The following is a 48876-nucleotide window of genomic DNA, read 5'->3' as shown; positions in this document are numbered from 1 at the left end:
CCCTTGATGTCGGCGCCGCCGTCATCCTTGAGCCACATGTATGCGGGAATTGCCATTTACTACTCCTCTTTGGTACTGCCAAGCGATGCCCAGGAAGAATCCTGAGCGACAAGATCCCGGAGAGAGAACCCCGGGGATTCGATTCGCGATGTTACTTCGCGGTATTGGCTTCGTCCGGCACCAGCGTGATCTCGACGCGGCGATTCTTTGCGCGGCCTTCGGGCGTGTCATTGGCGACGATCGGGCGCGTGTCGCCGTAGCCCTGCACCGCGAACTGCGTCGCCGGAATGCCCGAGGCGTCGATCAGCCAGTCGCGCAATGCCGCCGCGCGCGCGTTCGATAGTCTCAGATTGCTGGCGGCATCGCCCGCGTTGTCAGTGTGCCCCGCGACGAGTATCCGCTTGCCGGGATGAGCCTTGATCATTTCGAGGGCCGCGACGAGCGCACGCGTCGAGCCGGGCTTCAACTGCGCCTTGCCGCTGTCGAAGAGCGACATGCTGTCGAGCGTCACCACGGCGGGCGGCGGAGGCGGCGGCTGATAGCTTGCGATTGCCGCATTCAAGGCCGGCAGCAGTTGCGCGCCGTGATACAGGCCGAACGATAAGTTGAGCGGCTCACCGGTGCGGGCGTTGCGATCCAGTTCGTCGCGATCGGCGGCGAGCGAGCGCAGCGCATCGCGCCGGGCGGCGTCGCGATCCGGCGTGATGGACGCGTAGCGATCCAGGTCCGCATGGACGCGATCGAGCAATTCCGTGTTGTGGCGACCCGCGCCGAGAAACGCGGCGCTGGCGGCGAGCGCGGCGATGCCGATCGCGTGCGCGAAGGCGGCGACGCGCGGCGACATGGCGGCGCGGCGCGGCATCGCTTCGAGCAGCGATTGCGGCAGCGGCCACGGCGCGGGCGTTGCATCGAGGTTCGCGGGCGCAATGCGCGTCTGCAATTGAACGTCTTGCTCCCACGGCCTGGACGCATCGCTCGCGGGTCCGCAATCGATCCAGCCCGCGCCGTGAAGCGCCCAGGGCGCGGCCGGCTGACGCGGATCGGTGAGCGTGCCGAAGACCACACGCTGCGTCCAGCCGACGATCGACGCCAGCGCGGCGGCATGGACGGCCGTGTAGCGATCTCCGGCGTGGCGCGAGGCCTCGCTTTCCGCATTCCGGATGACGGCTTCGAAGCGCCCCGCGTCGATGATCGGCGCGCCGGCCGACGCGCTGTGCCATTGGCGCGTGAGGTTCGCATCGCGTGGCGACAGGTTCGTCAGGCGCTGATAGACGGCGATGTAACCCGGCAGGCGCGTGCTGACGATGCGCGAGGCATCGGCGAGCGCCTGACGCGCCACGCGCAGGCGTTGTGAGAGCGCGTCCGCGTCGGCGTGGAGCGACGGCGCGATGCTCAGCACGACGCCGTCGGGCGGATGGCCGTCGCGCCATTGCCGCATCGCGAGCGCGACCTCGGGAAGATCCTGCGGACGATCCACGCGCAGCCAGATCGCGCCATCGCCGATGTACACCAGGCGCGGCTCACGCGCACCGTGATCGAAAAGCGGGGCGAGCGCATCGCCCGTGACGAGCACGAGCGGCATGCGGGCACGCAGATTCAACGGAATGTCGACGGTCGCGGCGCCCAGCGCGCGCAGGATAGGCGCGCTTCGCTTGCGCGCACGTGCGAGTTGCCGCGTGCGCCAGGCGATGAAGGCGGCCGCGGCGATCACGATGCCGGCCGCGCAAGGCCAGTTCCATTCCTTGCCGAACGGCTGCACGAACCAAAGCACGGCGAGCGCGAGAAGCGCTGCGAGCACGACGATCGTGCGCGCCGGATAACCCAACCTTGGCATGTTGCTCACGGCTTGACGGCGTGGGGAATCAACGCGGCGAGTTGCACATCGAGCGCGATGTGCCAGATCGTCCACGTCACGAGCGCGACGGCGCAGCCGAGTCCGGCGATAGCCCACGGCGAGACGCGCCGCAACCAGTCGCCGAAGCGCCGGCCCAGCTGATCGATGACGAGCGAGCGCTCGCCTTCGGGGCGAAGGCGCCCGATCAGCGTATTCAGCTCGGCGATGAGCGCCTGCCGCTCGTTTTCACCGTGAACCGCGTATCGGCCGAGAAATCCCAGGCCGAGAATGGCTGCATAGGATTCGAGCAGATCGACCTCGGGCGCACGCTCGCGCATGCGGAACTCGAGCCGCTCGAACACGCGCTCGCCGCCATCGTGCTGCTTGAATTTCTCGACCTGCAAAGGCTGTGCGGACCATAGCGGCTTGTCGTGGTCGGAGAGGTGCAGCAGAGCGGTTTCGTCGAGCAGCGCGCATTGCGCCTTCACGGCATCGTCGCACACGTCTTCCGGATAACCGCGGCGTTCGAGCGCAGCGCTCAGTTCCGCAACCATCGACGCGCAACGCGCGCGCAACGCAGTGAAATCCCCCGCCCTGCCGCCGGTGGACAGATTCGCGACGAAGAGCGCCGTGTCGCGGAGCAGATCGCGCATGCCGCTCACATGGGCCGGTGCGATACCCGGCGCCGGTTCGACGAGGCCGGGATGAGCGGGAGATGTGGACAGCATGTTCATGAGCGCAGCACCGCGTAGAGTTCGAGCGAGACGTCCGGCACCGAGGTCGGCAGATAAACCTGACATGCGCGCGCGGCCAGCATGCGCGCGTGCGCCGGACTCGCGGCATCGAGCGCGAAGTACTGGTTGTCGAGCCGCACGGGAATCGCCGCCGGCACGCGCTGAACGGCCTTCAGCGGGATGCCCGCGAGCGCGGAATTGACGATGTGATCGACCTCGTCGGGCGCGCCGATCTTGCACAGGCGCGGGATTCGCTCGATGAGTTCGAAGGCGGGCAGCGTCGAGTTGACCGACAGATACCAGTCGGCGGCGCCGTCGGCGATGCGCGTGTCGAGAATCTTGCCGCTCCACGTCGTCGCGTTGTCGTGCGCGAGATCGATCGGCACGACGCGCGACGGAATGATCGCGTCCAGCAGATTGCGGATCATCGATTCGAGCTCCGCGAACACTTCGTCCGCGCGCACGTGATCGTAGGCGGGGATATCCGTGAGCTGTGCGCTCGTGGAGAACGTCATCAACGCGCTGGCGAGCTCGGCCAGAACCGAATACAGCCGCTCGGGCGGCAGGTTCGGATTCGACGCGAGGAACCGCAGCTTCGGCCACGCCGCATGAATGCAGTGCAGGAGCCAGAACAGTTGCACGTCGGCCACGCCGTATTCGGCGACCTGTTCGATGCGTTCGCTGCGTCGTGCGCCGAGCGCAAGGCTCTTCGCCAGCAGGATGTCGGCTATCCGGCCGATGCGCTCGACATGCAGCGTATGCGCGCTCAACGACAGGCAAGGGGGCACGTAGCGCCGGTCGAGCTGGAACTGTCCGCTCGTCGAACGCGTCAGGCGCGCGATGGCGCAAACGGTGTCATCGGCATGTGGCTCGAAGTCGAGAAGCAGGCGCACGGCGTGCCGCTCCGCGGCGATCTCGGTTTCGTCCGTGCCGTTCAGGTCGACCACCTTGACGAATTCGCGATAGGCGCGGCGCGGCCGCGTGAGCGCCGTTTCGTCCATGCGGCAGTTATTGCCATTGGCGTCGGGCAAAGCGAGCGCGGCCAGCACGGTCACACTTTGCCGTTCGGCGCTCACGCCTTGCGTGAGATCGCGCGCGGGCGGCAGCGCCTGCGCGAGCGACGTGTCGATGGGCGTGCCGTCGGGAAAACGCAGCCTGAGCCGCGACAGCTTGAAGCGGCCGGCGGCGAGTGCGTCTTCGTCTACCTCGACGTCGAGCGTTCCCCAAGGTTGCGCGAGCGCGGCCGTCGTGAACTGGCGCAAGGCGAATTCCGTCCACCGCTCCTGCTGCTGAAAATGCTGCTGCGTGAGAATCAGGCCTTCGTGCCAGAGCGGTTTATCGATCCGCATATGTGTATTTGGGTGAGGCTATTCGTCTATATCGGGGAGGGGATTCTATATTCCACCATTTAATTCGTATACCTACTCGTTAAAAAACCTTGATTGCCGATCAGGGAATATGAAATCGCTTGATAACAACAACTTGCCACCTGTCATCCTGCATACGGCTTATTTTCAAGATGGGTTGCGGTCGAGTGTGAAATGTCAATTAGTGTCGGCACCGGAGGTACGCCGCGACTTGCGAATTCGAGGGAGCGCCAGAAGAAGCGCCTGGAAATCCTTTCTCGATCAACGTCATGAGCGGGTTCTGCGCATCTGCTTTGCAGAACATACAGTCAAGATGACGATACTTTTTTAATGATGTGAAACCTGTTCTAATAGGACCCTAATGACGTTCGAACAGTCAAATTCGTAGACTGGGTTTGCTTCGCTCGGTCGGGCAGCCCCAAAAACTGCGGTCCCGCTTTCTCTATATTGAGATGCATGTCATCTATTTGATAAGGATTATTGATGGATAGCTTTCAGAGGGAGATTCCCAAGAGCCGTGTTTCGATCACGCTGGATCTGCATACCGGCGGCGCTCAAAAAAAGGTCGAATTGCCGCTCAAGCTGCTCGTCGCGGGCGACTTCAGCGCGGGACGCGAGCAGGCGCCGCTTTCCGAGCGCAAGAAGGTCAATATCGACAAGAACAACTTCGACGCGGTTCTGGCGGACTACGCGCCGGACCTGAAATTCGCCACCGAAAACACGCTCGCGAACGACGGCTCCGACATGCCGGTGAACCTCTCCTTCCGCTCGATGAAGGACTTCGAGCCGGAGCAGGTGGCCCGGCAGATCCCGGAACTGCAGGCGCTGCTCGCCGTGCGTAATCTGCTGCGCGATCTGAAGTCGAATTTGCTGGACAACGGTACGTTCCGTCGCGAGTTCGAAAAGATCCTGAAGAACAAGGAACTCTCCGACAAGCTGCGCGGCGAGCTCTCGCAGATCGCGACGGCGGCGACGCAGCCCGAAGGCCACGCCTGAGCTCCTTCAGCCTTCAACCGACAAGCTTCCCAGACAGGACAATCGATGAGTAAGAAAGAAGTCCGCGCAAGCGCCGCAGGCGAATCCGTCGTGCTCGACGCTCCGCAAGAGTCGTATGGCGACAGCGTCTATGCATCGCTGTGCAACAAGATCAACCTGAGCCCGGTGCAACAGGCGCGTCCGCTCGAGGCATTTCGCGACAACGACATGCTTTCCGAAGCGTCGGCCGACGAGCGCCTCGCGCGCGGCATGGGCGCGTTCCTCGACCTCGTCGCGCAGACGAGCAAGCCCGTGGACCGTCTCGACAAGTCGCTGCTCGATTTCTTCATCGGGCAGTTGGACCGCCAGATCAGCAAACAGCTCGATTCGGTGATGCACAACCCTGAGTTTCAGGCGCTGGAAGGCCGCTGGCGTGGCCTGAAGATGCTCGTCTCGCGCACGGATTTCCGCAAGAACGCGCGCATCGAAGTGCTGGACGTGTCGAAGGACGCGCTGATCCGCGACTTCGACGACGCGCCGGAACTGATTCAGAGCGGCCTGTATCGCCTGACCTACATCGAGGAATACGATACGCCGGGCGGCCAGCCGATCAGCGCGCTCGTCAGCGACTTCGAATTCGCCAACTCGCCGCAGGACGTGGCCTTGCTGCGCAATATCTCGAAGGTGGCGGCGGCGGCGCACATGCCGTTCATCGGTGCGGTGGGTGCGGCCTTCTTCGGCAAGAAATCGATGGAAGAAGTCGCGGCGATTCAGGACATCGGCAACTACTTCGACCGTGCCGAGTACATCAAGTGGAAGAGCTTCCGCGACACGGACGACGCACGCTACGTCGGCCTCGTGATGCCGCGCGTGCTCGGCCGCCTGCCGTACGGCAAGGACACCACGCCTGTGCGCGCCTTCAACTACGAAGAGCAGGTGAAGGGTCCGGACCACGATCGTTATCTGTGGGTGAACGCGTCTTTCGCGTTCGCGGCGAACATGACGCGCAGCTTCGTGAACAACGGCTGGTGCGTGCAGATTCGCGGTCCGCAGGCAGGCGGCAAGGTCGAGGATCTGCCGGTGCACCTGTACGATCTCGGCACCGGCGTGCAGCCGAAGATCCCGACCGAAGTGCTGATTCCCGAAACGCGTGAATTCGAATTTGCGAATCTCGGCTTCATTCCGCTCTCGTTCTACAAGAACCACGATTTCGCGTGCTTCTTCTCGGCCAACTCGACGCAAAAGCCCGCGCTGTATGAGACCAAGGAAGCGACCGCGAACAGCCGGATCAATGCGCGCCTGCCGTACATTTTCCTGCTCTCGCGCATCGCGCATTATCTGAAGCTGATTCAGCGCGAGAACATCGGTACGACGAAGGACCGGCGTCTGCTCGAACTCGAACTGAACAACTGGATCAAGAGCCTCGTCACCGAGATGAAGGATCCGGGCGACGAGTTGCAGGCGTCGCATCCGCTGCGTGAGGCGAAGGTGATGGTCGAGGACATCGAGGACAACCCCGGCTTCTTCCGCATCAAGCTCTTCATCGTGCCGCACTTCCAGGTGGAAGGCATGGACATCGGCTTGTCGCTGGTTTCGCAGATGCCCAAGGCGAAGAGCTGATTCTCGCGATAGCGCATCGTGTGAAACGCCGGGACGGCTCACGGGCCGTCCCGGCGTCGTCGTTTCAGGGCCGTCCGACGCGCGCTTCCGATCGATCGTAGAATGACTTGCGCCATGCAACGGCGCACCGACTACACAATTCGATTCGGGAGACGACATCATGCGACGTTGCAGCGCGGCATTCCTGATCTTTCCTGTTGTCATCACCTCCATGCTCGCCAGTTGCGGCGGCTCCGACGACGACAATCAACCCGCCTTTTCCAGCGCGCCGAAGATCATCATCGATTCGGACTTCAATACGATGGGCGACGACGGCCAGCTCTTCGCCATGTCGACGCAACTGATGGGCGAGGGCAAGGTCAATCTGCTCGGCCTGTGCGTCGTGACCGGCAACGACTGGCTGCTGCAGGAAGAAGCCGACGCACTGAAGGCGGTCGAGCGCATGGGCGTGCAGGACAAGGTCGGCGTCTATGCCGGCGCGAATTATCCGCTGCAATACGATGTCGCGAGCATTCGCGCGCAGCAGGCCGCGAATCCGAACGGCTACTTCGGCGCATGGATGCGTCCCGAGCCGACCAGCCAGTCGCAACTGACCGCGCCGCCGGACGGCTTCGCAACATCGGCCAAGCTGCAAAGCCAGAGCGCCGCCGACTTCATCGTCGATACGGTCAAGCGCTATCCGAACCAGGTGACGATCATCGAAGTCGGGCCGCCGACCAATCTCGCGACCGCCGTGCGCAAAGCACCGGAGATCGTTCCGCTCATCAAGGGAATCGTCTACATGGGCGGCGCGATGAACGTGCCGGGCAACGCGAACGCGGTGGGCGAACTGAACTGGTGGTTCGATCCCGTCGCGGTACGAACGCTTTTGCAGACGACGATCCCGCAGAGAGTGATTCCTCTCGACGTGACCAACACCGTGCCGCTCACCGAATCGGTCTACAACCAGATCGTCAATCCGCCGACGGGACAGACAGCGGTGACGAAGGTCTACGCGATCGCGAACGCGGGCGCATTCTCGACGAACACCGATATCTACGACACGCTGACGATCGGTTATTTCCTCGATCCGACTTACGCGACGCAGACGCAGAGCGCGTATCTCGACATCGACACGACGCCCGGCGAGGATCAGGGACATGTGAAGGTGTATCCGGACGCGCCGCAGGCCGGTGCGTCGCCGCAGAAGATCACCTACGTGACGCGCTACGACAACGATCGATTCTTCAAGTTCTATGTCGATCTGCTGACGCGGCCCGTCCCCGTCAAATTCCAGTAGCGCCAGGAGTTCAGGACCGGCGATACAAAGCGCCGGCCCTGAACAGCAAAGCATCACACTTCAAGCTGCTCCAGCACCTTGCCCTTCGTTTCGATGCCCATGTAATGCACCGCGACCGCCGCGACGAGCGGCACGACAGCGAGCGCATAGAACGCGACATTCATGTTCCCGCCCATCAGCGTCTTGCCGACGAGCGCCGGCGCGAAGATCGCCGCGATCTTGAGCCATGCACCGCCGAGGCCGCATCCGAACGCGCGGATGCTCGTCGGATAAAGCTCGGGCGTATACACATAAGCGGTGATGAAGCCGCATGCCATGAAGCCGAGCGCGAGGGCGCAGAAGGTTGCGACCACATACACCGACTGCGTGACGAACACGCCCGCGAACACGAGCGACACCGCGCACAACACGAATGACCAGTTGATGACCGGCTTGCGCCCGACCTTGTCTACGATCAGCGCGCACGTCAGCGAGCCGATCACGCCGAGCACGGAAGCCGCCACCGCCAGATTCAGCGCGAGTTGCAACGGCGCGTGATAGACGGTCTTGTAGATCGTCGGCAGCCACGTCGAGAGGCCGTACTGGAGCACGCCGCACGTCATCCACAAGAGCGCGACCGCGATCGTGCGCTTGAGATACGCCGGTCCGATCAGATCCAGGCGGCGGCGCTTCGGATGACGGTTCGCCATCGCTTCGAAATCGGCGAGATTGCCGAGCGGCGGCAGCGGCTGCTTCACGGTGGCTTCGAATGCGCAGAGCGCGTCGCCGGCTTCGCTCATGCGGCCGCGTTCGCCGAGCCAGCGCGGCGATTCCGGCACCAGCGCGCGCAGCAGGAAGAAGAGCACGAGCGGCCCGCCTCCGATGAAGTACATCGCTTCCCAGCCGAAGCGCGGCACGACCCATGCGCCGAGCGCGTTCGATGCGAGCAGGCCGATCGGGAACACGATCTCGTAGAGCAGCACGAAACGGCCGCGCCCATGGGCACGCGTGATCTCGTTGATGTAAGTCGCCGCGACGGGCAATTCGCCGCCAAGCCCGAGTCCCTGCACGATCCGTAACGCGACGAATACCGCGAACGAAGGCGCGAAGCCGCACGCGATGCTCGTCAGGCCGATGATGCCCGAGCTCCACGCGATGGAACGCACGCGTCCATAACGTTCCGCGAGCGACGGGAAGAGGAACGCGCCGATCAGTTGCCCGATCGATCCCGACGCGATCAGAAAGCCGACCTGCCCCGGCGTCAGCCCCCACTTCTGGATGAGCAGCGGCAGCGTCGCCGCGATGACGATGACATCGAAGCCATCGAAGAAAGTTGCCGCGCCGATCAGAATACGTGCGCGCACCTGCATCGCGTTGGCGGGCAGCCGCTCGATGCGCGCGATGATCGATCCCTTCGTGACCGCGTGAGCGGCAGTGGCCGCGTCGGCGACTGTCGTGGCGGTGCCGCCGTGTTGAACCGCCGTATTGCCCATGCTCCTCATGCCTGCTCCCGTCCGTGTGTTATGCGAGTGCCTTCGCCGTGTCCGCGAGCGCCGCGATATCGACCGCGCGCCCCTGGCTCATCCATTTCTTCGCGACCTTCAGATCGCGCGTCGCGTTGATCGCGATCACGCCGCGCAATGCATCGCCATCCAAGAAGAACAGCGATGCGCGACGCGCGTCCAGATCGCCGCGCACGATGGGCACGGCGCCCGGCGGAACGTCGCCGAGAATCTGCAGGTTCACGTCGTACTGATCCGACCAGAACCACGGAATCTCGGCATACGGCGTGCGCACGCCGAGCACCGCGCGCGCCGTCGCGATTGCCTGGTTCTGCGCGTTCGCCCATGATTCGAGGCGCACGCGGCGCTTGAGCCACGCGTTCGGATGATTGGCGACATCGCCGCACGCGAACACGTGCGCATCGTTCGTCGCACCGAATTCATCGACGACGATGCCGTCGTTCACGTCGATGCCCGCGCGCTCCGCGATTCCCGTATGCGGCGTCAGTCCGATGCCCGCGACCGCGAAATCGGCCTCTACGGTCGTGCCGTCGGCGAGTTGCGCGCGCACGCCGTCGCCATAGTCGTCGAGCGACACGAGCGATGCATTCAGCCGCACATCGACGCCGTTATCGCGATGCAGCTTCAACAGGAAATCAGACACGCTTTCAGGCACGGAACGTCCGCACAGACGCGGCGCGCCTTCGACGACCGTGACATCGACGCCGAGCTTCTTCGCAGTCGCCGCGACTTCCAGGCCGATCCATCCGCCGCCGATCACGAGCAAGCGCTTGCTATGGCTTTCGCGCAGGCGCTTGCCGATGAGCATTGCATCGTCGAGCGTGCGCAGATAGGCGAGATGCGAGGTCTGCACGAGCGAGGCCGGCAGCCGCCGCGCCGCCCCGCCGGTCGCGATGACGAGGCGGTCGTAGTGCACTTCGCGTCCGCTCGCGGTGCGCACGATGCGCGCGTCGCGATCGATCGATTCCGCGCATTCCGGCTGCCACGCTTCGACGTTCAGTGCGGCGAACGCGTCGTGATCGACGAGCCGCACGGTGTCGATATCGGCATCGCCTGCGAGCACGGCCTTCGACAGCGGCGGCCGCTCATAGGGAAGATGAATCTCGTCGGCGACCATCACGAGGCGGCCATCGAAGCCTTCCTTGCGCAGCGTCTTCACAATCCATCCCGCCGCCTGGCCGCCGCCGATCACCACGACCGTTTGGAGATCAGCCATTTTTGCGCTCCGTCATGAACTTGCCTTCCGGCGCCTTCGCGTCTTTCTGGCGGCGCGTGTTGCCGTCGAGACCGCCATCGACGGCCCACTCCGCGAACACGGTCGGGCCAGGCTCGAAATCGCGCGGTTGCCATTCGGGCGTGAGTACGTCTTCATCGGCGTAATACTCGATGAGACCGCCCGCCGGATTCTTGAAGTACCAGAAATACGCCGACGAAACCGGATGACGTCCCGGCCCGAGCTGCGTCGTCCAGCCGCAGCGGCTGATGTGCAGGCCGCCGCCGAAGACCTCGTGGATATCGCGCACGGTGAACGCGACGTGATTCAGGCCGCGCTTGCCATCGGGCAATTGCAGAAGAAACAGATCGTGATGACCGCCGTGCGGCGCGCAGCGCATGAACGCGCCGCGGCCCGGATAACGATCCGAGGTCTCGAAGCCGAGCAGTTCGTGATAGAACTTCTCCTGCTCCGCGACGCAGTTCGTGAAGAACACGACATGCCCCACTTCCACCGGCTCCGCGCGCTCGTAGACAGGACTCGGCGTATCGACGCGCAAGGTTTGTCCCCACACGTTCGAGGGCGAGCCCTTCACGTCGATGTCGCGTTTCTTCGTGACTTCGACGCGTATCGCCATGCCGTTCGGGTCGATGCAGCCAATTGCGTCATCCGCTTCGAAGTGGCCGGGCTGGCCCGCGAAGCGTTGGCGCAGTGCGTCGAGTTCTTCGCGCGTCGCGACGGCCCACGTGACTTCGCGCAGCGTCGGACCCGCTTCGAAGGCGGGCGCAAGCGCGGGGTCATCGGCAAGGGCGAGCAGCACTTCGCAGCCGTTCAGGGTTTCGAAACGCGCGCGGGTTTCATCATGCGCGACTTCCTTCAGGCCCCAGTCGGCGAAGAAGCGCCGGCAGGTGTCGAGGTCCGTCACGCCGTAAGTGATGCGTTCAATGCCAAGAATCGTCATGGCAACTCCTTCAGTTCGCCCACGGCAGCGGGGCGTCGTTCAAGCCCCAGTAGAGACTCTTCTGCTGCATGTATTCGCGCAGGCCCAGGCGGCCTTTCTCGCGTCCCATGCCGCTGTCTTTCCAGCCGCCGAAGGGCGTCGAAATGGAAAACTGCTTGTAGGTGTTGATCCAGACCGTGCCGGCGTTCAATGCACGCGCCATGTTCCATGCACGCTTGTAGTCGCGCGTCCAGATGCCTGCCGCGAGGCCGAACACGCTGTCGTTCGCCTGTTCGAGAAGCGCGGCTTCGTCGTCGAAGGGCAGGGCGGCGAGCACTGGTCCGAAGATCTCCTCCTGACACATGCGCGCGTCGTTCGTGAGACCTTCGATGATCGTCGGCAGGTAGAAGAAGCCTTTTTCGCGGCCATCGCCCGTCGGGCGTTCGCCGCCGCACAGGAGCGTGCCGCCTTCTTCGAGACCGAGCGCGACGAAGCGCTCGATGCTGTCGCGATGCTGCCCCGTGATGAGCGGGCCCATCTGCGTGTTCTCGCGCGCCGGGTCGCCGACGCGCAGCTTGCGCGCGCCATCGACGAGCCGCGCCATGAATTCGCCATACACCTTGCGTTCGACGAAAAGCCGCGAACCCGCGATGCACGATTCACCCGACGAACTGAAGATGCCGTACAGCACGCCATTGACCGCGTGATCGAGATCGGCATCGGCGCAGACGATGGTCGGCGACTTGCCGCCGAGTTCGAGCGATACGGGCATCAGCTTTTCCGCGGCGAGCCGCGCGATGCCGCGACCGACTTCCGTGCCGCCCGTGAACGCGACTTTCTTCACGAGCGGATGGCGCACGAGTGCATCGCCGATCACGGAGCCCTTGCCCGGCAACACACTGACGACGCCCTTGGGCACCCCCGCTTCCTCGCAGATGCGCGCAAGCGCCAGCGACGCGAGCGGCGTCACTTCGGCGGGCTTCAGCACGACGGCGTTGCCGGCGGCGAGCGCGGGCGCGAGCTTCTGCGCGTCGGAAGCGATCGGCGAATTCCACGGCGTGATCGCCGCGACGACGCCGAGCGGCTCGTGCACGCTCATCGTCAGATAGTCGCCGCGCGAGGGCGTGAGTTCTTCTTCGAGCGTTTCGAGGCACGACGCGAAGTAGCGGAACGTGTTCGCCGCGCTCGTGACGAGGGCGCGCGTTTCGCTGACCGGCTTGCCGTTGTCGCGCCGCTGCAAGTGCGCGAGCGCTTCGTGACGCGCTTCGATCAGGCCGGCGATGCGATGCAGAACGGCCGCCCGCTGATGCGGCTTCAGGCCGGCCCAGTCCGCCTTCCTCCAGGCGCGATCCGCGATCTCGACGGCTTCGCGCGCATCGTCGGCATTCGCCGTGCTGATTTCCGTGTTGACGGTCTGATCGGCGGGATAGATGCTCGCGTACGGATTGCCGCGTCCTTTGCGCCATTCGCCGCCGAGAAAGATATCGCCGGAGCTCACGAGCGAAGTGTCGGGATGATTCATCGTTCAAAACTCCTTCAGATGACGCAGCGCGCGGCGCGATTGCGCAACGCACGGATCGCGCTGAACGCGGTGAGCGCGGATGTCTTGGGATTCGACGGCAGCGGCTTGCCGCACATTTCGAGCGACATCTCGCCGAACGCGCCGCGCGCGACGATGCGATGCACGTTGCGCTCGACAGCCGGATCGGCGATCAGTCTCACGCGCGTGCCGTCGAGGCCGAGGCCGGCTAGCGCGATGGTCGCCGCGACGTTCGCATTCTTCGGATAGAGCCGTGCGGCGTCGCGCGCGGTCCCTTCGAAAATGACCTGTTCCGCGGTCAGCGACTTCAGATCGCACACGCTTTCGGCGGGCGTGCCGAGCCAGCCGAGCGGCGGTTTGCGGCCGGTGTACTGCACGTCGTCGAGGCCGCCTTCCTTCGCCGCGGCGAGCGCATCGACGCCGCCGATCGCGCCCGACAACAGCGTGATCGTGGCCGCGCCTTCATCGGCGGCGCGGGAGAGCGCATCGAGCAGGCCGGCTTCGGACAGCGCGCCGATCGACGCGACCGCGCAATCCGTGCCCGACTTCAAAAGCGGCACGACGTGATCGACGAGCGCCGCGTGTCCCGCGCATTCGAGCGCGAACTCGGGATGGCTCGCGAGCGACTCGACGTGCGAGACGACATCGACCCGGTCGCCGAGCACCGAGCGCACGTGCGCGCGATCGCGCTGCGGCACGATCACATGCGAGATGCGCACGAGCGGATCGTTTTCGAGCGCCTGAAACACCGCCGAGCCGATCGCGCCGAAGCCGATCATCGCGATATCGAGCGCATGCGGCGCGTTACGTGGATCACGCATATTCCGGCTCCTTCGGTTCTTCCCTCTTCACCGGCGGGCCGGCGAACGCGGTCGCGAACGAGCCGACCGACAGCATGTCCACTTCGATGAGCACCGGACCGTCGATGGCGAGCCCTTCGCGCACGATGTCATCGGCCTGATTGAGCGACGTGATGCGGCGATGCGTGAGTCCGAGGCTCGCGCAGAACTGCGCGAAATCCGGCTGATGCAGATCGACGAACATGCGGCGTCCGCCGTACTGCGCGTCCTGAATGTTGCGGATGACGCCATAGCATTGATCGTTCATCAGCACGATCATCACGTTGGCTTTTTCCTGCACGGCCGTGGCGAGTTCGCCGACATTGACCATGAGTCCGCCATCGCCGACGAGCGCGACGGTCTTTTTCGCCGCGCCCGAAAGCGCCGCGCCGATCGCCATCTGCATGCCCTGGCCGATGCCGCCGCCGAGCGCATGCACGCCCGCGCGCGGATTGAAGATCTTGAGCAGGCGATTGCCCCACGTGCTGTTCGAGATCGTGACGTCGCGCACCCAGTTGTAATCGCGGCCGACCGCGCGTTGCAGGGAATCGACGAGGCGCTTGTACGGTCCCAGCCCCTTCGATACTTCCGCGACCGCCGTTTCGCGCGCGGCGGCGAGATCGCCCGCGAACGCCGGATCGACACGGATGCGGCCTTCGAGCAGCGTCGCGAGTTCGTCCAGCACGCGCGATGCATCGCCATGCACGAACAGTTCGTTGCGATAGCCGCGGCTGTCGGCGAGCGCATCGGCGTCGATGCGATAGAGCGGTTGCGGCAGCGCGAGCTTGTACTTCAGCGTTTCGTTGCCCCGCAGACGGGAGCCGACGACGACGAGCGCATCGCACGTCTTGTAGAACGCTTCGACCGACGGATGCACGTTGAACGCGCCGAGCGTCGCCGGATGATCTTCGGGCAGCACGCCGCGCCCCTGCACGCTCGTCACCACGCCGAAGCCGAGCTTGACCAGCCGCTCGACCGCGCTGCGCGCATGACGCGTGCCGCCGCCGAGCCACAGCAGCGGGCGCCTGGCGTTCGTCAACGCATCGGCGAGCTGCTTCACGCGCAGGCTGTCGTGCGTGAGCGTGCCGACGTGCGGCGCGGCCAGATCGGCGGGCCATTCGATTGCGGCGGCCTGGATGTCGATCGGAATCTCGACGCTCACCGGACCGGCCGGCGCAGTCAGCGCGACGCGCACGGCTTCGCGGATCGTCGGCAGTGCGGTTTCGACCGTGCGCACGCGGAACGCGGCCTTCGAGATGGATTGCAGCATCGTCAGTTGATCGGGCGCTTCGTGGATATACGCGAGATCCCGATCGAGATATTCGGTTTCGATCTGCCCCGTGATGTGCAGCAGCGCCGTGCCCGCGGTCAGGGCTTCGACCATTGCGCCGGCCGCGTTGCCGGCGGCGGTGCCCGTCGACGTGAATGCGACGCCCAGTTCGCCCGAGACACGCGCGAGGCCGTCGGCCATGTTCAACGCGCCCGCTTCGCCGCGTGCGCCCACATAGCGGATATTGCCGCGGCGGCCGATCGCATCGAGAATCGGCATGTTGTGAATCGAGATCACGCCGAACGCCGTGCGCACGCCGCATTGTTCGAGAAACGCGGCGATCAGTTCGCCGACCGTGGTTTTTTCAGACATGACGAGCAAAGCCTCCGGAAACATCGATATGGCTGCCGGTCGTGTAGGACGACAGCGTTGTTGCGAGATAGAAGAGCGCCTGAGCCGCTTCTTCGGGCAGGCCGAAGCGGCCGAGCGGAATGTTTTTCTTGCGCGCGAGCTCGCCGGTCCATTCCTGCCAGCTCTGGCGCGGGTCTTGTGCTTGCTGGAGATAATCCTGGTAACGCCGCTTCCACTGCCCCGATTCGACGATGCCGATCAGAATCGAATTCACGCGGATGCGTTGCGGCGCGAGTTCCGTCGCGAGCGATTTCACGAGGCTCAGCACGCCTGCGCGCGCCGACGAGGTCGCGACCATGTGCGGTTCCGGCTGCAACGCGAGCAGCGAATTCACGCAGACGATCGCGGGCGCGGGCGCGTCTTCGAGCATCGGCAGAAAGGCGCGCGTCGGGCGGATGATGCTGAAGTACTTCAGCTCCAGTTCGTCGCGCCAGGCGTCGTCGGCCGTATCGGCGAAGGTGGACACGCGGCCTTGTCCCGCGTTGTTCACGAGCATGTCGACGCGGCCGAAACGCGCCTCGATGCGTGAGGCGAAGGCGTTCACGTGGTTCTCATCGAGCACATTGCAACGTGCAGCGAGCAATTGCGCTTGCGGGAATTCTGTCGCGAGCGCGGCTTGCGCGGCTTCGAGGCGTTCGGCGTCGCGTCCGCAAATGGCGACCGATGCGCCCGCCTGCAAAAACAGGCGCGCCGTCGCGAAGCCGATGCCCGACGAACCGCCGGTGACAACGGCGACCTGCCCTGAAAGATCGATCTGAATCATTGCAACCCCAGAGACTTCATGTATCGGCTCGATGCACTTGCGCGCGCGGCCGGGCGATAGTTGAGACGCAGCGAGAGCGCATCGGCGGCCTCGCGTACCTTGTCGATGAGGCCGCTTTCGAGCAATGCGGCATCGATTTCCGGACGCGGGATCGTCGTCGTGATGACGGCGACGATGCGTCCCGTGTCGTTGCGAACCGGCGCGGTGACGACCGAAATGCCGCGCTCGAACGACGATTGGCTCGTCGCGTAGCCGCGTTCGGCGTCTTCCTTCACGCGCTCGAACAGTTCTTCCACGGTTTCGGGCGTCGACTTCGTGAAGCGCTCGAGATGCTGTTCGGGATACAGCGCGCGCAATTCATCGAGCGACAGATCGCCCATCAGAACGTGACCGTGCGTCGTCGCATGCGCCGGCAGGCGCGTGCCGACGTTCACCTTCACCGAACTGAAGATCGGCGCGTGACTCTGCGCCTTGGCGACGAAGACGACATCGCGGCCATCGCGAATCAGGATGTGACTCGTGAGACCGGTCGCATCGCGCAGCGCCTCGATGATCGGCAGGCCGAGATCGGTCAGTTCGAGCGAGCTCAGGTATTCGAAGCCGAGGCGCAATACGGCCACGCCCAGGCGGTAGTTGCGGTCCTTGTCCGCGCGCTCCAGAAAGCCGAGCGATTCGAGCGTCTGAAGCAGCCGGAACACCGTCGTGCGCGGAATGCCGAGGCGCCGCGACAGTTCCGGCGCGCCGAGCACGGGCTCGCGCGGCGAGAACTCGGTGAGGATCTTCAGTCCGCGTTCGAGCCCCGGCACGATGTAAGTCGGTTCGCCTTTATCGGCTTCTTCCGTGGCAATGGATGTCATTGCGGTACTCCGTCTTTCATGTGACATTCGATGCCCTGGCAAAACGAGTCGATCAGCGCGGTATGGACGGCGGGAGATTCGACATAACCCGCGTGGCCGGCACGCGGAATGACCTGCAGGCCGACGTGCGCGGCCTGCGCGATCGGCGCGCACGCAGCGGGCGGCGTGATCGCGTCGTCCGCGCCCACCGCCACCGCGATGCGTCCATGAAAGCGCGCGATATCCGCTGCGAGGTCCGCGTTCGCGAGCAGATGCGTCGCTTGCGCGTAGCCTTCGGGGACGATGCGCGCCATGTTCCAGCGGACCCATTCGCGCGCGGTGTCATCGGCATATTGCGAAACCATGTTCGCGCTGCGCTCGCGTGCGAGTCCTTGCGCGCCGAGTTCGTCGAGCATCTTCAATCGTGCATCGCGCTTCGATTCACGCACTTGCTTCGAGGCCGCGCCGTAACCTGCAGCGGGCGAAATCAGCAGCAAGCCCGCCACACGCTCCGGCGCATGTGCAGCGAACGAACCCGCGATGATCGCGCCGAGCGAATGGCCGACGAGCACGCAGCGATTCACGCCGAGCGCATCGAGCCACGCGGACAACGCGTGCGCATAATCGGCCGCAACCGGCGATTCATTCGCGACGCGAGTGGACACGCCATAACCCGGCGCATCCCACGCGAGCACGCGACGCGTCGCGCCGAGCGCGTCGAGTTGCCGAACCCACGACGCCGCACCGGAGCCGATCCCGTGCAGCAGCACGACGGGCAGGGTGCGCAGATGCGACGCACCTGCCTCGCGATAACCCGTGATGCCCTGAGCGGTATCGATGTGCATGTCCGGAAAGCGCGCGAGCGTCTCGATGTTCATCGCAGTCTCAGCGCTTCAGCTTGGCCAAGGGCGAATCGGGCGGATACGTCGGCGTGATGGGCTTCGACGCGCCGAGCATCACGCACATCAGCGCGTCTTCGTCGCCGATGTTGATTTCCGTGCGATACACGCCAGGCGGCACGGAGATGAGATCGCGCTCGCCGAGCACGGCTTCCCACGTCTGTCCGTCCTTCTCGCAGATCACCTTCATCTTTCCGCGCAGCACGAAGAAAATCTCTTCGACGTCGATATGAATATGGCTCGGCCCGATGTTGCCGGCGGGAATGACCATCGTCGAAAACGTGAAGCTGCCTGCGGGGACGGTGTTCATGTCCTTCGCGACGCCCGTGCCGCCCGTGCCCACATAGCGCATCTGCGCGCGGCGATACTTCGGGTCGTAATCGGCCTGGAACTTGAGCGCGTCCCAGTCGTAGCGGCGCGTCTCGAGCCGCGCGACGCGCGAGTTCATCCATTGCTCGAAGCTCGCGTCGGCGGGCTGATCCCACGATTTACGTTCGATGTCGGCATCTGCCATTGCTTTCTCCAGGTTCTGTATAGAGCGAATCAATTCATCACGAAGCCGCCGTTGACCGGCAGCAACTGGCCCGTCACGAAGCGCGCCGCATCCGAGAGCAGGAACAGCACGGGGCCGTTCACGTCGTCGGACGTTTGCGCGCGCGTCAGTGCGCGGCCTTTGAGGTAGTACTCGTGGCGCTCGGCGGGCACGTAGGCGGTGGCTTCCACTTCGGTGAGGCCGGGCGCGATCGCGTTGACGGTCACGTTGCTCGTGCCGAACTCGCGGGCGAGCGAACGCGTCATCGCGATCACGGCGCCCTTGCTCGCGACGTAGGCGAGCAGCTTCGGCGCGCCCCACAACGCCGTATCCGATGCGATGTTCACGATCGCGCCGCGCCCCGATGCCTTCAGATGCGGCAGGCACGCGACGCTCATGAGCCACGACCCGCGCACGTTGACGTTCATCACGGCGTCCCACGTTTGCGGCGTGAGTTCATCGGCGGACTTGCCGCCCGAATTCGTGATCGCGGCGTTGTTGATGAGGCCGTCGAGGCCGCCCAGCGCTTTCACGCTTGCATCGACGAATGCGGAGATGCTCTGCGGCTCATTCAGATCGAGCGGGAAGAAGTGCGCTTCGGGCAGTTCACGCGCGAGCGCCTCGCCTTCCGCATGCAGCACATCCCCGAATGCGACGTGCGCGCCGCGCTCAACGAGCGCCCGGACGAACGCCGCGCCGAGTCCGCGAGCGCCGCCTGTGACCAGCACGCGGCGGCCGTCGAGCGCATCACGCATGAACGTGCTCCGTGTTCTTCGCAAGCGCGTCGAGGGCGGCGAGATGCTGCTGCGCACGTTGCTTCAGCATGCGGCGCACACGCGTCATGCCGACATCGTGCTGATAGAGGAACTCGTGATCGCGCGCGTTCGGCGCGAGGCTTTCGAGCACGTAGCGGTCTTGTTCCAGCACGGCCCAGTGCAGGCCTTCGAGACGATTGCGATACAGGAAACGCCACGCATCGCGTTGCCATCCCGAGACCTTGCGCGTGCGCCAGAAATAGACCTGGCAGTTGTCTTCATCGACGGGCGTGGCGAAGCCGATGATCCCGAAGTTGCCGCCCGGACCGAACTTCTTCTTGTACGGAATCGCGAGGCGCATCCACAGGCAGCCGGTTTCGCCCAGTTCGACCCAGTCGAAGTTCACGTCGCGCTGATTCACCTTCTCGAACATGAGGCCGGTTTCGGTCTTGCGCACGCGCATGTCGGCCTGCTTGTCGCCTTCGGCCATCGAGTGCGATGTCGCGTGCAGATAAGCGCCGTGCATCGGGTCCATCACGTTGTCGATCGCGTACTGGTAATTGCACTTCCAGTGGGACATGCAAAGGAAGCTCGCGTATTCATCGCCGACGAGTTCTTCGGGAAGCACGAGCGGCGCGGGTTCCTTGTTGGCGTCGTCGCCGAACCAGAGGAAGATCGCGCCCGCGCGTTCTTCGACCGGATACGACTTCACGCACTTCTGGCCTTCGAGCGGGCATGCCGACACGGCGGGCACTTTCTGCACGGTGCCGCTGCCATCGACTTCGATGCCGTGATACCAGCACGCGACGCTGCCGCCGAGATTCCAGCCGAGCGACAGGCGCGCGCCGCGATGCGGGCAGCGGTCTTCGAGCGCGTGCACTTTGCCTTCGTTGTCGCGCCAGAGGACGATCTGATCGCCGAGGCGCGTCAGGCCGATGGGCGCGTTCGCCACTTGCCAGCCAGGCGCGACGGGATACCAGTAATTGCGCAAGCCGCGATCGAGATAAGCCTGAACGGGATCGACGGCGACGGTTGTCTGCTGAGAGGACGTCATGGAAATGCTCCTTCTTTAATCGGCGAGCGTGCGCAGCTCGGTGGCGAGGCGCTCGGCGGTCCACGTCGTGCCTTCCGGCGTGCGAAAGCCGTCCTTGTTCAAGCCCGCGACCACTTGCTCCAGTTCCAGCGCGCCCGCTTCGAAGACGCGTTCGAGCGCGTCGCCGAAGTCGTTTTCGTATTGCGTCGGCTCGGCCTTGCGCGTTTGCCAGATGAAGTTCTCGGTCTGACCCGGCTTCTCGATCACGCCCTTGCCGGCGACGTTGTTCGGCTGCGGCGCGAGCCACGGCTTGAGATGCGGGTTGAAGTTCACGACTTTTTCCATGTCACGCCACCTTGATCTGGATTTCCTCGCCGGCGAGGCGCACCGAATACGTCTTCAGGTCGCGGCCGCCGGGCTCTTTCAGGCATTTGCCCGTGGGGATGTGAAACACCGCTTCGTGCAGCGGACATTCGACGGTGTCGCCATCGACGAAACCCTGCGTCAGCAGCGCGTATGCGTGCGGGCAGACGTTCTCGAGCGCATACAGCTCGTCGCCCACTTTGTAGATACCGATCTCCGCGCCGTCGTCGAGCTTGAATTCGATCGGTGCGTCTTCCGACAGATCGCCGGCATGCCCGGCGCAGCGCCATTGTTCAGACATCTTTCACCCTTCCTCTGGTTCGTCTGTGTTCCACTAAAGGAACAGCAGTTCGTGTATGGGCATTATAGGAGTGGTCTGAGCCCGGGAAAATAAAAAAGTGGATATCTAGGTGAAAACACTAGATTGCTGGTCGTTCAGGCGTTCGTCTCACGTCTGATCTGACGTATAAACGTCCGTTCGACATTGATTCGTAAGCTCTTTTTGCTACGAACGAGACGCATCCGACGTGCCTTAAGGGTCTACCCGAGGTCGTCTGAAAATTTATTGTTTTGGCGCTGCAAATCTCACTATACTTTCCATAGGCAGTACGTTGATCCATATATGGAACATAACGGGCGATCAACAAGACGCCTCCCGGACGGTGCGAAGCAGGGCCATCGGGAACCGGGATAAAGCGCAGTAACGGCGACAAGCCGCAACGGGACAGCGGGCACAGCCCGCCCTTGAACCACACGGTTAGGAGAGCGAAGGGTGAAGCACATCATTGCAGCGGGGCTCATCGGAGCCGGGGTTGCGACCGGGGCGGCCGCGCAGAGCACGGTCACGCTTTACGGCAGCCTCGATGCCGGCATCGCATATATCAACAATGTCGGCGGCCATCCGAAATGGATGGAGGAGCAGGGCAACATGCAGCCAGACCGCTGGGGCTTTCGTATCGTCGAAGATCTGGGTGGTGGCCTGAAGACGGTGGCGCAGCTGGAGAACGGCTTCTATACCAACAGCGGCAATTTCGCGAAGGCCGGCACGCTATGGAATCGTCAGGCGTATCTCGGGCTGGATCAGGAGAACGTCGGCACGCTGACGCTCGGTCATCAGACGCCGTTCAGCTTCGACATGCTCGGGCCGCTCTCCACCGCGTATCTCGCGGCGAGCTGGTATGCGTTCCATCCGGGCAACATCGACCAGCTCGCGGACACCGGCGTCGTGCCCTACGACAACTCGGTGAAATTCCGCTCGGCGAATTTCTACGGCTTTTCCGCCGGCGCAATGATGGGCCTCGGCAACACGACGAACTTCTCGACGGGCCGCAACTACGGCTTCGGCATCACGTATGCGAACGGTCCGTTCAAGGCGGCGGCCACGTATTCGAACGAGCACAATCGCACGCCGGCAATCGCGACGACCGGTCTTACGACTTTCCAGGGCCAGCCCGCCGCGACATACATGGCGGACAAGCAGGAAGTGATGGGCGCGGGCGCGTCGTATGAGATCGGCAAGTTCGTGGTGCACGGTCTTTATACGCGCGTGAAGTTGCAATCGAACGGTCAGTCGGACACGTTCCAGTCATACGATGCGGGGCTGACTTTCAAGCCGGTCGCGTGGAACTGGATTGCCGGCGGCGCGGCCACGACGACCTTCGCGGGTGGCCGCTGGACGCAGTTTGAAATCGGCGATATCTACATGTTGTCGAAATCGACGCAACTCTATGTGAACGCGCTGTACGAGCACGCGACCGGCGGTGCGAAGGCCGCGTTCTTCACGGCGGGCGTGTCGAGCACGGCGAATCAGGTCATCGTGCTAGCGGGTATTCATCACTCGTTCTGACAGCACTTTTTTCGTGGAATCAGCGTTGCCCTGGGGAGGGCGGCGCTAATCGCTAATAAACCGAAAAGAAACCGGGATCCGGCAAGAAAAAGCCAAATTCAAGCAAGCGCAGCGGTGGGATCATCCGGCGCCGGTCGATAGTTGAGCCGCGTGGAAAGCTCCATCGCAGCAGCGCAGATCATTTCGACGAGTCGCGACTTCTCATCCTCCGCACCGATGTCCGAGCGCGGCACGGTCGCGGTCACGGCCGCGACGATCGCGCCGGAATGATCGCGCACGGGTGCGGTGACGACCGATATCCCGCGCTCGAACGATGCCTCGCTCAATCCATAGCCGAGCGCCGCGCACTCCTGCACGCGTTCGAAAAGTTCGTCGACGGTCGCGGGCGTGCGCTCCGTGTACTTTTCCAGTTGCGCTTCGGGATAGAGCGCCTTTAGGGCGGCGAGCGAAAGATCGCCCATCAGCACATGTCCATGCACGGTCGCATGAGCGGGCAGCCGCGTGCCGACATGCACCTTCACCGAGCTGAACAGCGGCTCATGACTTTGCGCTTTCGCGACGAACACGACATCGCGCTGATCGCGGATCAGGAGATGCGTCGATAGACCGGTGGCATCGCGCAAACGCTCCAGAATCGGCGTGCCCAGATCGGTCAGTTCGAGCGAGTTCACGTATTCGAAACCAAGCCGCAGCACGGCGACGCCCAGCCGGAAGTTGCGGTCGCCGTTCACTCGTTCGAGAAAGCCGAGCGCTTCGAGCGTTTGCAGCAAACGGAACGTGGTCGTGCGCGGAATGCCTATGCGTCGCGACAACTCGGGCGCTCCCAGCACCGGCTCACGCGCGGAGAACTCGGCAAGGATCCGCAAGCCGCGTTCGAGGCCCGGCACGAGATAGCTGGAGCCGCCGCCGGGCGACGTGTCATCTTCCGTGGTATCAGGGGTCTCCGCCTGGATGTCTTCCTGTTTGCTTCGTCGGGCCATGTTCGGCTGTCGTTTTTGTCGTGCGATGGGCGAATCATAGCGCGAGACGATCGGCCTTCATCCGTCCGCTGCTTTCTCTACTTGTTATGACATGTTATATTGATGACGTGCGATACTTCACCGAGGCCGATTCGATGAGCTTCGAAGCAACCCTCTGGCTCTTCTGCGCGGGCATGGGTGCGAGCGCGGCGGGCGGCATGCTTGGCATGGCGAGCGGGCTGTTCATCGTGCCCATCCTCACGATGTTCTTTCATATCGACATGCATGCGGCCATCGGCACGAGCATCGTGTCCGTGATCGCATGTTCGTGCGGCGGCGCTGCGGCCTTCCTGCGCGCCGGCCTGACCAACGTGCGGCTCGCCCTCGTGCTCGAAACCGGCACGACGCTCGGCGCGCTGACGGGCGTGCTGCTCGCGGGCATCGTCCCTGTGGCCGCGCTGAACTTTCTTTTCGCGGGCGTGCTGGTCGTATCGGCGTGGCAGATGTTCAGTCGCCGCGAAGAGCACGCCGACATGTCGAGGCCGATTCCATCGCGAGGACTCGCCGCCGCGCTCGATCTTCACTCGAGCTATCCGGACGGCACGCTGCGTCGGGATGTCGCTTATGAAGTGCGGCGCGTGCCCGCCGGCCTCACGCTGATGTACGCGGCCGGCGTCGTTTCCGCGCTGCTCGGCATCGGCAGCGGCATCCTCAAGATTCCGGCGATGGACAACGCATTGCGCCTGCCGATCAAGGTATCGACCGCGACGTCGAACTTCATGATCGGTGTGACCGCAGCCGCGAGCGCCAGCGCCTATTTTCTGCGCGGCGAGATCGTGAGCGCCATCGCGGGGCCGGTTGCGCTCGGCTCGGTGGTCGGTGCAATCGCGGGCGCGCGCGTGCTGATGAAAGTCCGCAGCGAACGCCTGCGTCTGCTGTTTCTGTCGATGCTGCTGCTCGTCGCGTGCCAGATGTTCCTGCAAGGATTCGGCATCGATCTTCTGGAGCGTGCGGGTCGATGAAAGACTTCACGCCCGCTTCGATGGATCGGGTGCTCGCGCGCTTTTTTCAGTGCGGCACATGGGCCGCGTGCGTCTTGACCGGCGCGGGATTGGTCATCGGCACCAAGGCGCTGACGGCGGGCGTCGCGCTGTTCATTCTGCTGCCGGTGCTGCGCGTCGTCGTGATGCTCGCCGTGTTCGCGCGGCAACGAAACTATGTCTACGTGACGATCGCGGCGACGGTGCTCGCCGTCATCGCGGCGGGCTGCGCGATCGGCCTGCGCCTGGGGCCGCTTGGCGGCTGACGCGCGTGCCACAGCCAAGCGCTTAACGGTTATTCTCCCTGACGACAGCCGACAAAAGATACGTTGCGCGCATTGGCATTCGCCGGTTTCCTCAGGAGAAATCGCACCATGTTCGATAAGACCGATGTGCTGATTGCCGGCGCGGGCCCCGTCGGCTTGATGCTCGCCGCCGAACTGCGCCGCGATGGCGTGAAGGCGCGTGTGATCGACGCGCATGACGAGCGCGTCTTCTTCGTCAAGGCGCTCGGCGTGACGGCGCGCACGCTGGAGATTTTCGAGGATCTGGGTATCGCGCGCGACGCGATCGATGCGGGTGTGTGGATCACGGGTGCTGATACGTTTCAGGACGGCGCGCTCGCGTTCAGCGCGGAGGTGCTGCGCGCCGGACTGCCGTATGGCGCGCTGTCGCTCGCACAGTTCGAGACCGAGCGCATTCTGGAAGCGGCGCTTGCGCGCAATGGCGGGCACGTCGAATACGGCGCGACGCTCGTCGATTTCACCGAATCCGGCGACGTGATCGACGCGCGCATACAGGACGCATGCGGCGAGAGCCGTACCGTTCGATGCCGCTGGCTCGTCGGTTGCGACGGCGCGCGCAGCACGGTGCGCCGGCAGTTGAACGTCGCCTATGAAGGCGATCAGTATCCGCAGACCTTCATGCTCGCCGATGTCGATGTCGACTGGGATTTGCCGCGCGGCCGCATGTACCGCTTCAACGTGTCGGGCGAGGGCGGCGCGGCGGCGACCACGCTCGCCGCGCTGCCGGTGCGCGGCTCCGCGCGCCGCTATCGCCTCTCGATGGTTCTGCTCCCCGACGATGCCGCCCGGCACGGCCTGAATTCCACGCCCGATTTCAACGAGATCGAACGCATCATGCTGCCGATCCTGCCGAAGGGCACGCGGCTTTCGTCGATGCGCTGGTCGTCGGTGTATCGCGTGAGTCATCGGATCGCGCAGCACTATGCGCGCGGGCGGGTGTTTCTTGCCGGCGATGCCGCGCATATCCATCCGCCCGTCGGCGGGCAGGGCATGAACACCGGCTTGCAGGACGCGCACAATCTCGCATGGAAGCTCACGCTGGCGGCGCGCGGCGTCGCGCATGAAGCGCTGCTCGACAGCTACGAAGCGGAGCGGCGGCCGGTCGGGCTCGATGTCGTCGAATCGACGAGCCGCGCGTTGAACACGGTCCTCGCGCACGGCGAAATCAAGCCCGCGATGCGCGAGACGCAACTGCTCGTGGGTTATCGCGGCAGCAGTCCGATCGTCATGGATGAATGTCCCGACATGGACGCGGCATTGCCCGCGCCCGGCGATCGCGCGCCGCAGGCCGGCGGTCTCGTGGAGGCGTTCATCGGACATGCGCAGCGCTTGCACGATCATCTCGGGCGCGGACGTCACACGCTCATCGGCTATTTGGACGACGATGCCGATGCAGCCCGCATCGCCGCGTTCGATGCGGCCGTCGATGCGTGGCGCGCAGCGCTCGGCCCGGCGGCGAGCGCGGTGTCGATCGTGTCGCCGAAGGTGGCGAACGCGGCGTCGTTCGAGCCTGCGCGGGAAGACTATCGAACGCTGAGCGATAACGCAGGCGAGTTCGCCGATGCATTCGGTGCGAAGCACGGCATGGTGTGGGCCGTGAGGCCGGATGGGCATATCGGCTTTCGAAGCGCGCGATGCGCACCGGATGCGCTGATCGCATGGCTCGATCGCGTGCTGGGCCGCGGCGTCACGCCTTAGCGCTGCACGACGATCACATGCGCCTGAATCTTTCCAGCGACGGGACCCGATCCGAAGCGCGCCGCGATGGCTTCGGCACATGCCGATGTCGCCTCTTCCAGACTCGCGCCGGTGCGCGCTTCGATCTCGTTGCGCAAGGGCGTGCCCTGGCAATAAGCGATGGCGACCACGTCCGCCGATGATGCGCGGCTGCGTTGCGTGATCGTATCGAAGCGCGGCTTCGCATCGAACCCCGCGGCTGCGAGGTCGTGCGAAATCGCGTCCCGATCGAAATAGCCGTGTGGCGTGCGCTTCATGAAAAGCGGCGGATCGGCGGGAAAGAGGCGGCCTAGCGCGGCGGTAATCGTGTCGGCAAACTCGTTCTCTTCGATGCGGTCCCACACGTTGAAGAGAAGTGCGCCGCCGGGCCGCAGCACACGATGTGCCTGCGCGAACGCGGCCGTCTTGTCGGGAAAGAACATTGCGCCGAACTGGCAGACGACGATATCGAAGCTCGCATCGTCGAAAGGCAATTGCAACGCATTGGCCTGCTGCCACGTCACCGTTCTGCCGATATGCGTCATCGCGGCGCGATCGAGCATTGCCTGATTCAGATCGGTCGCGACGATATCGACATGCGCGGGCAGCGCGTGCGCCAGCGCGCGCGTGACCGCGCCGGTGCCTGCGGCCGTTTCCAGTACGCGCGATGGTTCGAGCGCCGCGGCGCGGCGCGCGATATCGCCTGCGCAGGGCGCAAAGAGCATCGGCACGAGATAGCGATCGTAAAGCTCGGGAATATGGCCGGCGAAATGCGTGTCGTGTCGTGACGTGTTCATGACTATGACGCGCCCATGTTCGATTATTCGCATGAGCCCGCAAGTCTTTTCACTCTACGCTGCTTTATCGTGTTCGAAGAGATGTCTACATTGAGAGCTGTCACGGCGGTTTTGCCACCGGCACAACCAGCCACTCCGGGCATTAAATAATCTTTTCAAGGAATTCGATCATGAGCAAACTCGCAGGCAAGGTGGCGGTCGTCACGGGCGCGTCCAAAGGTATCGGTGCGGCGATTGCAAAGGCGCTCGCGGCGGAAGGCGCATCGGTCGTCGTCAACTATGCGAGCAGCAAGGCGGGCGCGGATGCGGTCGTCGCGGACATTACTGCATCGAACGGAAAGGCGATCGCCGTCGGCGGCGATGTGTCGAAGGCGGCCGATGCGCAGGGCATCGTGAATGCAGCGATCGAAACCTATGGACGCCTCGATATCCTCGTGAACAACTCGGGCGTCTACGAGTTCGCAGCGCTCGAAGAGATCACCGAAGAGCACTTCCATAAGCAGTTCAATATCAACGTTCTCGGCACGCTTCTGACGACCCAGGCCGCAGCGAAGCATCTCGGCGAAGGCTCGAGCATCATCAACGTCAGTTCGGTCGTGACCCGCATCACGCCGCCGACGAGCGCGGTGTACAGCGGCACGAAAGGCGCCGTCGATGCGATCACCGGCGTCCTCGCGCGCGAACTCGGCGCGAGAAAGATCCGTGTGAACTCGATCAATCCGGGCGTCGTGGTGACCGAAGGCACGCATAGCGCGGGCATCATCGGCTCCGATTTGGATGCGGCAGCGCTCGCGCAAACGCCGCTCGGACGCCTCGGCCAGCCGGACGACATCGCATCGATCGCGGTATTCCTCGCATCCGACGATGCGCGCTGGATGACCGGCGAAAGCCTTATCGCGAGCGGCGGCATGCGTTGAGGCAGATCGTGACGCGTTGAGGTTCATGCAGGACGGTGCCTTGCAGATGTATTTCGGCTTCGCTCAAGTGTATCGACGGGCGCCTTGAAATTTGTATCTGGCGACCCGGCGTATCGCACGAGAAGATGCATCGATCTCTTCAGCCGGAGCCGTCCGATGCCTCACACGCCGCAACTGCTCGCATTCGCTCTCGTCGCGCTCGGGATGGCGCTCACGCCAGGGCCGAACATGGTCTATCTGATCTCCCGCTCGATCTGCCAGGGTCGCACGGCGGGGCTGATCTCGCTCGGCGGCGTGGCGCTCGGTTTCGTGTTCTACATGCTGTGCGCGGCGTTCGGCATCACCGCACTTCTGATCGCGATCCCGTTCGCCTATGACGCGCTGCGCTTCGGCGGCGCGCTCTATCTGCTGTATCTCGCGTGGCAAGCGGTCAAGCCGGGCGGGCGCTCGCCGTTTCAGGTGCGCGATTTGCCTGTCGATAGCCCGCGCAAGCTCTTCACGATGGGCTTCGTCACGAACCTGCTGAATCCGAAGATCGCCGTGCTTTATCTGTCGCTGCTGCCGCAGTTCATCGACCCCGCGCACGGCGGCGTGCTCGGCCAGTCGCTCGCGCTCGGCGTCGTGCAGATCATGCTGAGCATCACGGTGAATTCGATCGTCGCGATGACCGCCGGATCGATCGCGGTCTTTCTGGCGCGCAGGCCCGCATGGCTTCTGATTCAGCGCTGGCTGATGGGCACGGTGCTCGCCGGTCTCGCGGTGCGGATGGCGACGGAAGCGCGGCGGTGAGCGGTTCATCGGCGCGACGCACGGGAACTCAGCGTAGAGTCGTGAGCGGGCGCAAGCTCGGGCAATAGGCCGCAACCCTGGCGCAATGTCTTCCGACCTCATGTATTCGTTTTCAAAAACGGCACGCCCTCCTTTTTTCTGGTTTTCCCCAATCGTCGGCTCATTGCGCGAATGGAAAATCTGACATGCAGCCCTGCGGCAGCGAATGCTGCCGAAAAGGGCGAAGAAAGCTATCAGATGAGAGAGAGGGTGCCATGCTTCAACCTACGGTCACCTATCGCGGCTTCGTCATTACGCCGATGGCCGCGTTCGACGGTGGTCTCTACGCGGCGATGACGATCGTCTGCGATGGCGACGGCATTCAGCGTGCGAGCGGCGTGCTCGGACATTTTGCTTCTGCCGACGACGCTCGCGCGTACGCGCTGAATGCCGGAAAGGACGACATCGACCGACGCCTGTTTCAAGCGTCGGCGGCCGCCTGAACATCCGCCAATTAGATAATCGGCTTGCCACCTGTCACGGCGATGGTCGCGCCCGACGTATAGCTCGCCTCGTCCGATGCGAGCATCACATAGGCGGCGGCGAGTTCCGCAGGCTGGCCGGGGCGCTTCATCGGCGTCTGGTTCCCGAAGTTCTCGACGCTCGACGGCGGCATCGTCGATGGAATGAGCGGCGTCCAGATCGGCCCCGGCGCGACGCAGTTCGCGCGTATGCCGCGCTCCGCCAGAAGCTGCGCGAGCCCGCCCGTGAAGTTCTGAATCGCGCCCTTGGTGCTTGCATACGCGATCAGGCCGGGATTCGGCGCGTCGGCATTGACGGAAGTCGTATTGATGATCGCGCTGCCGGGCTTCATGTGCGCGAGCGCCGCCTTCGTGATGCGGAACATCGCGCCGATGTTGGTCGAATAGGTCTTGTCCCATTCGTCGTCGCTGATGTCCTCGAGCTTGTCGTAAGTCGCCTGATAGGCGGCGTTGTTCACGAGCACGTCGATGCGCCCGAACGTCTGCGCGGTATTCTCGACGATCTGCCTGCAATGCGCGCGGTCGGTGATGTCGCCGGGCAGCAGTAGCGCGCGCCGTCCCGCCTGCTCGACCCAGCGCGCGGTTTCCTTTGCGTCGTCATGCTCGTCGAGATAGGCGATGGCGACATCCGCGCCTTCGCGCGCATAGGCGATCGCGACCGCGCGGCCGATGCCGCTGTCCGCGCCTGTAATGAGCGCGATCTTGTCTTTGAGCTTGCCGCTGCCCTTATATGTCGATTCGCCGTGATCGGGCTGCGGGTTCATCGGCGCGGTGAGGCCGGGACGCCTGTCCTGTTGCTGCGACGGCATCGGCGCGCGGGGATAGTCGGGTTGAGCAGTATCGGTCATGGTGTTCTCCTTGTTAGGCCGCGGCCTTGAGGGCGACCTTGGTCCAGCCTTCCTTGCGTTCGTCGAAGTTCTTGTAGCCTTCGGGCGCCTGCGCAAGCGACAGTTCGTGCGAGATGATCTGCGAAGGTTTCGCCTTGCCGGCGGCGATCAGGTCGCGCAGTTTGCGGTTGTAGGCCTCCACGTTCGCCTGACCCTTCGCCATGTGCTGGCCCTTCATCCAGAAGGTGCCGAAATCGAAAGCGCATGCATCTCCGGGAAGGATTGGACTGAACTCGATCAAATGCGGCGCGTCTTATGCGCCATGTCACGCGGCTCAAGCAATCCGCGAGCCTAACGATCGCCTTACTTCGAGCCTTTCCATTTTCATCAGTCGAATAGGGGAAGACGGAACGGCGCTTGAATATGCCGGCCCTGTCGATACGATGTGCTAGCGTGTTCGTGACATGCATGCCGATTGCATGCTCACGTCGTCGACGAAACTCCGATCATCCTTCGCGCTCACGTTCAAGCAGCGCGAGGATCTCTTGTGGCATCCGGTGAGCGCCATGCCGGGCCATCGCGTTGTTTGCGCATCGGCCAACGGGGTGCTCCCTTATCTCTTGTATCGAAGCGAAGCCGCGTTCGTGATTATTCGAACGCGGCTTGCACCTGTTCGCGATGCGCGCGACGTGGGTGTTTCAGAGCCGGCAATGAACCGGGCGCTCGATATCTTTTCCAAAATTCCGAGGCTGCCATGACAGGAAACTTTTCCACGCTCTCCATTGCGCGCATCTTCAGATCGCACCGATCCGCTTCTCCAGGACGACTTTCAATGTTGCTGAGTTTCGCAGTCGTCTTCACGCTGGCGGCATGCGGGGGCGGCGGCGGCGATAGCGGCGGCAGCGCGGCCACGGCGGGCGGATCGCAGGCGGGCGTTTCAGGCGCATCGAGTCCTTCGACTGCCTCGGAGAGCGGCGCAAGCAGCACCGCGCTGCCTGCAATCGCGCCTTCGGGCAGAGTGTTTTATGGCATGAACGGTCATGTCAATTTAGCCGGTCCGTACACGAAGTCCACGCCCGAGCAGCAGCTCGCGCAACTCAAGGATCTCAATGTCACGTTGTATCGCAACGACGTGTCCAATGTGGAAGGCGCGCAAAAACTTTCGAGCATCGCCCAGATGATGGCGAAGTCCGGCGTGACGGTTTATCCGGTGATCTTGCAGCAGCTCAATTTTCCCGACGAGAATGCGGCTTATCAGGCGAGCTACACGCTCGCTCAGCAGATCGTCAATGTGCAGCACTACGCCTATTACGAAGTCACCAACGAACTCGCGCCGACGTGTCTCGTCGGCTGGGTCGACGGCGCCACGAGCACCGACTACAAGAACGACTGCTTTCAGATCGCGCGCGGTGTCATACGCGGCTTGATCGCGGGCATCAAGTCGGTCGATCCTGTTGGCAAGATCATCATCGGGGGCAATACGTGGATGCATCCGGGCCTGGACGTGATGCTCGCGAACGGCACGCAGCCAGATGGCACGAGCGGGCATCCGGTCGTCACGTGGGACATCACCGCGTGGCACTGGTATTCGGAGCAGGGCGATATAACCCACGCGTGCGGAACGCTGTGCTACAACGTGATCGGGACGCTGCAATCGTTCGGCAAGCCGATCTGGATCAATGAAGTGGGCATGCGGCCCGACTTCCCCGGCACGCCCGATCAGGCGGGGACATTCATGGCGAACAGCATGATGGGCGCGCTGCTCGCCATTGCGCCGCAATACAACATTCAGTCGCTTCAGGTTTATGAACTTTACGACGATCCGCCTACAGGACAAGGACCGTACGGCATCATGCTGAACGACGGCGTGACGAAAAAACCCACTTATGCGGCAGTGAAAAACTTCATCGCGACGAATCCGCGATAACGCTATTCGTCGATAAGATAGGAGAGGCCCGCAGCCGCATCGCTGCGGGCCATGCCGTTTGCGTGTTACTTGTCCTTGTGACCCGGCAGAACCGCGCCGAGCACCTGCTTCGCCGTATCGACGATCACGTGACTCTGGCTCGGATCGCCCTTCATGAGCGTGGTCGCGAAAGCCTTCGCCTGCTGCAACGTGATATGCGGCGGCAACGGCGGCACGTTCGGATCGGCCTTGACCTCGATCACGACAGGACGATCCGCTGCCAGCGCTTCGTCCCATACGGCGGCCATGCGCTCGGCATCGTCGACATAAAAGCCCTTCAGGCCGATCATTTCCGCGAACTTGTGATAAGGCACCGACGGAATGCTCTGCGACGCCTCGAACTTCGGATCGCCTTCCATCACGCGCTGCTCCCACGTCACCTGATTCAGGTCCTCGTTATTGAGGACCATGCAGATCCAGCGCGGGTTCGCCCACTGCTTCCAGTATTTCGCGACCGTAATGAGTTCGGCCATGTTGCTCATCTGCATCGCGCCATCGCCCACTAGTGCAATTACGGGCCGCTCGGGATATGCAAACTTCGCTGCGATCGCGTAGGGCACGGCTGCGCCCATCGAAGCAAGGCCGCCCGAAAGCGAGCACATCATGCCGCGCTTCACCTTCAGATCGCGCGCATACCAGTTCGCGACCGAGCCCGAATCGCTCGTGACGATCGCGTTCGCAGGCACGCGCGGCGACAACTCCCATACGGTGCGCTGGGGATTCACGCCGCCTTTCGCGGGTGCTATGGCGCGTTTCTCGAGCGTTTTCCACCAGTCTTTAATCCAGCCTTCGATATCCTTGCGCCAGGCGAGGTCCGTTTTTTCTTGCAGCAAGGGCAAGAGCGCGCGCAAGGTCTCGGCGCTGTCGCCAACGAGATTCACTTCCATCGGATAGCGGATGGAAAGCATGTCCGCCTTGATGTCGATCTGCACGCCGCGCGCGGCGCCTTCCTTTGGCAGGAATTCGGCGTAGGGAAAGCCCGAGCCGATCATGAGCAGCGTGTCGCATCCGGTCATCATCTTGTAGCTCGGCTCGGTGCCGAGCAGGCCAATCGAGCCCGTGACGAAGGGCAGATCGTCGGGCAATGCGGCTTTGCCGAGCAACGCCTTGGCGACGCCCGCGCCGAGCTTCTCCGCGATGGCGATGACTTCGTCGGTCGCCTGCAATGCGCCCGCGCCGACCAGAATCGCGACCTTCTTGCCCGCGTTGAGAACGTCGGCGGCGCGTTGCAGATCGTCGCTGTAAGGCACGACCTTCGGCGCGCTATAGCCGACGCCCGAATGCAGCGTGCCGTGCTTGCGGCCCGGCGACTCGTATTCGAGGTCCTGCAAATCGTTGGGCAAAATGAGCGCCGTCACCTTGCGCTCCGATATCGCGATACGCACCGCGCGATCGACGAGGTGGCGAATCTGCGACGGCACGCTCGCCTGCTGCACGAAGGCGCCTGCCACGTCCTTGAACAGGGCGGAGAGATCGACTTCCTGCTGATAGTGGCCGCCCAGCGCCGCGCGCGCTTGCTGGCCCGCGATCGCGAGGACTGGCATGTGGTCGAGGCGCGCATCGTAGAGACCCGTGACGAGATGCGATGCGCCCGGCCCGGATGTCGCGATACACACGCCTAACTCGCCGGTGAACTTTGCGTGCGCGCAGGCCATGAAGGCCGCCATTTCTTCGTGCCGTGCCTGAATGAACTCGATTTTGCCGTTCGCGCGATTGAGTGCGCCGAATACACCATTGATGCCGTCGCCGGGATAGCCGTAAATGCGGCGCACGCCCCAGGCATGCAGGCGGTCGACCAGGAAATCGCCCACGGTCGTAGACATGATGAACGTCTCCGATTAGCAGAATCGAAAGGAGTGAACGCGTTTGCGTCACTTGCCACGCAATGCGGCGTCATACGCGTGCGGTTGCGCGCAAGGCGCATGCCGCGCAATTGGTCAGGTGTAGGCTCGACGCTTGCTACGGCATCGATGAATGTAGTGGATACGACGCTCGGCAGGTACGTGTAAAGAGCAATTGGCGGTGCGCATGTTTTGGCATATAAATGAGATACCTTTCACTCGACTCGGGAGTAAAGATGCTGATCCGCTGTGTGGCATGCAACAAGCTCATTTACTCCGACGATGCTCTCGAAGACGACAGGTGCCCCGCATGCGGCTCCTCGAACACCGAGCATATCGCGATGGGCTTCATTTTCGATCAGGCGGTCACGGCGCCGGACAGGCCGGAGAGGCCGAATGAGCAGCGCGACGCGACTGATACTATTCGCGGCAAGGCTTGATTGCCGGATTCTCAACCGTGACGCAGTCCTTGGACGTGCGCTTCGATTGCATGTCGTTGAACGCAAATTGCCCGCCTGAACAGGCGGGCAATTTGCGTTTCATGCCTCGGAAAACGAGGGTTTGAGCGCGCAGCTTATTGCGACATCACGATCTGCGCGATGACGCCCGACGCAACCGCGACCAGCAAATAATCCGCACCGACGCCGACCCATTGATAGCCGCGCGGAGGCTGGCGCAGGCCGTGGCCGTGCCAGTCGTCTACGACATACTGGTGATTGCGGTAATCCGACGAGAGGCGCTCGCCCTTGCGCCACTCCGAATGGCGCGGCTCGTTGTTCGCATGCTCGGGCGCACGCGGGGCGTCGTGCTCGTATCCATTGCGGCCGTTCATGTCGGGGCCGTGGCCGGGCGCGCCCGGGCCAACGGGACCGCGATTCATTTCGTGATGGCCGTCCGGGCCGCCCGGCGCGGGCTGCGCGAATACCGCACCCGTCGTCAGTCCGATGGTCGCGCAAAGCAGCGCGGCGACGATTCGATTCTTCTTCATGTTTTTCCTCTTGAAGGTTGCGAAGGGACGTTTCTCGATGCCCGGACTGTACGCAACGAAGTGGAAAAATGACGTGAGCATGTGTAAGCAACGCTTACCGTCAATTACGCGCGACTGTAAATCGGATCGCGAATGTTATTGAAAGGAAGCGCGCGATAGCCTTCGAATCTCTTGAGCGGAATGCCGATTGCCGCCGGCTCCACGGATGCCAGCGCGCAATACTATGGACCTCGAAGTGAGAATGTCGTCGAAAGCGGCGTTCAGGTCGTACTGTGACGCATGAGCGTCATTGCATGAGCGTCATTGCGCGTCGTCGCCGGCCGGCAGCATGTCGGCCTTCGCATTTGCGTGATTTTTGGCCGCTTCCATCGCCGCATCGGGACTCTCCAGCGGACGATCGCGCATTTCCGTGTAGCCGTCTGCATCGATGGTATAGGACCAGGTGAACTGCCCAGTCGGATCGTGGTCGATGGTGATCTCGACGCGATGCCCGTTGCGAACGTAAGTCTCGGTAGACATGATGTGACCTCTCGTTGAGTAACCGGCGTTCAGGACATCCCCGCGCCGCGCGCACGCTTGAGTGCGAGGATTGCGGCCGCGGGCACGTGCACCGTGCCGAAGCCGAGCGCGAACACGAGCCATGACGGCATCGGCAACTCAAGCGTGTAAGCACCCATCGCGCCAAACGCAAGCGACACCACGATCAGCACGAGATGCGCCGTACGGCGCTTCGCCTGAGCGCGTGTGAAGCTTGGAATCTCATAGTGCGTGTAGCAGACGATCACGCCCATCAGCGCTGCCATTACGACGGCTTGCCATGGAATCACGGCTTGTGGGAGTCGGGCGGGACCGGGTTCTTCTCCTGCGTCGACGGCAACTCGTTTTCCGATGCTTCATGCGTGCGCTTTTCGCGTTCGTCGAGTTGACGCTGCTTCGTATCTTGCGAGGACGTCGGCGGCGAATCGTCGCGGCCTACGGGTTCGTCCATGTCGTCGGCGGTGGCGTGCGGCACAGGCTTGCCTGGCTCCATGATGGCCTCCGAGATTGAGATGGCGCGCGATGCGCGCCCTCACTTCGTTTAGCAAAGGCCGGACCCGCCCGCATGACGCGCGCGTTTTCGCAATGCATCATGCGCGATAGATCATTCGAGCCCTTCGTGCTCGAACGCGAGCTTCACGGCCGGGCGCTCGCGCATGCGCTTGTAGAACGCCTGGAGTTCGGGAGGCAGTTCCACGCTCATCTTCTGCGCCCACGTAAGCATCGTGAAAAGATAGGCATCTGCGACGCTCACCTTGTCGCCGAAGAGATACTCGCCACGCATCGTCTTCGCGACGAGGGCGAAGCGTTGCGCGATTTTCTCGCGTGCGGCAGTGGCTTCCGCATCGGACGACGGCCGGAACACGCGGGCGAATTGCTTGTGGATCTCCGTCGAAATGAACGCGAGCGTTTCCACGAGGCGCAGTGCGCCGTCGTCGCCGGAAGGCGCGAGCGATGGGGCTTCCTGCGCGATCCACCATAGAATCGCGACGTTCTCGGTGAGTCGCTTGCCGTCGTCGAACTCGACAACGGGCACGTAACCCTTCGGATTGATTTCGGCGAACGGCGTGCCGTCCTCGGTGACCTTCGCCTTGAGGTCGACCTTCACGCGGTCGAAATTCAGGCCTGCTTCATGCATCGCAATGTGATCGGCGAGACTACATGCGCCGGGTGCGTAATACAGTTTCATATGTGCGTCTCCTTGCTGTGATGGCGATGCGGAAACGTTATCCGGCGAGCAAGGCTTATGCCGCAAGCGCCGCGCGGCACTAAAGTTTGCTGAGCGCGTGCCGTTGATTCGACAGTGCCGTGTTCGCAGCGGTCGAAGGCGAAAGCTATGATTCGGCCGTTTTGTCGCGATGCGCGGTCTGCCGTCCATGACGCCCGATGTCCCGGCCAATCGCACGTGGCGGGCTATTCCATGTTCCACACACCTGATACAGAAACACTGCGCCTTTGCAGCGTGCTTGCGAGCACGGCGTTCGGACTTGTCTTCGCGCTGGTGCGCTTCGGCCGCAAAGTCGAACCGCAGTTCGTGCACTGGTCGGCGAGCTCGTTCCTCTACGCGGCCGTGCTGACCGGTTTCGAGCCCGCCCGCGGCAATGCGGCTGTGATCGGCCTGCTGCTGGGCGCACTCGCGGCGACCAACATGCTGATCATTTCAGGCTTGCGCGCTTTCGACGGCAAGCCGCCGTTTCGCGCGTGGATGCTCGCACCGATCCTCGGCTGCTTCGCGGCGCATGTCCTGCCGGGATGGATCGGCGGTCATGGTCCGGCAGCGTCGATGCTGACGCATGCGGCCGACACGATCAGCGTCGCGATTTCGGCGGCGACTACCGGCCTCATCCTCTGGTCGAGCGGGCGGCGCGAGGAGAGCCGCGCGCGCCGCATTGCCGGTCTCGCGATGCTTGGCTACCTGCCAGGTTATGCAGTGACGCTCGCCGCTTATGCGTGGTCGGGACCGGGCATCAATTACCTCGCGCTGATTCCGATGCTCTCGGACCAGTTGCTCCTCGGCGTGCTCAATCTCGGCCTGCTGGCGATTCCCGCCGAACGCGCGCAGCAACGCCTGCGCGACGCCGCGTTGCGCGATCCGCTGACGGGCGTCTGGAACCGCGCCGGATTCGATGCCCACGCGAAGCGCCTTGCCGCGCCCGGTGCGACGGTGCTCGCCATCGACCTCGATCATTTCAAGCAGATCAACGACCGGCATGGTCACCTTGCGGGCGACAACGTGCTGATCGAACTGGCACGGCTGGCGGGCGCGGAAGTCGCGTCGCTGGGCGGCGAGTTCGGGCGGCTCGGCGGCGACGAGTTCGTCGCGATCGTGCCGGCATCGCGCGCATCGGGTGCGCAGGCCTGCGCGAACCAGATCCACGCTGCGTGTCGCAAATACACCGAAGGCATGCCGGAATGGACGACGAGCATCGGCGTATCGCAGATCGGTGCGAACGATGCGGGCTTTCAGGAAGCGCTGCAACGCGCGGACGTCGCGCTGTATCGTGCGAAACTCGCGGGCCGCAATACGCTGACGGTGTGAAGCAGGCTCATGCCGTCTCGCGCTGCGGCAAGGCTTTCAAGCGACGGACGGACACGCGCGCTTTTCAAGGTAGAGTCATCGGTGTCGATATAACCCGGAGGCTCCGATGAACGGCAAACGCATCGCGGCGCTGTTGATGCTGCTGCTGACGTGGACCGTCTGCGTAAAAGCGCAGGAGCAGCCGCTTTCCGATGAGCAAATGCTCGGCGTCATTTTCGTCGCGAATCAGGCGGAGATCGCTGCGGCCAGTCTGGCCTTGCGCAGGACGCGTTCCAATAGCCTGCAGGTCTTCGCGAAGCGGATCGTGTCCGAGCATGCGCAGGTCAATCAGGAGATCGCCACGCTGATGCAACGATACGGCACGCAGCCGCAACGCAGCGCGACGAGCGACGCTTTGACGAAGCAAAGCATCGACGACATCGCGGATCTCGACCAGACGAGCACTTACGATTTCGATGAAGCGTATCTCGATCGCGAAGTGGCGTTTCTGCAAAAGCTCGTCAATACCGTAGATGGCTATATCCGCATGGCGCGCAGCGCGGAGGTGCGCACGCTCCTGATCCGCTCGCGTCCGTCGTTCATCTTTCATCTCGATCAGGCTCAACGGTTGCAGATTACGATCGGCAGTCCGGGCCTCATACGCTGACGGCGCTACCTTGGAATGATCGGCGCCGAGATAGAACCATAACTTGAACGCAGAATCACGGAGACACGCATGAATCCATCGGAACGAATCGACGCGCTGATTGCCGGCATCACCGACTGGCGCGGCGAGACATTCGCCAATGTGCGCAAGATCATTCTCGCGGTGGATGGCGGGATCGTCGAGGAGTGGAAGTACATGGGCAGCCCGGTGTGGTATCGCGACGGCATGATCGCGGTGGCTAACGCACATAAAGGCAAAGTGAAGCTCACGTTCGCCAACGGCGCGAGCCTTCCCGATCCCGACAAGCTCTTCAACGCGGGTCTCGAAGGCAATGCGCGGCGTGCGATCGATTTCTTCGAGGGCGACAAGATCAACGCGCGTGCGTTGAAAAATCTCGTGCGCGCGGCGATCGAATTCAATCAATCGAAATCGACGAAGAAAGCCGCGGGCTAAGCCACGCGCGTCCACGCGCCGATGAAAGCCGGCGGCTGCATGACGCCATCGAGCGCGACGATTTCATCGCGCAGACGCGCGGCCAGCGTGTCGATACCGACCGCATCCGCGCTTGCAATGCCGAAGCGCTCGGCAAGCGGCAACAGCGTGCGCATAACCTCGGCCAGATACTCATACGCGAACGAGTCGGGACCGCCTTCGACGCGCGCCGAAAGCAGCATCTGCGGCCCGGGGAGGCCGGCGCGACGAAACGTCGAATAGAGCTTCGATCCCATGTCGGTCTCGACGCCCGCCCGTCGAAACGTCTCCACGATCCAGTGCAAGCCTTGCGCGCATAGCGGCGATTCGGGCATCGAGCGCGCGGTGCTCATGTCCATCTCGTGGAAGACGAAGAGCGTGCCCGCGCCTGCACGCTCGGCGAGGCGGCGCAAGGTCGCGGCGGGATCGGGCAGATGCAGCAGGATGAGACGGCCGACGATGGCGTCGACGGGCTCCGCAAGATCGAAATCCGCCACGCTCGCGACGTCGAAGCGCACGTTATCGAGGTCCGCGTGCCGCGCCCGTTCGCGCGCTTTTCCGATCACGCCGGGCGCCTGATCGATGCCGAGCACCGACCCGTTCGGCCCCACGAGCGATGCCGCCAGAAACGAGACATCGCCCGCGCCGCAGCCCAGGTCGAGCACGCGCATGCCGGACGCGAGGCCCGCGCGGCGCAGGACATCTTCAGTCAGATCGGCGACGAAACGCGCCTGATTTTCGAGGCGCTGCACTTCCGGATCCGAATGGCCGAGCACGTAGGTGCCGGCGCAAGAGAGGGAAAGGTTCATGGGCGTGACCTCGCATGTGCGTGATCGCGGCAACGGCCGCGCATTCATGGTAGCGGCTGTGCGCTGAAAGCCACTCGCACCCCAAAAATTTCAGAATACGTTCCGCCGATCGCGTTGTCTCCCGACAAAAACGCTCGAATGAGTTCTTTACAAATACAAAACGTTCGGTGACAATGCGGCCGCAAATAATAACGATTCGCATTCACACACGCAACGGTATCGACGAAAAATGAGCATGAAATCTGGTAAGACGAGCCCGGTCGCGATGCGGCCCCTGAAAGTGGCGGCGCTGCTGCTGTTCGCGGCGGCGCCGCTCGCCTATGCACAGTCGACGGAGCCGGCTTCGTCCGCGCCTGAAGAAAGCACGCTGCCGGCGGTAAAGGTCACCGCGCAAACAGTCGACCAGCCGTATGGTCCGACGAAAGGCTATGTCGCGAAGGAGTCGGCGGCGATGAAGGGCACGCCGTCTCTGCTCGAAACGCCGCAGTCCGTCTCCGTCGTCACGCGCGAGCAGATGGATCAGCAGAACGCGCAGACGCTCAACGCGGCCGTGCGCTATGTCTCGGGCGTAACGCCTGAAACGCGCGGCGGCATCGCGACGCGCTATGACATGCTGAAGGTGCGCGGCTTCGATGCGGACAAGTACTGGAACGGCCTCAAGCTGCTCGATAACGCGTGGTACGCGGTGCCGCAGATCGACCCGTACATGATGGAACGCATCGAAGTGCTCAAGGGTCCCGTGTCCGTGCTCTACGGCCAGGCGGCGGCGGGCGGCCTGCTCGATCAGGAAAGCAAGATGCCGACGGTCGTGCCGCTGCACGAAGTGGGCATCGAATTCGGCAACTACGCGCACAAGCAGGCCAAGTTCGATTTCTCCGGCCCGATCGCGGGCGATGACCGCTATCTGTATCGCATCACCGGCATCGCGCGCTCGGAAGACGGGCAGGTGCAGTCGACCTACAACAAGCGCATCGCGATTGCGCCGTCGTTCACATGGCGCCCGGACAACAAGACTTCGCTCACGCTGTACGGTCTGTACCAGCATGATCCGCGCAGCACGTCGTACGGCAGCGTGCCGCCGCAAGGCACGGTCCTCTACAACCCGAACGGCAAGCTGCCGAGCGACTTCTACGACGGCGATCACAATTTCGAGAGCTTCAATCGCGTGGAAGAAGCGATCGGCTACAGGTTCGACCGCAAGCTCAACAACGCGTGGACGTTCCGTTCGAACGGCCGCTTGCTGCATCTCGCGCAGGACTACAAGAGCGTCTATGCGAGCATGCTCGAAGACGACCTGCGCACGCTCGATCGCGGCACGGCGGCTTCGAAGGACAACCTGAATACGGTCTCGCTCGACAATCAGCTCGAAGGCAATTTCTCGACCGGTCAGATCGATCATACGGTGCTGTTCGGATTCGACTATCAGCACTACGCGAGCAACTTCGACGCGGGCTTCGGCACGGCACCGACGCTCGACATGTTCGCCCCGAACTACAACCAGGCGATCACGCCGCCTGACCGCTATCACCAGGTGCTGAGCGGCACGCAGTATGGCGTTTATGCGCAGGATCAGGCGCGCTGGGGCAACGTGATCCTCACGCTCGGCGGACGCGAGGACTGGGCCAGCAGCGATTCGAACAACACGACTTACGGCATCGTGTCGCATCAGTTCGATCGCGCGTTCACGTTCCGCGGCGGTCTGACGTACGTGTTCGACAGCGGGATCGCGCCGTACTTCAGCTATACCGAATCGTTCACGCCGCAAGCGGGCGTGGACATCAGCGGCAATCAGTTTTCGCCCGAGCGCGGGCGTCAATACGAGCTCGGCGTGAAGTTCCAGCCGAAGGGCTATAACGCGTTCTTTTCGGCTGCGCTGTTCGATCTGACGCGCAAGAACCTGTTGACCGTCAACGCGGACAACCCGGCCTTCCAGTCGGCGGTCGGTGAGGCGAGATCGCTCGGCGTCGAACTCGAAGCGAAGGCGAGCCTCACTGATTCATTGAACGTCACCGCGAGCTACACATATCTCAACACGAAGTACACGAAGGACAACAGCGGACTCGAAGGGAAGTTCCTTCCTGCTATTCCGCAGAATCAGGCCTCTTTGTGGGGCTATTACACGATCAATCGCGGACCGCTCGCCGGTCTCTCGATGGGCGCGGGCGGACGCTATACCGGCACGACGTACAGCAGCGACAACAGCTTCAAGGTGTCGAGCTTCTTCCTCGTCGATGCCACGCTGCGCTACGACCTCGGACGCGCCGCATCGCAGTTGAAGGGTGCGGAGCTTTACGTGAACGCGCAGAACCTCTTCAACAAGGAATATGTCGCATCGTGCTACTACGGCAGCTGGTGCGCGTTCGGCTACGGGCGTCAGGTGTTCGCCGGCATGAACTATCACTGGTAAGCACGCTTCACCGCACCGCGCCTTCCGGAGGGCGCGCTGCATCGAATTGTCGTTAAGCGCCGCCCTGGCGCTTATCGCGAACGAAGCTATCCGTATCGGGATTTCTTCGTTCGCGTGCGATTAAGCGGCGAGTACATTGATCGCTCGCCGCTCTTCCACGATATCCCGCATGACGACATTTTCATTGCAGCGTCTCTTCGCCGTGTTCGCGTCGATGGCAATGCTCGCCTTGCCGATTCATCGCGCGCACGCCGAAGGGAACGTGAAGATCGTCGATCAATATGGCATCGGCTCGTTGCTGCTGAAAGTAGCGAAGGATCAGAAGCTCATCGAGAAAGCAGGCGCGCGCGCGGGACTCGCTATCGACGTGCAATGGAGCACGCTCTCGGGCGGCGCGGCCGTGAACGAGGCGTTGCTGTCGGGCGCGGCGGATATTGCGACCATCGGCATCGGGCCTTTGATGACGATCTGGGACCGCACGCGCGGGCGGCAGGACTTTCGCGCCATGGCTGCGCAAAGCGCGGTGCCGGTATATCTCGTGACGAACGATCCGCGCATTCGCAGCATTCGGGATATCGGCGAGAAGGATCGCATCGCGGTGGTGTCCGCCGCCGTGTCGCAGCAGGGGCGGCTTCTTCAGATGGCATCGGCCAAGGCTTTCGGCGATGCCGACTATGCGCGTCTGGATCGCTTCGAGGTCAACATGCCGCACGCCGATGCGACGACCGCAATGTTATCGGGCAACTCGGTCGTCAATCTGCATTTCTCCAATGCGCCGTATCAATATCAGGAGCTCGAAGATCCGAAGATTCACAAGGTGACGAGTTCCACCGACATTCTCGGCGGTCCTTCTACGGGCAGTGTCGTCGTCACCTCCGGCGCGTGGCGCAAGGACAATCCGAAGACGTATGCGGCCGTGCGCGCGGCGCTCGACGATGCGGCGAAACTCGTCGACAGGGACAAGGCGCAGGCGGCGGCCATTTACATTCGTCAGGACGGGTCGAAGCTATCGCCCGCGTTCGTCGAAGGCATTTTGAGCGACAAGGAAGCGAGCTTCGCCACGACACCGCAAAACACGCTGCAACTGGGCGCGTTCCTGCACAAGGTCGGCGTGATTCGTCATGAGCCGAAGTCGTGGCGCGATTACTTTTTCGCCGACGATGCGAACGCGCAAGGCAGTTGAGTGCCTCGTCAATGAATCCCACGTACAAAGGAATTCGAAATGAATGCCGCTGCCATCGAGAAAGAAGCAGAATTGACCGTCAGTCCGCTCTCGGCGCACATCGGCGCGGAGATCGGCGGCGTCGATCTCACGCGTCCGCTGTCTTCCGCACAGGTCGATGGAATCCGCGCCGCGCTGCTCAAATGGCGCGTGATTTTCTTTCGCGAGCAATTCTTGAGTCATGAGCAGCACATCGCATTCTCGGCGCAGTTTGGCGAGCTTACGGTAGGGCATCCGGTGTTCGGGCATGTCGATGGACACCCCGAGATCTATTCGATCTCGAAGTTCCGCAAGGCGACGCGCTTCGAAGGGCCTTCGCTCTTGCGCCCTTGGACCGGCTGGCACACCGATGTCACGGCCGCGGTGAATCCGCCGTTTGCATCGATTCTGCGTGGCGTGACGATTCCGCCCTATGGCGGCGACACGCAATGGACCAATCTCGTGATCGCATATGAGAAGCTCTCGGCGCCGCTGCGTACTTTCGTCGATGGCTTGCGCGGCGTGCATCGCTTTGCGCCGCCGCAAGGCGCGAGCGGCACCGATGCTTTCACGAAGGCCGTGACGGACCACACGCTCGTGAGCGAGCATCCGCTCGTGCGCGTGCATCCGGAGACCGGCGAGCGCGCGCTGTATGTGAGCCCGGGCTTTCTCAAGCACATCGCGGGACTGGCGCCGCGTGAAAGCCAGGTGTTGCTCGAATTGCTCTGGGAGCATGTGACGCGGCCGGAATTCACGGTGCGCTTCAAGTGGGAGCCGGGCAGCATCGCGTTCTGGGACAACCGCACGACCGCGCATCTCGCGCCCACGGATATCTTCGATCTCGACTTCGATCGCCAGTTGTATCGCACGACGCTCGTCGGCGATGTGCCGGTCGGGCCCGACGGGCAGAGGTCGGTGGCGATCGAAGGCTCGCCGGTGGGGGCGGCGGCTGCGGTGACGTTGAATTGAATGTAAAGCAGTCGAAACGCGCTCTCCCGGCCGTTCCATTGCTACGACCGCCACATCCCGAACCATTCGCCGCCGGTCGTCATGGAGCAGACCTGCCAGGTGGTTGCTGCCATGGTCCGTCAGTTTGCCGAAGCTGACAAGCGAGGCGAGCAGGGCTTCGCAGTCGTCCGGTCCTCGTGTTCTCTGAGACGCTCTGCAACAGAAGAATGAGATAAGCACGACGCAACGTCGCAACTAACTGTCCTATCGGCGCGATCCGTTTCCCGGCTTCGCCATCGGCCATCAAGAGGAAGGTGGGTCCCCGAACCGTATAATCGCTGCCTCAAAAGATTGCGTGCCCGCGCCGGCACGTCCGCCAGCTTCGAACATCGCTGGTTTATCAACATTCCGAACCCCTGTTTGAAGCAGGTCGAAGCACGAAAGGAACGCCTCGCGTGGAAAGTCTCTTCCAATCCGTGAATGCATTGTTTGCCTTCATTGCACCCGTGTCGGATTTCTTGTGGGATTTCCCCACCAATTTCAAGGCATATTCGCGAATTCCCGTGCTCGGGCAGTTCTCGTTCGCGATTCTTTTGCTCGTCGGCGTGGGCATCCATTTCACGATCCGCACGCGCTTCATCCAGACGATGAACGTCGGCAAGATCGTGCGCATCATGTTGCGCAGACAGTCGTCGAAGACCGGCGTCAGTGCGCTTGCGTCGTTCATGCTCGGACTCGCGATGCGCGCGGGGCCGGGCAATATCGTCGGCATCACGGGTGCGATTTCGGTCGGCGGGCCGGGTGCATTGTTCTGGATGTGGGTGGCCGCATTCTTCGGCATGGCTACTGCATTCATGGAATCGACGCTCGCGCAGCTTTTCAAGGAGAAGAAGCACGATGAGTTCGTCGGCGGCCTGCCGTTCTATGGGCGGCGCATTCTCGGCGACAGGCGCATCGTCGGCACGTTTCTTTCGCTCGTATTCATCGTCTATGCGCTTTTCAACGTGCCGCCGCAAACGTTCAACGTGTTCACTGCGATCGGCACCATCGCCGATACTGTCACCGGTACGCATCTCGCACGTCAGTCGACGGTGTATTACGTCATCGCGGTCGTGCTGATCGCTGCGTGCTCGTTCATCATCATGGGCGGCATTCGCCGCGTGACCGCCTATACCGATCTCCTCGTCCCGATCAAGGCGACGCTGTTCTGCCTGATGTCGTTCGTCATCATCCTGATCAATCTGCCGCTGATTCCGTACTTCTTTCACGAGGTGTTCGTCGGCGCATTCGCACCGCATGCGCTCTTCGGCGGAGCGATCGGCACCGCGCTCGCGCAGGGCGTCAAGCGCGGGTTGATGTCGAACGAAGCGGGCCAGGGCACCATCACGATGGCCGCCGCGATCGCCGACAACGATCACCCCTGTGAACAGGGCTTCGTGCAGAGTCTCGGCGTGTTCTTCGACACGATGGTCATCTGCACGATGACGGGGTTCATCGTGGTGATGGCGCACGTCTGGACCGGCACCGTCGATGGGCAAGCGTGGGAATCGGTGAGGGCATCGAAGATCACGGTCTATCTCGCATCGGTCGAAACGCTCGTGCCGGTTTCCGTCGCTCACGTCGTCAAGATCGTGATGTGCGTGTGTTACGGGCTTTTCGCGTTTACGACGTTGCTCGGCATGATCTCGTTCGCGGAGATATCGGCGAACTTCATCTCGCGTAGTCGCGGCTTCATCACTGGTATCCGCGTCGTGGGCTCGCTCGTGTTCGTGCCGTTCGGTGCGCTCACAGTGCTTGCCGGCCTCGAGTTGCCGAACCTCTGGGCGCTGTCCGATCTGATGAACATCGTGATGGTGCTGCTCAATGTGCCGATTTTGCTGATCGGGCAACGCCTCGTATATAAGGCGCTTGCGAACTATCGGTCGACGCGCGGCGGGGCGTTTGTTTCCGAGGATATCGGCGTGCGGACGGAGTATTGGACGGCGCGGCGCGATGTCGTGAAGCAAAAGGAAGGCGTTCGAGAGCGTGTCGAAGTTTAAGAGCCGAAAAACTCCACCGCCCCCGTGCTCAAGTTATACATCGCCCCGGCAATCTTGATTCCATGCTGGCTTTCCATCTCGCTGAGCACGGCGCTATCGCGGCGAATCTGTGCAATGGTCAGTTCGACATTCTTGCGCGCCACTTTATCGACGAACGCGTAGTTGGTCGCCGTGCGCTCGCCGTCGTACTGCGTTGCATCGACAGCGGGCTTGATGCGCGCAAGCAGACCCGTGAGATGGCCCAGCTCGGCATTGGCGATCGCGCCTTTGATCGCCCCGCACGACGTGTGCCCCATGACGAGCACTACTTTCGCGCCCATCAGCTTGCACGCGAACTCCATGCTGCCGAGGATATCGTCGTTTTCGATATTGCCGGCGATGCGGCAATTGAAGATATCCCCGATGCCCAGGTCCATGATGACTTCCGCGGGCGCGCGCGAGTCGATGCAACTGAGCAGCACGGCCGCGGGATACTGTCCTTTCGCGCTGGCCTTTTGCTCGCGCAGATAATTCCGGTCCTTGCGCTCGCCTCTCCGAAACCGCTCGTTGCCTTGCTTCATCAATGCGATGATCTGCTCGGGCGTCATGCTGTCGCGCTGCGCGTGCGTCAATGCATCGGCGTGAGCCGAGGTCATGAGAAGCGACGGGCCGGCAAGCCCGGCGATAGTTGCGGATGCAACTGATCTGAGGAAACCCCGGCGGCACGCGGGCGTGCATTGCAGCGGATGCTTTACCTCTTCGCGCATGACCTTGCTCCTCGATGTCAAAGGATTGGGCCTTCTTGACGCTTCTCTTGCGAACTGAAGTGTTGGACGAAAATGCGTCGAATGCAATGCGCGCTTGTTCTGATGACAATGTCACGTCGATGACGTAACGACCTGCCGCGCGATGTCGAGAAAGTTGGCGGTCTTGGCGGCTGTCGCGTCGATGCGCGAGGCCAGTGCGAGGCGGATCGTGATCGCGCTGCCGAGCGCATCGGTGTAGGCGACGCCGTCGACCTGAATCTGACAGACGGATGCCGGCACCAGCGAGACACCGAATTCGGCCGCGACCAGATTCACGACTGACGAAAGCTGCGGCGCCTGCTGCCCGGGGACCGGCTCGAACCCCGCTTCACGGCAAGCGCCGATGATGACGTCGTGCAAGGTCGGGCTCGCCTCGCGCGGCAGCATCACGAAGGGATCATCCGCCAGCGCCGCGAGCGGCACCTTGCGTTTCTTCGCGAGCTTATGCGTGGCGGGCAGCACGATTTTCATCGGCTCGATCGCGATGTGATTGATCTGCACGCCCGCGGGCGACTGGCTGCCGAGACGAACGAAGGCGACATCGACACGGCCCGCGTCGAGATGAGCGAGCAGTTGCGCCGTATTACCTTCCGTAAGCGTGAGTGTGACGTTCGGATAAGCCTGCCGATAAGAGCGGATCAGCTTCGACACGACCGGATTGAACGCGGCCGACCCCGTGAACCCGATATTGAGCTGGCCGATCTCGCCGCGCCCCGCACTCTGCGCCTTTTCGACGGCGAGGCGTGCGTCGTTCATCAGGCGCTTGGCATCGATGGCGAACGCCTCGCCGGCTTCGGTCAGCACGACGCCGTGGCCGGTGCGCCGGAAGAGCCGCACGCCGAGTTCGTCCTCCAGCGCATGAATCTGCTGGCTGAGCGGTGGCTGGCCGATGCCGAGCCGTTCCGCCGCGCGCGTCACGTTGCGCTCCTCGGCTACGGCCAGAAAGTAACGGATATGGCGCAGTTCCATGCGATATCTGTCAAAGATATTTCAGAAAGACGAGATAGATATTGGACAGTATATCAATCGCGCGACAAAATACCGCTATCGCGCAGTGCGCGGGCTAAAAACTTTTCCCCAATTACATCGCCGGGCGCTTTCGAGGCGGATCAGGCTGGACGAGTGCCGCCCGTGTCGTGTATCGACGACGCGCGAATCGTCAATCAGATTGGGAAGGGGTCTAACGTGGCTGAAGCATTGAAAAAACCAAGGCCCGAATACCGGAACATCGGACTCGGCCAACTCGCGAAGTACCGCTTGCCGCTGGCAGGAAAGGT

50 protein-coding genes and 2 pseudogenes are annotated in these 48876 nt (G+C 63.0%); 21 read left to right on the top strand and 31 right to left on the bottom strand.

Going from position 1 to position 48876, the window contains the following annotated elements; genetic code table 11:
* Nucleotides 1-151: 151 nt before the first annotated feature.
* Genes NCS58_RS28335 through tssK form a run of 3 tightly spaced genes read right to left on the bottom strand, consistent with a single transcriptional unit; the run spans nucleotide 152 to nucleotide 3917 of the window.
* Nucleotides 152-1834, bottom strand: coding sequence for an OmpA family protein (locus tag NCS58_RS28335; protein WP_086961296.1), 1683 nt, complete (start codon nucleotides 1832-1834; stop codon nucleotides 152-154).
* Nucleotides 1835-1839: 5 nt separating this feature from the next.
* Nucleotides 1840-2568: a DotU family type IV/VI secretion system protein gene (locus tag NCS58_RS28330; RefSeq protein ID WP_061119482.1), complete on the bottom strand. Its 729-nt coding sequence runs from the start codon at nucleotides 2566-2568 to the stop codon at nucleotides 1840-1842.
* On the bottom strand, nucleotides 2565-3917 hold the full coding sequence (gene tssK / locus NCS58_RS28325; protein ID WP_061119481.1) for a type VI secretion system baseplate subunit TssK: 1353 nt from the start codon (nucleotides 3915-3917) through the stop codon (nucleotides 2565-2567). The genes NCS58_RS28330 and tssK overlap by 4 nt, the downstream gene beginning before the upstream one ends.
* A 501-nt stretch (nucleotides 3918-4418) precedes the next feature.
* Between tssK and tssB the strand changes: the two genes are divergently transcribed.
* The 3 genes from tssB to NCS58_RS28310 all read left to right on the top strand — a co-directional run bounded on the left by tssB (nucleotide 4419) and on the right by NCS58_RS28310 (nucleotide 7809).
* Nucleotides 4419-4931 carry a type VI secretion system contractile sheath small subunit gene (gene tssB / locus NCS58_RS28320; protein WP_061119480.1) on the top strand — a complete coding sequence of 171 codons (513 nt, stop codon included), beginning with the start codon at nucleotides 4419-4421 and terminating at the stop codon, nucleotides 4929-4931.
* Nucleotides 4932-4976: 45 nt separating this feature from the next.
* A complete protein-coding gene (gene tssC / locus NCS58_RS28315; RefSeq protein ID WP_061119479.1) occupies nucleotides 4977-6530 on the top strand; it encodes a type VI secretion system contractile sheath large subunit in 1554 nt (517 codons plus the stop codon).
* Between the two features lie 160 nt (nucleotides 6531-6690).
* The gene (locus NCS58_RS28310) at nucleotides 6691-7809 is read left to right on the top strand and encodes a nucleoside hydrolase (protein WP_061119478.1); all 1119 of its coding nucleotides are present in this window, start codon (nucleotides 6691-6693) and stop codon (nucleotides 7807-7809) included.
* A 53-nt stretch (nucleotides 7810-7862) separates the two neighbouring features.
* Here the strand turns inward: NCS58_RS28310 and NCS58_RS28305 are convergent, their stop codons facing one another.
* From NCS58_RS28305 to NCS58_RS28240, 14 genes are read right to left on the bottom strand one after another with little or no spacing between them, the layout of a single operon-like run.
* Nucleotides 7863-9281, bottom strand: coding sequence for an MFS transporter (locus NCS58_RS28305; protein WP_061119477.1), 1419 nt, complete (start codon nucleotides 9279-9281; stop codon nucleotides 7863-7865).
* A 28-nt stretch (nucleotides 9282-9309) separates the two neighbouring features.
* Nucleotides 9310-10527 (bottom strand): NAD(P)/FAD-dependent oxidoreductase, encoded by a 1218-nt coding sequence (locus tag NCS58_RS28300; protein WP_061119476.1) that lies wholly within the window; start codon nucleotides 10525-10527, stop codon nucleotides 9310-9312.
* Nucleotides 10520-11485: a VOC family protein gene (locus NCS58_RS28295; RefSeq protein ID WP_250478052.1), complete on the bottom strand. Its 966-nt coding sequence runs from the start codon at nucleotides 11483-11485 to the stop codon at nucleotides 10520-10522. Before NCS58_RS28295 ends, NCS58_RS28300 begins: the two co-directional genes overlap by 8 nt.
* A gap of 10 nt (nucleotides 11486-11495) precedes the next feature.
* A complete protein-coding gene (locus NCS58_RS28290; RefSeq protein WP_250478051.1) occupies nucleotides 11496-12986 on the bottom strand; it encodes an aldehyde dehydrogenase in 1491 nt (496 codons plus the stop codon).
* Nucleotides 12987-13000: 14 nt separating this feature from the next.
* Nucleotides 13001-13825, bottom strand: a complete 825-nt coding sequence (locus NCS58_RS28285) for an aspartate dehydrogenase (RefSeq protein ID WP_250538921.1) — start codon at nucleotides 13823-13825, stop codon at nucleotides 13001-13003.
* Nucleotides 13818-15485, bottom strand: a complete 1668-nt coding sequence (locus tag NCS58_RS28280) for a thiamine pyrophosphate-binding protein (RefSeq protein ID WP_061119472.1) — start codon at nucleotides 15483-15485, stop codon at nucleotides 13818-13820. Before NCS58_RS28280 ends, NCS58_RS28285 begins: the two co-directional genes overlap by 8 nt.
* Nucleotides 15478-16287 carry an SDR family oxidoreductase gene (locus NCS58_RS28275; protein WP_061119471.1) on the bottom strand — a complete coding sequence of 270 codons (810 nt, stop codon included), beginning with the start codon at nucleotides 16285-16287 and terminating at the stop codon, nucleotides 15478-15480. The genes NCS58_RS28280 and NCS58_RS28275 overlap by 8 nt, the downstream gene beginning before the upstream one ends.
* Nucleotides 16284-17144, bottom strand: coding sequence for an IclR family transcriptional regulator (locus tag NCS58_RS28270; protein ID WP_061119470.1), 861 nt, complete (start codon nucleotides 17142-17144; stop codon nucleotides 16284-16286). The genes NCS58_RS28275 and NCS58_RS28270 overlap by 4 nt, the downstream gene beginning before the upstream one ends.
* The gene (locus NCS58_RS28265) at nucleotides 17141-18001 is read right to left on the bottom strand and encodes an alpha/beta fold hydrolase (RefSeq protein ID WP_061119469.1); all 861 of its coding nucleotides are present in this window, start codon (nucleotides 17999-18001) and stop codon (nucleotides 17141-17143) included. The genes NCS58_RS28270 and NCS58_RS28265 overlap by 4 nt, the downstream gene beginning before the upstream one ends.
* Nucleotides 18002-18008: 7 nt before the next feature.
* A complete protein-coding gene (locus NCS58_RS28260; protein WP_061119468.1) occupies nucleotides 18009-18536 on the bottom strand; it encodes a cupin domain-containing protein in 528 nt (175 codons plus the stop codon).
* A 29-nt stretch (nucleotides 18537-18565) separates the two neighbouring features.
* The gene (locus tag NCS58_RS28255; RefSeq protein ID WP_061119467.1) at nucleotides 18566-19309 is read right to left on the bottom strand and encodes an SDR family oxidoreductase; all 744 of its coding nucleotides are present in this window, start codon (nucleotides 19307-19309) and stop codon (nucleotides 18566-18568) included.
* Complete coding sequence (locus NCS58_RS28250; RefSeq protein WP_061119466.1) at nucleotides 19302-20363, bottom strand: aromatic ring-hydroxylating dioxygenase subunit alpha; 1062 nt, start codon at nucleotides 20361-20363, stop codon at nucleotides 19302-19304. Before NCS58_RS28250 ends, NCS58_RS28255 begins: the two co-directional genes overlap by 8 nt.
* Nucleotides 20364-20378: 15 nt before the next feature.
* Nucleotides 20379-20687: a recombinase-like helix-turn-helix domain-containing protein gene (locus tag NCS58_RS28245; RefSeq protein WP_061119465.1), complete on the bottom strand. Its 309-nt coding sequence runs from the start codon at nucleotides 20685-20687 to the stop codon at nucleotides 20379-20381.
* Between the two features lies 1 nt (nucleotide 20688).
* Nucleotides 20689-21006, bottom strand: coding sequence for a non-heme iron oxygenase ferredoxin subunit (locus NCS58_RS28240; protein ID WP_035500201.1), 318 nt, complete (start codon nucleotides 21004-21006; stop codon nucleotides 20689-20691).
* 471 nt (nucleotides 21007-21477) lie between these two features.
* On the opposite strand from NCS58_RS28240, the gene NCS58_RS28235 reads away from it, so the two are divergent.
* Nucleotides 21478-22551: a porin gene (locus tag NCS58_RS28235; RefSeq protein WP_061119464.1), complete on the top strand. Its 1074-nt coding sequence runs from the start codon at nucleotides 21478-21480 to the stop codon at nucleotides 22549-22551.
* A gap of 98 nt (nucleotides 22552-22649) precedes the next feature.
* On the opposite strand, the gene NCS58_RS28230 is transcribed toward NCS58_RS28235, so the two are convergent.
* Nucleotides 22650-23531: an IclR family transcriptional regulator gene (locus tag NCS58_RS28230; RefSeq protein ID WP_061119463.1), complete on the bottom strand. Its 882-nt coding sequence runs from the start codon at nucleotides 23529-23531 to the stop codon at nucleotides 22650-22652.
* Between the two features lie 134 nt (nucleotides 23532-23665).
* Between NCS58_RS28230 and NCS58_RS28225 the strand changes: the two genes are divergently transcribed.
* The 3 genes from NCS58_RS28225 to NCS58_RS28215 all read left to right on the top strand — a co-directional run bounded on the left by NCS58_RS28225 (nucleotide 23666) and on the right by NCS58_RS28215 (nucleotide 26553).
* Nucleotides 23666-24532 carry a sulfite exporter TauE/SafE family protein gene (locus NCS58_RS28225; protein WP_061119572.1) on the top strand — a complete coding sequence of 289 codons (867 nt, stop codon included), beginning with the start codon at nucleotides 23666-23668 and terminating at the stop codon, nucleotides 24530-24532.
* The gene (locus NCS58_RS28220; RefSeq protein WP_061119462.1) at nucleotides 24529-24816 is read left to right on the top strand and encodes a DUF1634 domain-containing protein; all 288 of its coding nucleotides are present in this window, start codon (nucleotides 24529-24531) and stop codon (nucleotides 24814-24816) included. Before NCS58_RS28225 ends, NCS58_RS28220 begins: the two co-directional genes overlap by 4 nt.
* Nucleotides 24817-24924: 108 nt before the next feature.
* Nucleotides 24925-26553 (top strand): FAD-dependent monooxygenase, encoded by a 1629-nt coding sequence (locus tag NCS58_RS28215; RefSeq protein WP_250478050.1) that lies wholly within the window; start codon nucleotides 24925-24927, stop codon nucleotides 26551-26553.
* Here the strand turns inward: NCS58_RS28215 and NCS58_RS28210 are convergent.
* Nucleotides 26550-27368 (bottom strand): class I SAM-dependent methyltransferase, encoded by an 819-nt coding sequence (locus tag NCS58_RS28210; protein WP_061119461.1) that lies wholly within the window; start codon nucleotides 27366-27368, stop codon nucleotides 26550-26552. The genes NCS58_RS28215 and NCS58_RS28210 overlap by 4 nt on opposite strands.
* A 170-nt stretch (nucleotides 27369-27538) precedes the next feature.
* Between NCS58_RS28210 and NCS58_RS28205 the strand changes: the two genes are divergently transcribed.
* From NCS58_RS28205 to NCS58_RS28195, 3 genes are all read left to right on the top strand, one after another.
* On the top strand, nucleotides 27539-28285 hold the full coding sequence (locus tag NCS58_RS28205; RefSeq protein ID WP_061119460.1) for a glucose 1-dehydrogenase: 747 nt from the start codon (nucleotides 27539-27541) through the stop codon (nucleotides 28283-28285).
* Nucleotides 28286-28441: 156 nt separating this feature from the next.
* Complete coding sequence (locus NCS58_RS28200; protein ID WP_061119459.1) at nucleotides 28442-29074, top strand: LysE family translocator; 633 nt, start codon at nucleotides 28442-28444, stop codon at nucleotides 29072-29074.
* A gap of 254 nt (nucleotides 29075-29328) precedes the next feature.
* Entirely contained in the window at nucleotides 29329-29556 is a 228-nt protein-coding gene (locus NCS58_RS28195; protein ID WP_061119458.1) for a hypothetical protein, read from the top strand.
* An 11-nt stretch (nucleotides 29557-29567) separates the two neighbouring features.
* On the opposite strand, the gene NCS58_RS28190 is transcribed toward NCS58_RS28195, so the two are convergent.
* Nucleotides 29568-30443, bottom strand: a complete 876-nt coding sequence (locus NCS58_RS28190; RefSeq protein ID WP_061119457.1) for a glucose 1-dehydrogenase — start codon at nucleotides 30441-30443, stop codon at nucleotides 29568-29570.
* 13 nt (nucleotides 30444-30456) lie between these two features.
* A pseudogene (locus NCS58_RS28185) lies at nucleotides 30457-30684 on the bottom strand (aldehyde dehydrogenase); the annotation flags it as partial.
* A gap of 217 nt (nucleotides 30685-30901) precedes the next feature.
* Between NCS58_RS28185 and NCS58_RS28180 the strand changes: the two are divergent.
* Both NCS58_RS28180 and NCS58_RS28175 read left to right on the top strand, forming a co-directional pair.
* Entirely contained in the window at nucleotides 30902-31180 is a 279-nt protein-coding gene (locus NCS58_RS28180; RefSeq protein WP_143756364.1) for a hypothetical protein, read from the top strand.
* Between the two features lie 74 nt (nucleotides 31181-31254).
* On the top strand, nucleotides 31255-32349 hold the full coding sequence (locus NCS58_RS28175; protein WP_250478049.1) for a hypothetical protein: 1095 nt from the start codon (nucleotides 31255-31257) through the stop codon (nucleotides 32347-32349).
* A gap of 65 nt (nucleotides 32350-32414) precedes the next feature.
* Here NCS58_RS28175 and NCS58_RS28170 read toward each other — a convergent pair whose 3' ends face one another.
* Nucleotides 32415-34211, bottom strand: a complete 1797-nt coding sequence (locus NCS58_RS28170; protein WP_061119454.1) for a thiamine pyrophosphate-requiring protein — start codon at nucleotides 34209-34211, stop codon at nucleotides 32415-32417.
* 254 nt (nucleotides 34212-34465) lie between these two features.
* Between NCS58_RS28170 and NCS58_RS28165 the strand changes: the two genes are divergently transcribed.
* Nucleotides 34466-34669: a hypothetical protein gene (locus tag NCS58_RS28165; RefSeq protein WP_061119453.1), complete on the top strand. Its 204-nt coding sequence runs from the start codon at nucleotides 34466-34468 to the stop codon at nucleotides 34667-34669.
* A gap of 134 nt (nucleotides 34670-34803) precedes the next feature.
* Here NCS58_RS28165 and NCS58_RS28160 read toward each other — a convergent pair whose 3' ends face one another.
* The 5 genes from NCS58_RS28160 to NCS58_RS28140 all read right to left on the bottom strand — a co-directional run bounded on the left by NCS58_RS28160 (nucleotide 34804) and on the right by NCS58_RS28140 (nucleotide 36943).
* Nucleotides 34804-35217, bottom strand: a complete 414-nt coding sequence (locus NCS58_RS28160; RefSeq protein ID WP_250478048.1) for an RcnB family protein — start codon at nucleotides 35215-35217, stop codon at nucleotides 34804-34806.
* Nucleotides 35218-35517: 300 nt separating this feature from the next.
* Entirely contained in the window at nucleotides 35518-35736 is a 219-nt protein-coding gene (locus tag NCS58_RS28155; RefSeq protein WP_061119452.1) for a hypothetical protein, read from the bottom strand.
* Nucleotides 35737-35765: 29 nt separating this feature from the next.
* On the bottom strand, nucleotides 35766-36020 hold the full coding sequence (locus tag NCS58_RS28150; RefSeq protein WP_061119451.1) for a hypothetical protein: 255 nt from the start codon (nucleotides 36018-36020) through the stop codon (nucleotides 35766-35768).
* Between the two features lie 20 nt (nucleotides 36021-36040).
* Nucleotides 36041-36247 (bottom strand): hypothetical protein, encoded by a 207-nt coding sequence (locus NCS58_RS28145; protein WP_061119450.1) that lies wholly within the window; start codon nucleotides 36245-36247, stop codon nucleotides 36041-36043.
* A 111-nt stretch (nucleotides 36248-36358) separates the two neighbouring features.
* Nucleotides 36359-36943, bottom strand: coding sequence for a glutathione binding-like protein (locus NCS58_RS28140; protein ID WP_061119449.1), 585 nt, complete (start codon nucleotides 36941-36943; stop codon nucleotides 36359-36361).
* A 231-nt stretch (nucleotides 36944-37174) separates the two neighbouring features.
* Between NCS58_RS28140 and NCS58_RS28135 the strand changes: the two genes are divergently transcribed.
* From NCS58_RS28135 to NCS58_RS28125, 3 genes are all read left to right on the top strand, one after another.
* Entirely contained in the window at nucleotides 37175-38293 is a 1119-nt protein-coding gene (locus NCS58_RS28135) for a diguanylate cyclase (RefSeq protein WP_250490776.1), read from the top strand.
* A 106-nt stretch (nucleotides 38294-38399) separates the two neighbouring features.
* Nucleotides 38400-38939: a DUF4142 domain-containing protein gene (locus NCS58_RS28130; RefSeq protein WP_061119447.1), complete on the top strand. Its 540-nt coding sequence runs from the start codon at nucleotides 38400-38402 to the stop codon at nucleotides 38937-38939.
* 69 nt (nucleotides 38940-39008) lie between these two features.
* A complete protein-coding gene (locus NCS58_RS28125) occupies nucleotides 39009-39392 on the top strand; it encodes a DUF1801 domain-containing protein (protein WP_061119446.1) in 384 nt (127 codons plus the stop codon).
* Here the strand turns inward: NCS58_RS28125 and NCS58_RS28120 are convergent.
* Complete coding sequence (locus tag NCS58_RS28120; RefSeq protein WP_250478046.1) at nucleotides 39389-40219, bottom strand: class I SAM-dependent methyltransferase; 831 nt, start codon at nucleotides 40217-40219, stop codon at nucleotides 39389-39391. The two genes, NCS58_RS28125 and NCS58_RS28120, sit on opposite strands and share 4 nt — an antisense overlap.
* Before the next feature lie 235 nt (nucleotides 40220-40454).
* Between NCS58_RS28120 and NCS58_RS28115 the strand changes: the two genes are divergently transcribed.
* The 3 genes from NCS58_RS28115 (at nucleotide 40455) to NCS58_RS28105 (ending at nucleotide 44796) form a co-directional block, all read left to right on the top strand.
* Entirely contained in the window at nucleotides 40455-42626 is a 2172-nt protein-coding gene (locus NCS58_RS28115; RefSeq protein ID WP_250478045.1) for a TonB-dependent siderophore receptor, read from the top strand.
* Between the two features lie 169 nt (nucleotides 42627-42795).
* Nucleotides 42796-43809, top strand: coding sequence for an ABC transporter substrate-binding protein (locus NCS58_RS28110; RefSeq protein WP_061119443.1), 1014 nt, complete (start codon nucleotides 42796-42798; stop codon nucleotides 43807-43809).
* 39 nt (nucleotides 43810-43848) lie between these two features.
* Nucleotides 43849-44796: a TauD/TfdA family dioxygenase gene (locus NCS58_RS28105; protein WP_061119442.1), complete on the top strand. Its 948-nt coding sequence runs from the start codon at nucleotides 43849-43851 to the stop codon at nucleotides 44794-44796.
* 41 nt (nucleotides 44797-44837) lie between these two features.
* Here NCS58_RS28105 and NCS58_RS28100 read toward each other — a convergent pair whose 3' ends face one another.
* Entirely contained in the window at nucleotides 44838-44909 is a 72-nt protein-coding gene (locus tag NCS58_RS28100) for a DUF2165 family protein (RefSeq protein WP_143756368.1), read from the bottom strand.
* 321 nt (nucleotides 44910-45230) lie between these two features.
* On the opposite strand from NCS58_RS28100, the gene NCS58_RS28095 reads away from it, so the two are divergent.
* Nucleotides 45231-46814: a sodium:alanine symporter family protein gene (locus NCS58_RS28095; RefSeq protein ID WP_061119441.1), complete on the top strand. Its 1584-nt coding sequence runs from the start codon at nucleotides 45231-45233 to the stop codon at nucleotides 46812-46814.
* On the opposite strand, the gene NCS58_RS28090 is transcribed toward NCS58_RS28095, so the two are convergent.
* Together NCS58_RS28090 and NCS58_RS28085 are read right to left on the bottom strand one after the other, a co-directional pair.
* Complete coding sequence (locus NCS58_RS28090; protein WP_061119440.1) at nucleotides 46811-47560, bottom strand: carbonic anhydrase family protein; 750 nt, start codon at nucleotides 47558-47560, stop codon at nucleotides 46811-46813. The two genes, NCS58_RS28095 and NCS58_RS28090, sit on opposite strands and share 4 nt — an antisense overlap.
* A gap of 111 nt (nucleotides 47561-47671) precedes the next feature.
* Nucleotides 47672-48568, bottom strand: a complete 897-nt coding sequence (locus tag NCS58_RS28085; protein ID WP_061119439.1) for a LysR family transcriptional regulator — start codon at nucleotides 48566-48568, stop codon at nucleotides 47672-47674.
* A 216-nt stretch (nucleotides 48569-48784) separates the two neighbouring features.
* Here NCS58_RS28085 and NCS58_RS28080 point away from each other — a divergent pair.
* Nucleotides 48785-48876: pseudogene (locus NCS58_RS28080) on the top strand (succinate dehydrogenase, cytochrome b556 subunit); the annotation flags it as partial.

The organism is Caballeronia sp. INML3B (assembly GCF_023631305.1).
GTDB lineage: Bacteria > Pseudomonadota > Gammaproteobacteria > Burkholderiales > Burkholderiaceae > Caballeronia > Caballeronia turbans.
This window is presented reverse-complemented; position numbering and strand designations above follow the sequence as displayed.

Excerpts from the sequence above, each read along its gene's own strand:
- NCS58_RS28335 (WP_086961296.1), bottom strand. The coding sequence starts at position 1,834 with ATGCCAAGGTTGGGTTATCCGGCGCGCACGATCGTCGTGCTCGCAGCG.
- NCS58_RS28330 (WP_061119482.1), bottom strand. The coding sequence starts at position 2,568 with ATGAACATGCTGTCCACATCTCCCGCTCATCCCGGCCTCGTCGAACCG.
- tssK (WP_061119481.1), bottom strand. The coding sequence starts at position 3,917 with ATGCGGATCGATAAACCGCTCTGGCACGAAGGCCTGATTCTCACGCAG.
- tssB (WP_061119480.1), top strand. The coding sequence starts at position 4,419 with ATGGATAGCTTTCAGAGGGAGATTCCCAAGAGCCGTGTTTCGATCACG.
- tssC (WP_061119479.1), top strand. The coding sequence starts at position 4,977 with ATGAGTAAGAAAGAAGTCCGCGCAAGCGCCGCAGGCGAATCCGTCGTG.
- NCS58_RS28310 (WP_061119478.1), top strand. The coding sequence starts at position 6,691 with ATGCGACGTTGCAGCGCGGCATTCCTGATCTTTCCTGTTGTCATCACC.
- NCS58_RS28305 (WP_061119477.1), bottom strand. The coding sequence starts at position 9,281 with ATGGGCAATACGGCGGTTCAACACGGCGGCACCGCCACGACAGTCGCC.
- NCS58_RS28300 (WP_061119476.1), bottom strand. The coding sequence starts at position 10,527 with ATGGCTGATCTCCAAACGGTCGTGGTGATCGGCGGCGGCCAGGCGGCG.
- NCS58_RS28295 (WP_250478052.1), bottom strand. The coding sequence starts at position 11,485 with ATGACGATTCTTGGCATTGAACGCATCACTTACGGCGTGACGGACCTC.
- NCS58_RS28290 (WP_250478051.1), bottom strand. The coding sequence starts at position 12,986 with ATGAATCATCCCGACACTTCGCTCGTGAGCTCCGGCGATATCTTTCTC.
- NCS58_RS28285 (WP_250538921.1), bottom strand. The coding sequence starts at position 13,825 with ATGCGTGATCCACGTAACGCGCCGCATGCGCTCGATATCGCGATGATC.
- NCS58_RS28280 (WP_061119472.1), bottom strand. The coding sequence starts at position 15,485 with ATGTCTGAAAAAACCACGGTCGGCGAACTGATCGCCGCGTTTCTCGAA.
- NCS58_RS28275 (WP_061119471.1), bottom strand. The coding sequence starts at position 16,287 with ATGATTCAGATCGATCTTTCAGGGCAGGTCGCCGTTGTCACCGGCGGT.
- NCS58_RS28270 (WP_061119470.1), bottom strand. The coding sequence starts at position 17,144 with ATGACATCCATTGCCACGGAAGAAGCCGATAAAGGCGAACCGACTTAC.
- NCS58_RS28265 (WP_061119469.1), bottom strand. The coding sequence starts at position 18,001 with ATGAACATCGAGACGCTCGCGCGCTTTCCGGACATGCACATCGATACC.
- NCS58_RS28260 (WP_061119468.1), bottom strand. The coding sequence starts at position 18,536 with ATGGCAGATGCCGACATCGAACGTAAATCGTGGGATCAGCCCGCCGAC.
- NCS58_RS28255 (WP_061119467.1), bottom strand. The coding sequence starts at position 19,309 with ATGCGTGATGCGCTCGACGGCCGCCGCGTGCTGGTCACAGGCGGCGCT.
- NCS58_RS28250 (WP_061119466.1), bottom strand. The coding sequence starts at position 20,363 with ATGACGTCCTCTCAGCAGACAACCGTCGCCGTCGATCCCGTTCAGGCT.
- NCS58_RS28245 (WP_061119465.1), bottom strand. The coding sequence starts at position 20,687 with ATGGAAAAAGTCGTGAACTTCAACCCGCATCTCAAGCCGTGGCTCGCG.
- NCS58_RS28240 (WP_035500201.1), bottom strand. The coding sequence starts at position 21,006 with ATGTCTGAACAATGGCGCTGCGCCGGGCATGCCGGCGATCTGTCGGAA.
- NCS58_RS28230 (WP_061119463.1), bottom strand. The coding sequence starts at position 23,531 with ATGGCCCGACGAAGCAAACAGGAAGACATCCAGGCGGAGACCCCTGAT.
- NCS58_RS28225 (WP_061119572.1), top strand. The coding sequence starts at position 23,666 with ATGAGCTTCGAAGCAACCCTCTGGCTCTTCTGCGCGGGCATGGGTGCG.
- NCS58_RS28220 (WP_061119462.1), top strand. The coding sequence starts at position 24,529 with ATGAAAGACTTCACGCCCGCTTCGATGGATCGGGTGCTCGCGCGCTTT.
- NCS58_RS28215 (WP_250478050.1), top strand. The coding sequence starts at position 24,925 with ATGTTCGATAAGACCGATGTGCTGATTGCCGGCGCGGGCCCCGTCGGC.
- NCS58_RS28210 (WP_061119461.1), bottom strand. The coding sequence starts at position 27,368 with ATGAACACGTCACGACACGACACGCATTTCGCCGGCCATATTCCCGAG.
- NCS58_RS28205 (WP_061119460.1), top strand. The coding sequence starts at position 27,539 with ATGAGCAAACTCGCAGGCAAGGTGGCGGTCGTCACGGGCGCGTCCAAA.
- NCS58_RS28200 (WP_061119459.1), top strand. The coding sequence starts at position 28,442 with ATGCCTCACACGCCGCAACTGCTCGCATTCGCTCTCGTCGCGCTCGGG.
- NCS58_RS28195 (WP_061119458.1), top strand. The coding sequence starts at position 29,329 with ATGCTTCAACCTACGGTCACCTATCGCGGCTTCGTCATTACGCCGATG.
- NCS58_RS28190 (WP_061119457.1), bottom strand. The coding sequence starts at position 30,443 with ATGACCGATACTGCTCAACCCGACTATCCCCGCGCGCCGATGCCGTCG.
- NCS58_RS28180 (WP_143756364.1), top strand. The coding sequence starts at position 30,902 with ATGCTCACGTCGTCGACGAAACTCCGATCATCCTTCGCGCTCACGTTC.
- NCS58_RS28175 (WP_250478049.1), top strand. The coding sequence starts at position 31,255 with ATGTTGCTGAGTTTCGCAGTCGTCTTCACGCTGGCGGCATGCGGGGGC.
- NCS58_RS28170 (WP_061119454.1), bottom strand. The coding sequence starts at position 34,211 with ATGTCTACGACCGTGGGCGATTTCCTGGTCGACCGCCTGCATGCCTGG.
- NCS58_RS28165 (WP_061119453.1), top strand. The coding sequence starts at position 34,466 with ATGCTGATCCGCTGTGTGGCATGCAACAAGCTCATTTACTCCGACGAT.
- NCS58_RS28160 (WP_250478048.1), bottom strand. The coding sequence starts at position 35,217 with ATGAAGAAGAATCGAATCGTCGCCGCGCTGCTTTGCGCGACCATCGGA.
- NCS58_RS28155 (WP_061119452.1), bottom strand. The coding sequence starts at position 35,736 with ATGTCTACCGAGACTTACGTTCGCAACGGGCATCGCGTCGAGATCACC.
- NCS58_RS28150 (WP_061119451.1), bottom strand. The coding sequence starts at position 36,020 with ATGGCAGCGCTGATGGGCGTGATCGTCTGCTACACGCACTATGAGATT.
- NCS58_RS28145 (WP_061119450.1), bottom strand. The coding sequence starts at position 36,247 with ATGGAGCCAGGCAAGCCTGTGCCGCACGCCACCGCCGACGACATGGAC.
- NCS58_RS28140 (WP_061119449.1), bottom strand. The coding sequence starts at position 36,943 with ATGAAACTGTATTACGCACCCGGCGCATGTAGTCTCGCCGATCACATT.
- NCS58_RS28135 (WP_250490776.1), top strand. The coding sequence starts at position 37,175 with ATGTTCCACACACCTGATACAGAAACACTGCGCCTTTGCAGCGTGCTT.
- NCS58_RS28130 (WP_061119447.1), top strand. The coding sequence starts at position 38,400 with ATGAACGGCAAACGCATCGCGGCGCTGTTGATGCTGCTGCTGACGTGG.
- NCS58_RS28125 (WP_061119446.1), top strand. The coding sequence starts at position 39,009 with ATGAATCCATCGGAACGAATCGACGCGCTGATTGCCGGCATCACCGAC.
- NCS58_RS28120 (WP_250478046.1), bottom strand. The coding sequence starts at position 40,219 with ATGAACCTTTCCCTCTCTTGCGCCGGCACCTACGTGCTCGGCCATTCG.
- NCS58_RS28115 (WP_250478045.1), top strand. The coding sequence starts at position 40,455 with ATGAAATCTGGTAAGACGAGCCCGGTCGCGATGCGGCCCCTGAAAGTG.
- NCS58_RS28110 (WP_061119443.1), top strand. The coding sequence starts at position 42,796 with ATGACGACATTTTCATTGCAGCGTCTCTTCGCCGTGTTCGCGTCGATG.
- NCS58_RS28105 (WP_061119442.1), top strand. The coding sequence starts at position 43,849 with ATGAATGCCGCTGCCATCGAGAAAGAAGCAGAATTGACCGTCAGTCCG.
- NCS58_RS28090 (WP_061119440.1), bottom strand. The coding sequence starts at position 47,560 with ATGCGCGAAGAGGTAAAGCATCCGCTGCAATGCACGCCCGCGTGCCGC.
- NCS58_RS28085 (WP_061119439.1), bottom strand. The coding sequence starts at position 48,568 with ATGGAACTGCGCCATATCCGTTACTTTCTGGCCGTAGCCGAGGAGCGC.